The 57671-nt window shown below is 36.9% G+C and carries 57 protein-coding genes, 3 tRNA genes and 1 pseudogene (2 of these 61 only partly in view); 48 read left to right on the top strand and 13 right to left on the bottom strand.

Annotated elements, in window-relative coordinates; translation table 11 throughout:
• Positions 1-17: the 3' end of a TerB family tellurite resistance protein gene (locus tag PWU04_RS02400; RefSeq protein ID WP_274474202.1), read on the top strand. Its footprint begins 415 nt before the window's first position; 17 of the gene's 432 nt are visible here — the last part of the coding sequence; the start codon falls outside the window, past its left edge; its stop codon occupies positions 15-17.
• A gap of 73 nt (positions 18-90) precedes the next feature.
• Here the strand turns inward: PWU04_RS02400 and PWU04_RS02395 are convergent, their stop codons facing one another.
• Together PWU04_RS02395 and PWU04_RS02390 are read right to left on the bottom strand one after the other, a co-directional pair.
• A complete protein-coding gene (locus PWU04_RS02395) occupies positions 91-588 on the bottom strand; it encodes a DUF6646 family protein (protein WP_274474201.1) in 498 nt (165 codons plus the stop codon).
• A 34-nt stretch (positions 589-622) separates the two neighbouring features.
• Positions 623-1492 carry a cupin-like domain-containing protein gene (locus tag PWU04_RS02390; RefSeq protein ID WP_274474200.1) on the bottom strand — a complete coding sequence of 290 codons (870 nt, stop codon included), beginning with the start codon at positions 1490-1492 and terminating at the stop codon, positions 623-625.
• A 225-nt stretch (positions 1493-1717) separates the two neighbouring features.
• Between PWU04_RS02390 and PWU04_RS13305 the strand changes: the two are divergent.
• Together PWU04_RS13305 and PWU04_RS02385 are read left to right on the top strand one after the other, a co-directional pair.
• Positions 1718-1891: pseudogene (locus tag PWU04_RS13305) on the top strand (PLDc N-terminal domain-containing protein); the annotation flags it as partial.
• Between the two features lie 66 nt (positions 1892-1957).
• Positions 1958-2128 carry a hypothetical protein gene (locus PWU04_RS02385; protein WP_274474199.1) on the top strand — a complete coding sequence of 57 codons (171 nt, stop codon included), beginning with the start codon at positions 1958-1960 and terminating at the stop codon, positions 2126-2128.
• A gap of 65 nt (positions 2129-2193) precedes the next feature.
• Here PWU04_RS02385 and PWU04_RS02380 read toward each other — a convergent pair whose 3' ends face one another.
• The gene (locus PWU04_RS02380) at positions 2194-3249 is read right to left on the bottom strand and encodes a ferredoxin--NADP reductase (protein ID WP_274474198.1); all 1056 of its coding nucleotides are present in this window, start codon (positions 3247-3249) and stop codon (positions 2194-2196) included.
• Positions 3250-3408: 159 nt separating this feature from the next.
• Here PWU04_RS02380 and PWU04_RS02375 point away from each other — a divergent pair, with 159 nt between their 5' ends.
• Genes PWU04_RS02375 through PWU04_RS02350 form a run of 6 tightly spaced genes read left to right on the top strand, consistent with a single transcriptional unit; the run spans position 3409 to position 7950 of the window.
• Positions 3409-3741, top strand: coding sequence for a PadR family transcriptional regulator (locus tag PWU04_RS02375; RefSeq protein ID WP_274474197.1), 333 nt, complete (start codon positions 3409-3411; stop codon positions 3739-3741).
• Between the two features lies 1 nt (position 3742).
• Positions 3743-4372 carry a hypothetical protein gene (locus tag PWU04_RS02370; RefSeq protein ID WP_274474196.1) on the top strand — a complete coding sequence of 210 codons (630 nt, stop codon included), beginning with the start codon at positions 3743-3745 and terminating at the stop codon, positions 4370-4372.
• The gene (locus PWU04_RS02365) at positions 4369-5010 is read left to right on the top strand and encodes a hypothetical protein (protein ID WP_274474195.1); all 642 of its coding nucleotides are present in this window, start codon (positions 4369-4371) and stop codon (positions 5008-5010) included. The genes PWU04_RS02370 and PWU04_RS02365 overlap by 4 nt, the downstream gene beginning before the upstream one ends.
• Complete coding sequence (locus PWU04_RS02360; protein ID WP_274474194.1) at positions 5007-5714, top strand: hypothetical protein; 708 nt, start codon at positions 5007-5009, stop codon at positions 5712-5714. The genes PWU04_RS02365 and PWU04_RS02360 overlap by 4 nt, the downstream gene beginning before the upstream one ends.
• Before the next feature lie 50 nt (positions 5715-5764).
• The gene (locus PWU04_RS02355; protein ID WP_274474193.1) at positions 5765-7237 is read left to right on the top strand and encodes a DUF5687 family protein; all 1473 of its coding nucleotides are present in this window, start codon (positions 5765-5767) and stop codon (positions 7235-7237) included.
• Between the two features lie 5 nt (positions 7238-7242).
• Positions 7243-7950, top strand: coding sequence for an ABC transporter ATP-binding protein (locus tag PWU04_RS02350; protein ID WP_274474192.1), 708 nt, complete (start codon positions 7243-7245; stop codon positions 7948-7950).
• Positions 7951-8022: 72 nt separating this feature from the next.
• Here the strand turns inward: PWU04_RS02350 and PWU04_RS02345 are convergent, their stop codons facing one another.
• Positions 8023-8493, bottom strand: a complete 471-nt coding sequence (locus PWU04_RS02345; protein ID WP_274474191.1) for a hypothetical protein — start codon at positions 8491-8493, stop codon at positions 8023-8025.
• A 401-nt stretch (positions 8494-8894) separates the two neighbouring features.
• Here PWU04_RS02345 and katG point away from each other — a divergent pair, with 401 nt between their 5' ends.
• The 20 genes from katG (at position 8895) to PWU04_RS02245 (ending at position 31203) form a co-directional block, all read left to right on the top strand.
• Positions 8895-11138: a catalase/peroxidase HPI gene (gene katG, locus PWU04_RS02340; RefSeq protein ID WP_274474190.1), complete on the top strand. Its 2244-nt coding sequence runs from the start codon at positions 8895-8897 to the stop codon at positions 11136-11138.
• 208 nt (positions 11139-11346) lie between these two features.
• Positions 11347-13908: a type IX secretion system periplasmic lipoprotein PorW/SprE gene (gene porW / locus PWU04_RS02335; RefSeq protein WP_319946472.1), complete on the top strand. Its 2562-nt coding sequence runs from the start codon at positions 11347-11349 to the stop codon at positions 13906-13908.
• 8 nt (positions 13909-13916) lie between these two features.
• On the top strand, positions 13917-14321 hold the full coding sequence (locus tag PWU04_RS02330) for a bactofilin family protein (RefSeq protein ID WP_274474189.1): 405 nt from the start codon (positions 13917-13919) through the stop codon (positions 14319-14321).
• On the top strand, positions 14293-14517 hold the full coding sequence (locus PWU04_RS02325; RefSeq protein ID WP_274474188.1) for an AtpZ/AtpI family protein: 225 nt from the start codon (positions 14293-14295) through the stop codon (positions 14515-14517). The genes PWU04_RS02330 and PWU04_RS02325 overlap by 29 nt, the downstream gene beginning before the upstream one ends.
• Positions 14514-14909 carry a DUF6168 family protein gene (locus PWU04_RS02320; RefSeq protein WP_274474187.1) on the top strand — a complete coding sequence of 132 codons (396 nt, stop codon included), beginning with the start codon at positions 14514-14516 and terminating at the stop codon, positions 14907-14909. The genes PWU04_RS02325 and PWU04_RS02320 overlap by 4 nt, the downstream gene beginning before the upstream one ends.
• Positions 14910-15048: 139 nt before the next feature.
• Entirely contained in the window at positions 15049-16137 is a 1089-nt protein-coding gene (gene atpB, locus PWU04_RS02315) for a F0F1 ATP synthase subunit A (RefSeq protein WP_274474186.1), read from the top strand.
• A 37-nt stretch (positions 16138-16174) separates the two neighbouring features.
• A complete protein-coding gene (gene atpE, locus PWU04_RS02310; protein ID WP_274474185.1) occupies positions 16175-16369 on the top strand; it encodes an ATP synthase F0 subunit C in 195 nt (64 codons plus the stop codon).
• A 90-nt stretch (positions 16370-16459) separates the two neighbouring features.
• Positions 16460-16960 (top strand): F0F1 ATP synthase subunit B, encoded by a 501-nt coding sequence (locus PWU04_RS02305; RefSeq protein WP_274474184.1) that lies wholly within the window; start codon positions 16460-16462, stop codon positions 16958-16960.
• A 9-nt stretch (positions 16961-16969) separates the two neighbouring features.
• Positions 16970-17509, top strand: coding sequence for an ATP synthase F1 subunit delta (atpH, locus tag PWU04_RS02300; RefSeq protein WP_274474183.1), 540 nt, complete (start codon positions 16970-16972; stop codon positions 17507-17509).
• 55 nt (positions 17510-17564) lie between these two features.
• Positions 17565-19145, top strand: a complete 1581-nt coding sequence (gene atpA / locus PWU04_RS02295) for a F0F1 ATP synthase subunit alpha (protein ID WP_274474182.1) — start codon at positions 17565-17567, stop codon at positions 19143-19145.
• A gap of 73 nt (positions 19146-19218) precedes the next feature.
• On the top strand, positions 19219-20079 hold the full coding sequence (gene atpG / locus PWU04_RS02290) for an ATP synthase F1 subunit gamma (RefSeq protein ID WP_274474181.1): 861 nt from the start codon (positions 19219-19221) through the stop codon (positions 20077-20079).
• Between the two features lie 283 nt (positions 20080-20362).
• Positions 20363-21517: a homogentisate 1,2-dioxygenase gene (locus tag PWU04_RS02285; RefSeq protein ID WP_274474180.1), complete on the top strand. Its 1155-nt coding sequence runs from the start codon at positions 20363-20365 to the stop codon at positions 21515-21517.
• Positions 21518-21579: 62 nt separating this feature from the next.
• On the top strand, positions 21580-22740 hold the full coding sequence (gene hppD, locus PWU04_RS02280) for a 4-hydroxyphenylpyruvate dioxygenase (protein WP_274474179.1): 1161 nt from the start codon (positions 21580-21582) through the stop codon (positions 22738-22740).
• 132 nt (positions 22741-22872) lie between these two features.
• The gene (locus PWU04_RS02275) at positions 22873-23655 is read left to right on the top strand and encodes a DUF3108 domain-containing protein (protein ID WP_274474178.1); all 783 of its coding nucleotides are present in this window, start codon (positions 22873-22875) and stop codon (positions 23653-23655) included.
• A 3-nt stretch (positions 23656-23658) separates the two neighbouring features.
• Positions 23659-24582 (top strand): tryptophan 2,3-dioxygenase family protein, encoded by a 924-nt coding sequence (locus PWU04_RS02270; RefSeq protein ID WP_274474177.1) that lies wholly within the window; start codon positions 23659-23661, stop codon positions 24580-24582.
• A complete protein-coding gene (locus PWU04_RS02265; protein ID WP_274474176.1) occupies positions 24540-25844 on the top strand; it encodes a M23 family metallopeptidase in 1305 nt (434 codons plus the stop codon). The genes PWU04_RS02270 and PWU04_RS02265 overlap by 43 nt, the downstream gene beginning before the upstream one ends.
• Positions 25845-25852: 8 nt before the next feature.
• Positions 25853-27496 (top strand): glucose-6-phosphate isomerase, encoded by a 1644-nt coding sequence (pgi, locus tag PWU04_RS02260; protein ID WP_274474175.1) that lies wholly within the window; start codon positions 25853-25855, stop codon positions 27494-27496.
• A gap of 241 nt (positions 27497-27737) precedes the next feature.
• Positions 27738-28412 carry a carboxypeptidase-like regulatory domain-containing protein gene (locus PWU04_RS02255; protein WP_274474174.1) on the top strand — a complete coding sequence of 225 codons (675 nt, stop codon included), beginning with the start codon at positions 27738-27740 and terminating at the stop codon, positions 28410-28412.
• On the top strand, positions 28390-29097 hold the full coding sequence (locus tag PWU04_RS02250) for a hypothetical protein (RefSeq protein ID WP_274474173.1): 708 nt from the start codon (positions 28390-28392) through the stop codon (positions 29095-29097). The genes PWU04_RS02255 and PWU04_RS02250 overlap by 23 nt, the downstream gene beginning before the upstream one ends.
• Positions 29098-29340: 243 nt before the next feature.
• Complete coding sequence (locus tag PWU04_RS02245) at positions 29341-31203, top strand: DUF3604 domain-containing protein (protein ID WP_274474172.1); 1863 nt, start codon at positions 29341-29343, stop codon at positions 31201-31203.
• A gap of 69 nt (positions 31204-31272) precedes the next feature.
• Here PWU04_RS02245 and PWU04_RS02240 read toward each other — a convergent pair whose 3' ends face one another.
• Positions 31273-32436, bottom strand: a complete 1164-nt coding sequence (locus PWU04_RS02240; protein ID WP_274474171.1) for a cystathionine gamma-synthase — start codon at positions 32434-32436, stop codon at positions 31273-31275.
• Between the two features lie 245 nt (positions 32437-32681).
• Between PWU04_RS02240 and PWU04_RS02235 the strand changes: the two genes are divergently transcribed.
• The 3 genes from PWU04_RS02235 to PWU04_RS02225 are packed head-to-tail and all read left to right on the top strand — an operon-like array spanning position 32682 to position 34642.
• Positions 32682-33398: a DUF3298 and DUF4163 domain-containing protein gene (locus tag PWU04_RS02235; protein ID WP_274474170.1), complete on the top strand. Its 717-nt coding sequence runs from the start codon at positions 32682-32684 to the stop codon at positions 33396-33398.
• A 4-nt stretch (positions 33399-33402) separates the two neighbouring features.
• Positions 33403-33759 carry an arsenate reductase family protein gene (locus PWU04_RS02230; protein ID WP_274474169.1) on the top strand — a complete coding sequence of 119 codons (357 nt, stop codon included), beginning with the start codon at positions 33403-33405 and terminating at the stop codon, positions 33757-33759.
• A complete protein-coding gene (locus PWU04_RS02225) occupies positions 33749-34642 on the top strand; it encodes a DMT family transporter (protein WP_274474168.1) in 894 nt (297 codons plus the stop codon). Before PWU04_RS02230 ends, PWU04_RS02225 begins: the two co-directional genes overlap by 11 nt.
• Here PWU04_RS02225 and PWU04_RS02220 read toward each other — a convergent pair.
• A complete protein-coding gene (locus tag PWU04_RS02220; protein WP_274474265.1) occupies positions 34631-35110 on the bottom strand; it encodes an acyl-CoA thioesterase in 480 nt (159 codons plus the stop codon). The two genes, PWU04_RS02225 and PWU04_RS02220, sit on opposite strands and share 12 nt — an antisense overlap.
• Before the next feature lie 111 nt (positions 35111-35221).
• On the opposite strand from PWU04_RS02220, the gene PWU04_RS02215 reads away from it, so the two are divergent.
• From PWU04_RS02215 to nadD, 3 genes are read left to right on the top strand one after another with little or no spacing between them, the layout of a single operon-like run.
• Positions 35222-36079: a YicC/YloC family endoribonuclease gene (locus PWU04_RS02215; RefSeq protein WP_274474167.1), complete on the top strand. Its 858-nt coding sequence runs from the start codon at positions 35222-35224 to the stop codon at positions 36077-36079.
• A 4-nt stretch (positions 36080-36083) separates the two neighbouring features.
• Positions 36084-36656, top strand: a complete 573-nt coding sequence (gmk, locus tag PWU04_RS02210; RefSeq protein WP_274474166.1) for a guanylate kinase — start codon at positions 36084-36086, stop codon at positions 36654-36656.
• Positions 36657-36663: 7 nt separating this feature from the next.
• Complete coding sequence (nadD, locus tag PWU04_RS02205; RefSeq protein ID WP_274474165.1) at positions 36664-37242, top strand: nicotinate (nicotinamide) nucleotide adenylyltransferase; 579 nt, start codon at positions 36664-36666, stop codon at positions 37240-37242.
• Between the two features lie 3 nt (positions 37243-37245).
• On the opposite strand, the gene lysM is transcribed toward nadD, so the two are convergent.
• Positions 37246-37740, bottom strand: a complete 495-nt coding sequence (lysM, locus tag PWU04_RS02200) for a peptidoglycan-binding protein LysM (RefSeq protein WP_274474164.1) — start codon at positions 37738-37740, stop codon at positions 37246-37248.
• Between the two features lie 440 nt (positions 37741-38180).
• Between lysM and PWU04_RS02195 the strand changes: the two genes are divergently transcribed.
• Together PWU04_RS02195 and PWU04_RS02190 are read left to right on the top strand one after the other, a co-directional pair.
• Positions 38181-39182 (top strand): NAD(P)H-dependent glycerol-3-phosphate dehydrogenase, encoded by a 1002-nt coding sequence (locus PWU04_RS02195; protein ID WP_274474163.1) that lies wholly within the window; start codon positions 38181-38183, stop codon positions 39180-39182.
• A gap of 79 nt (positions 39183-39261) precedes the next feature.
• On the top strand, positions 39262-39978 hold the full coding sequence (locus PWU04_RS02190) for a carboxypeptidase-like regulatory domain-containing protein (protein WP_274474162.1): 717 nt from the start codon (positions 39262-39264) through the stop codon (positions 39976-39978).
• A 15-nt stretch (positions 39979-39993) separates the two neighbouring features.
• Here PWU04_RS02190 and PWU04_RS02185 read toward each other — a convergent pair whose 3' ends face one another.
• From PWU04_RS02185 to PWU04_RS02170, 4 genes are all read right to left on the bottom strand, one after another.
• Positions 39994-40134 carry a FeoB-associated Cys-rich membrane protein gene (locus tag PWU04_RS02185; RefSeq protein WP_274474161.1) on the bottom strand — a complete coding sequence of 47 codons (141 nt, stop codon included), beginning with the start codon at positions 40132-40134 and terminating at the stop codon, positions 39994-39996.
• Positions 40135-40141: 7 nt separating this feature from the next.
• Complete coding sequence (feoB, locus tag PWU04_RS02180; RefSeq protein ID WP_274474160.1) at positions 40142-42241, bottom strand: ferrous iron transport protein B; 2100 nt, start codon at positions 42239-42241, stop codon at positions 40142-40144.
• On the bottom strand, positions 42234-42470 hold the full coding sequence (locus PWU04_RS02175; RefSeq protein ID WP_274474159.1) for a FeoA family protein: 237 nt from the start codon (positions 42468-42470) through the stop codon (positions 42234-42236). The genes feoB and PWU04_RS02175 overlap by 8 nt, the downstream gene beginning before the upstream one ends.
• 72 nt (positions 42471-42542) lie before the next feature.
• Positions 42543-43217: an SCO family protein gene (locus PWU04_RS02170; protein WP_274474158.1), complete on the bottom strand. Its 675-nt coding sequence runs from the start codon at positions 43215-43217 to the stop codon at positions 42543-42545.
• 79 nt (positions 43218-43296) lie between these two features.
• Between PWU04_RS02170 and PWU04_RS02165 the strand changes: the two genes are divergently transcribed.
• The 4 genes from PWU04_RS02165 to PWU04_RS02150 all read left to right on the top strand — a co-directional run bounded on the left by PWU04_RS02165 (position 43297) and on the right by PWU04_RS02150 (position 47926).
• A complete protein-coding gene (locus PWU04_RS02165) occupies positions 43297-45234 on the top strand; it encodes a M1 family aminopeptidase (RefSeq protein ID WP_274474157.1) in 1938 nt (645 codons plus the stop codon).
• An 83-nt stretch (positions 45235-45317) separates the two neighbouring features.
• Complete coding sequence (gene rseP, locus PWU04_RS02160) at positions 45318-46661, top strand: RIP metalloprotease RseP (protein WP_274474156.1); 1344 nt, start codon at positions 45318-45320, stop codon at positions 46659-46661.
• A gap of 69 nt (positions 46662-46730) precedes the next feature.
• A tRNA-Asn gene (locus PWU04_RS02155) sits at positions 46731-46804 on the top strand.
• A 264-nt stretch (positions 46805-47068) separates the two neighbouring features.
• A complete protein-coding gene (locus PWU04_RS02150) occupies positions 47069-47926 on the top strand; it encodes a hypothetical protein (protein WP_274474155.1) in 858 nt (285 codons plus the stop codon).
• Positions 47927-48176: 250 nt separating this feature from the next.
• Here the strand turns inward: PWU04_RS02150 and PWU04_RS02145 are convergent, their stop codons facing one another.
• Positions 48177-49103 carry a hypothetical protein gene (locus PWU04_RS02145; protein ID WP_274474154.1) on the bottom strand — a complete coding sequence of 309 codons (927 nt, stop codon included), beginning with the start codon at positions 49101-49103 and terminating at the stop codon, positions 48177-48179.
• 481 nt (positions 49104-49584) lie between these two features.
• Here PWU04_RS02145 and PWU04_RS02140 point away from each other — a divergent pair.
• The 3 genes from PWU04_RS02140 (at position 49585) to PWU04_RS02130 (ending at position 50394) form a co-directional block, all read left to right on the top strand.
• Positions 49585-49658, top strand: a tRNA-Asn gene (locus PWU04_RS02140).
• A gap of 46 nt (positions 49659-49704) precedes the next feature.
• Positions 49705-49778 (top strand) — tRNA-Pro (locus tag PWU04_RS02135).
• A 175-nt stretch (positions 49779-49953) separates the two neighbouring features.
• Complete coding sequence (locus PWU04_RS02130; protein WP_274474153.1) at positions 49954-50394, top strand: hypothetical protein; 441 nt, start codon at positions 49954-49956, stop codon at positions 50392-50394.
• A 54-nt stretch (positions 50395-50448) separates the two neighbouring features.
• Here PWU04_RS02130 and PWU04_RS02125 read toward each other — a convergent pair whose 3' ends face one another.
• Entirely contained in the window at positions 50449-51501 is a 1053-nt protein-coding gene (locus PWU04_RS02125) for an endonuclease/exonuclease/phosphatase family protein (protein ID WP_274474152.1), read from the bottom strand.
• An 84-nt stretch (positions 51502-51585) separates the two neighbouring features.
• Between PWU04_RS02125 and PWU04_RS02120 the strand changes: the two genes are divergently transcribed.
• From PWU04_RS02120 to hflX, 4 genes are all read left to right on the top strand, one after another.
• Positions 51586-52863 (top strand): hypothetical protein, encoded by a 1278-nt coding sequence (locus PWU04_RS02120; protein ID WP_274474151.1) that lies wholly within the window; start codon positions 51586-51588, stop codon positions 52861-52863.
• Positions 52864-52948: 85 nt separating this feature from the next.
• Positions 52949-55780 carry a TonB-dependent receptor gene (locus tag PWU04_RS02115; protein WP_319946471.1) on the top strand — a complete coding sequence of 944 codons (2832 nt, stop codon included), beginning with the start codon at positions 52949-52951 and terminating at the stop codon, positions 55778-55780.
• Positions 55781-55794: 14 nt separating this feature from the next.
• On the top strand, positions 55795-57240 hold the full coding sequence (locus tag PWU04_RS02110) for a DUF5689 domain-containing protein (RefSeq protein ID WP_274474150.1): 1446 nt from the start codon (positions 55795-55797) through the stop codon (positions 57238-57240).
• Between the two features lie 111 nt (positions 57241-57351).
• On the top strand, positions 57352-57671 hold the 5' portion of the coding sequence (gene hflX, locus PWU04_RS02105; protein ID WP_274474149.1) for a GTPase HflX. 913 nt of this gene lie beyond the right edge of the window; only the first 320 of its 1233 coding nucleotides appear in the window; its start codon is at positions 57352-57354; the stop codon falls past the right edge of the window.

Raw genomic sequence — 57671 nt, 5'->3', positions numbered from 1 at the left:
AAAATATGAACAGATAATAATCTGATTTATATAAAAATGAAAAGCGGGCTTTAGCCCGCTTTTTTATTGTTAATGGTAAGTCTTGGCTGTTTAAAAATTGAATGAAACGCCACCAGTAAATACAAATTGGTTATGTAGCTCTTCTGCAGGACTTAGGTTTCCGGTATCATAGTAGGCAATAGGGAAGGATATTTCGGAATACAGACCAAAGCCTTCCGTGAAGAAGTACCTTACTCCCGTGTGTCCCCCAAAGTTTTTAAAGCTCAAATTTAATCCAGGATAAATATCCATTGCAGGCGGGAGTCCGATAACATCGCCAAGGTGTGCATTAAACCTCCCTTTTACATCAATGCGGTCAATAAAGTCTGCATCGATATAATCTTCTACATTAAGTAAATAAGAGGATGCCAGTCCTAATGAGATGTTTGATCCCAATCCATAATCGTAAGTGGCATTAATACCCGTACCATTCTCTTGAACGTTTATGCCTACCTGGAATTTTTGATCTCCTTTTGCTTTAAAAGCTTGAGCAAAGGAAGAAGAGCCAGCCATAACGGCTGTAATGAAAAATAGAGTTTTCAGTTTCATAGTTTTATAGCATGATAGATTTGAAGGACGAAAATTACAAATTTTGAATGTGTTTTTGAGTCTTTAAAATTGCTTTTTGGTTTTTCCAATCAATCCAAGGTTGTCCCCTTAGTTTGCGCATCATATTGTCGAAGTGGCGCATTATAAATATGTTGTAAAATGCCCGTCCAAGATTCTTAGGGTGTTGGGGCAATCCTCTGAGACTCATGGAAAAACCTGGTGAGATATACTTCATATAGTGCCAATAACCTTCTGGCATATATAGCATATCACCATGGTTTAAATGGGTTGCAAATCCTTTTGCGTGTTCTAGAGCAGGCCATTTGTTTAGATCCGGGTTGGAAAAATCGATGTCCTCTCGTGTAATCAGCGAATGAGGGACCTTATAAAGATATTTGCTTTGAGATTGATCGAACAGAATACATTGTTTTTTTCCTTCGAAGTGGAAATGGAAGATGTTTGCCAGGTCTATATCGTAATGCATAAAAGTATACGAGTTCTCTCCGCCAAAGAACAGCATCGGTAATGTTTTTAGGAGTCGTAGGCCAAAATCTGGATAACTAAAATCCTGTTGTAAATCGGGGATTTCCTTTAGAATATTCCATAAAAAGATTCGGTATCTGGTAGGTTCTGATTTTAGAAGATCAATATAATCGCCCATGTTCATTGTGGTATGGGGTTCGTTAAAGCCATCTTTAAAGTTTACAGGGCGGTCATCATATAGTGGAACAGTTTTATCGCCTGCAATGGATTTAATGTAGTCTAAGCTCCATTTGGAATAAGCGGGCCAGTCTGTGATGGCATCTTCAATTACTACGGGCTTTTGTGACTTATAGTAGTTGTTAATAAAGTCTTGTTTGCTTATGGACTTTACTCTTGGAATCTCTTGAAGTTGTAAGGTCACAATTTCTAGTTTAGTGAACTAAAGTTAAGAAAAGGTTACCAAGTTTGAAACAGGTATGATTGAAGGTGTCAAAAAAATGGTTGTTGGGCGATTTGGGATAGGGACAAAATGACCAGATGATATAACATTCCATCTAGATAATATAACAGTCTGTCAAGAACTTTATTTAAGGTTTAGTTCTTTTTTTAGATATTGCAGGATATTTAAAGTTTAAGAAAACAATTTATGATCCCAAAATCTTTAATCATTTTCGAAGGGCCTATGCTTTTCATTGTTGGAACGCTAATAATTGCTTTGTTTTTTTACAGTTTATATACCGTTTTTAAGTATGAAGATAAGGCTATCTTCAAATTTTTGTGGACGATATTTATTTTGTTTATTCCTGTCGTAGGTTCAGCAGTTTACATGTTTAAAAATATTGTAGAAAATAACATCAAGAATAAATTCCTTTACCCTTTTCTGCCTATGGTACTACTAACCTTATATGGTATCTATACATTTAAAGAGCATATTTCTTATTATGGGACTTCACAAGCCTGGAAGTTTTATTTTTCTTTAATAGGGATGATTTTGTTTATTGGACTTACTGTGTTTTTCGCAGTTTCAAACTTAATTACTTCCAAAAAGGAGAGCTAATATTTTTTAATTGTAAAAAAGAAAACCCCGCAATTGCGGGGTTTTTATTTGGAGTATGTTGTTTTTTATACATCATCATAATCTACTACGATGGTTGGTGTAGTGGGATGGGCTTGACAGGTAAGCACCAAGCCTTCTGCCAATTCACTGTCGGTTAAAATGCTATTTTGACGCATAATGGCTTCACCTTCGGTTAGCCTTGCAATACAGCTACTGCAAATACCACCTTGACAAGAATATGGTACATCGATATCCTCCTTAAGAGCAGCATCAAGGATGCTTTGTTTTTGTGACATTTCGAACTCAAATTCTTCATCATCAACAATTACTTTTACTTTAGCGTTGCCATTTCCTGCTTCTACAGCAACAGGTTCTGCCGGAGTTCCAGCTGTAAAAAGTTCGAAGAATATTTTGTTTTCATCAATGCCGTTTTCCTTTAAAGCATCGGTTGCCGTATGAATCATTTCTTCAGGGCCACACAGGTAAAAGGCATCTGGAGCACCATTTTGGCAATGGTGTTTTAAAGTGTAGTTTACGGCCGATTTGTCGATGCGTCCAAAAAGAGCGTTATCGGCTTGAGCCTGGCTAAATACCCATTGGATTACCAAGCGTCCGTTAAACTCGTTTTCAAGAGCTTTAAGTTCGTCAAGAAAAATGGTGTCCAAAGGTGTTTTGTTACCATAAGCTAATACAAATTTGCTATTTGGCTCGTCCTTTAAAATGGTTTTGGCAATTCCTATAATTGGGGTAATTCCACTACCAGCAGCAAAAGCAGCAACGGTTCTGCTTTTAGAGTTATCGGCTTCAAAAGTAAAACGGCCATTTGGTGTTGCAACTTCTAAAGTATCGCCAGCTTTTAAAGTATTGTTGGCAAAATGCGAAAATGCACCGCCAGCAACTTCCTTCACAGCTACTTTTAGTTCGTTTGTATTTGGGGCTACGCAAATGGAGTAATCACGACGGACTTCCTTTCCGTTAAGTGTAGTCTTTAATGTTAAATATTGTCCAGCTTTGAAAGAAAAAGCGTCTTTTAAATCCGATGGTACATCAAAACTAATGGTAACGCACTTGTCCGTTTCCTTATGTACTTCTTTTATAGTGAGTTTATGGAATTGTGCCATATAATATTATTTTTTGCAAAAATAGTGAAGCTTTTGGGGATAACAGATGAAAAGTGTGAAAATTAGTTTAGGAGCCTTTTGGAGGTAATAGTATGAGGGTAAAAAAACTATACATCTAAAACTTATGCATAAGAAAATTATGTATATATTTGAAGTGTTATGAGCAATTCAAAACTATATAAGGGGAGTCTGGCGACCATTATCTTAAAGCTGTTGAGTGAAACCGATAAGATGTATGGTTATGAGATTACCCAAAAAGTAAAAGCCCTTACTGAAGGTGAACTAAAGATTACCGAAGGAGCTTTGTATCCGGCATTACACAAATTGGAGGCCGATGGCCTTTTGGAAGTTGAAGTAGCTAAAGTGGATAACCGCATGCGTAAGTATTATAAACTCACGCAAAAGGGCACTACCGAAACCGGTAATAAATTACAGGAGCTGGAGCGCTATATCAAGACCATGCAAGAATTGATTAACCCAAAACTTGCTTAACATGAAGGCAACTTTATCCCAAGAAGAAATACAGTTTGTAGATACCTATTTAAAGAACTCCGACGTACGCTTTGCAGATATCCGTATGGAAATGTTAGATCATGTGGCTTCTGAAGTTGAGGCAAGAATGGAACGGGGTGGCGATGATTTTTACGAAACCTTTAAGTGGTATATGGCGGCAAATAAAAAGAGTTTATTGAAGCAGAGCAGAAATTATTTGTTGGAATCGGAGAAGAAACTGTTTAAACAGTTGGTGAAAAATATTTATTCATGGCAGGGAGTGTTAATTGTCCTAGGAAGCTGTTTTGGAGTGTTTTTGTTGACTAAATTTTTTGATACTAGCTTATTAGAGTACTTGCCAATTACTGTTAATTTATTGGCCTTTTTCATTTACACCCATCAAATAAGAAAAGTCAAGTTACGGTTTTCGGCTTTGGAACATATAGGAGTGTACCTGTTTATCTTACCACAATATGTTTATATAGGTTTCCTTCCTTTAGGAGAGAATACGCCCATTACAATAGGAACACTTATTTGGTTAATGATAGGCGTTCTTATACTACTCTTAATGCTACAGTTAATGACCCAAACGTTTAAGGAATTTAAAACCAAATACGAGCCTACAGTATGAAGCCTACTTTAACAAAAGAGGAAATACAGTTTATAGATACCTATTTGAAGAACTCCGATGTGCGTTTTGCAGATATCCGTATGGAAATGGTAGATCATGTGGCTTCGGAAATAGAACTGCAAATGGATGAACGTGATGAAGACTTTAGAACGGTGTTTATAAACTATATGGCGAATAACAAAAAGAGCTTAATTAAAAATAGTAAAAAGTATTATATAGTAGCAGATAAGAAGTTACTAATACAGCTTTTAAAGAATATTTTTTCCTTAAATGGAATTCTGATTATTCTAGGGAGCTATTATGGAGTTAAAGTTTTATGGCATATAATCGATCCAGATTATGTGAGAAAGCTGCCATATTTATTATGTGTTTTTCTTCCATTAGTGTATTTGGTTGATTATAAAATTTATAAAAAGCGATATTCTTATCTAGAGCGAGTGTGTTTCTACTTTATGATTTACTTTAATATAGCGAATATAGTTTTTAAGCCTTTTGGTTTGGAGAATCTAGAGAGTGCTTATGATGTGGGGCAAGCTATTTTCGAGGTTTCATTAGGAATTGCTTTCGCCATGTTTTTACTTCAACTAGGAATACAAAAATATAAGTCTTATAAAACAAAATACAAAGTCCTGTCATGAAACAACAAATCACCGAAGATAGAATAGCTCAGCTTTATGAATTTACAAAAAAGCACTTTGTAGATCATTACGATATTCAAACCGAGTTGGTAGACCATTTGGCAAATGGTATAGAAACGCAATGGGAAGAGCACCCTAACCGTAATTTTGAAGAAGCGCTGCAAATTGAGTTTAAAAAGTTCGGGGTATTTGGCTTTCAGGATGTCGTGGAGCAGCGCATGTCAGCATTAACCAAACATTACTGGAAGGAAGTTTGGCAATTGTTTAAACAGTACTTTAAGCTGCCCAGGATTATTATGACGGTGGCGTTGATGATTATTGTTTACTGTCTGATGAATTACTTTCTTTTTAATGAATATGTTGTATATGGATATTTTGGTTTTGTATTAACCCTGTTTGTCGCACAGACTTTTAGATTAAGGAGAAAATCTAATAAAAGATATAAGCAAGATGGGAAGCATTGGCTATTTGAAGATGTAATTAATACACTTGGTCAAACTAGTTTCATAGCACAGTTACCAATGCAGATTATGCTTTATACAAACATGTTTTTGGAAAAAAATATGGAAAGTGTTGTGGCTACTTTAATATTGACTGTATTTATGGTTTTATATGGATTGTTGGCATATCTAATAGCTTTCTACATCCCCAAACACATGGAAGAAAAGCTACAGGCCATGTATCCAGAGTATAAAATGGTGTAACATTTCTGCTTCAATAGCTACCCATAGAACAACCAGCTAACTTTACTTTTATGCTTAAACACTTTATTAATCTGGAATGGAAGTCCTTTTTTAGGTCGGCTTCCTTTGGTTCAAACCTTGTTATTAAAATTTTTATGGTGCTCGGGATGTTGTATTTTATAGCAACATTTCTGTTTTTAGGAGTTGGAGCATTTTATTTAATTCAAGAGCAATCTACTGAAGACCCTTTGCAAGTGGTTAACGGCATCCTTATCTATTATGTGGTTGTCGATCTGGTGATTCGTTATTTTCTTCAGAAAATGCCGGTCATGAACATAAAACCATTGATGTATTTGCCGTTATCGAAATCGAAAATCGTGCATTTTGCCATGGGGAAAACCGTGATTTCATTTTTTAATATTGTGCATGCTTTCTTCTTTGTGCCATTTTCAGTGGTTTTGTTGATTGAAGGCTACGATCCTGTTTCGGTTATTGGTTGGCACTTAGCTATGATAGGATTGTTTTACTCCAATAACTTTATCAATATATTGGTTAATAATAAAGATGCTGTATTTGCTGTGGTGGTAGGTGCAATTATAACACTCTTTGGTTTGCAATACTATGGGGTGTTTAATGTAACCACTTACACGCAGCCTGTGTTTCAAGCGTTTTATAACCAACCGTATTTAGGTTTGATTCCTTTGATATTGTTGGCGCTTCTTTATAAAACAGCGTTCAATTATTTCAAGTCGCATTTGTATTTGGATGCAGGCTTGGCAGTAAGGGATAAAATTGCCGAAACAGAAGATTACGGTTGGCTGGATCGATTTGGAAGTTTGGCGACTTTCCTTAAGAATGATATCCGATTATTAAAGCGTAACAAACGCTCACGTACGACTGTAATTATGAGTGTGCTGTTTATTTTTTATGGGCTATTGTTTTTTACCAATGCCGTTGAAGCCTACGATGGTCCGTTTTGGAGAATATTTGCGGGGATATTTGTCTCGGGAGGTTTTTTATTGAACTTCGGTCAGTTTGTGCCTAGCTGGGATAGTGCTTACTATCCGTTGATGATGAGTCAGAACATCCGTTACCGTTCATATTTGGAGTCAAAATGGTATCTTATGGTTATGGCTACTGTTGCTTCGGCAATATTATCGGTATTTTATTTGTACTGGGGATGGCAAGCCTATGCGGCAGTTGTTGTGGGTGCTATTTATAACATTGGCGTGAATTCGCATCTGGTACTTTGGGGTGGGGCCTATATCAAGACGCCTATCGACTTAAGCAGTGGGAAAAAAGCATTTGGTGATAAGCAGTCGTTTAATATGAAGACCATGTTGTTGGCTATTCCTAAGTTGTTATTGCCAATGGCACTTTATGCTTTGGGACATTTTACCTTAGGGGAAGTGTTTGGTTTTGCTTTGGTTGCCATTGCTGGAGTAATAGGCTTTATGTTTAAAAACAAAGTGTTCAACATTATAGAAAAAGTATACAAGCAAGAGAAATACGCTACCCTTGCCGCTTATAAACAGAAAAATTAATCAGTATGATATCAATAACTAATTTATCGAAAACATATAGCGGGAAGACCGTTTTGAATATAGAATCGTTGGACATCCCTAAAGGACAAAGTTTTGGTTTGGTTGGTAACAACGGAGCAGGTAAAACAACTTTTTTCAGCTGTCTGTTGGATTTAATACAACCAACTACAGGGTATATTTCCAATAATGCCATAAAGGTTAGTGAAAGTGAGGATTGGAAACCATTTACCTCTGCTTTTATTGACGAAAGCTTTTTGATTGGTTATCTCACTCCAGAGGAATATTTCTATTTTATTGGAGACTTACGTCATCAATCTAAAGCGGATGTTGATGGACTTTTAGAGCAGTTCTCAGATTTTTTCCACGGTGAGATTATTGGTCAGAAAAAATACTTGCGTGACTTGAGTAAGGGAAACCAAAAAAAGGTTGGTATTGTAGCGGCATTGATTGGTAATCCGGAGCTTGTTATTTTAGATGAACCTTTTGCAAATTTGGACCCTTCAACCCAAATACGATTAAAGCAAATCGTTAAGGATTTAGCAGCTCAAAAAGGTGTGACGGTTTTGATTTCCAGCCACGATTTAATGCATGTTACCGATGTGTGCGAACGCATAGTGGTACTTGAAAAAGGTGAGCTGGTAAAAGATCTTGAAACCAATATGGCCACCTTAAAAGAGTTGGAAGCGCACTTTTCTGGAGAAGTAGTGGTGTAGTTAAAATTTTATGGGTGATAAAGAACCGCCCAAGGGCGGTTCTTTTTTAAGGATGGTTTTTGAATAACTTTATTAAGCTCTTTGTTTTGATTTGCCTTTGTTGTCCTTCCCTTTAGCTTGTGCATTTCCTTTGGATCGATGCTTCTTTGATTTCGAGCTTGCGTTGTTTTTTAAAGCATGGAATTCCGGAGAACCTGGTTTTATCCCAACTTGCTTCGCAATATATCCCCAACCTTTTGTTTTATTGATTCTATAAACATCCAATACTTCGTCAATTGGCCTTTTAGAAAGCTTGGCTATTTCCAAAGCAATATAAATATCACCTGCATTCATTTGAAGCTTGGTGCGCATAGACTCAATTTTCCTTTCAGAAATATTATATGTCAAAGCCATATCGGCTTTAAAAATGCCAAAATCAACATTAGCTTCGGTGTTTATTGTGTTGAGATCGGTATCCAATTGAATACTGCCCGTTTTAAATTCAATTTGAGCGTAAGCACTTAAGACGCTCAAGGAAAATAGGAATACTAGTAAATGTTTCATAATGTAGGTTTTTTGTCGGCATTAGAAATGCCTATTGGTTATCGATTTGAGTTAAGACATAAAAGTAATAAAAATAAGACGTATGGTGGTAGGTAATAGAGATAAAGACTAAGAACTGTTCTGCGTGGTTCTGAAAAACGGATAGGTCTGGTGTTAGTTCTAGTTGATACAGGTTGTTTAGCAGTTTTGATTTTTAGATAAACACTTTATAAGTAAAGACTTTCTTTTGTTTTTTTAGCTTTACTAAGTTATCTTTTGTAATGTATTGATTAACTGCTGATAATTGTATAAATTCATGGCATAGTTCAGGTGGATTTTAGTATAAGAAAAACCTATAAAGCTCTTCAGTTTAATAGCTCACAGTATTGTAAATTTATTAACCAACAATAAAATTTTTAACAATGGGAAACAACACAAATCAGGGCGCGCCATCAAGTGGGGCAAGCTACAACGTTAACCAAAATGGCAAGTGCCCGTTTATGCATGGAGAACTTAATAAAGGTGCTGGTTCGGGTACCAAAAACCGCGATTGGTGGCCAAACCAACTGAACTTAAATATATTGAGGCAACATTCATCGAAGTCTAACCCTATGGATGAGGACTTTAATTATGCCGAGGAATTCAATAGCCTCGACTTAGAGGCAGTAAAAAAAGATCTTAACAATTTAATGACCGATTCCCAAGATTGGTGGCCTGCAGATTTTGGCCATTATGGAGGATTGTTTATCCGTATGGCTTGGCATAGTGCAGGAACCTATCGCATTGCAGATGGCCGTGGTGGTGGTGGAACAGGAGCGCAGCGTTTTGCGCCACTTAACAGTTGGCCGGATAATGCGAACTTAGATAAAGCAAGACGATTGTTGTGGCCCATAAAGCAGAAATATGGAAGAAAGATCTCTTGGGCTGACTTGATGATTTTAACCGGTAATGTGGCATTGGAATCCATGGGCTTTAAAACCTTTGGTTTTGGTGGTGGGCGTGAAGATGTTTGGGAGCCTTTGGAAGACATATACTGGGGGCCAGAAGGCGAGTGGCTCGCAGATAAGCGTTATACAGGTGAAAGAGATCTAGAAAATCCGTTAGCAGCTGTTCAAATGGGGCTGATTTATGTTAACCCAGAGGGGCCTAACGGTAAGCCCGATCCTGTAGCCGCTGCTCACGATATCAGAGAAACTTTTGGGCGTATGGCAATGAACGATGAGGAAACCGTTGCATTGATAGCCGGTGGTCATACTTTTGGAAAAACCCATGGTGCCGCCAATCCTGATGAATATGTAGATGTTGAGCCAGAAGGAGCAGGTATAGAAGAGCAAGGTCTTGGGTGGAGAAATAGGTTTGGAACCGGTTATGGAAACGACACTATTACTGGTGGGCCTGAGGTTACTTGGACCAAAACACCAACTAAGTGGAGTAATAACTTTTTTGAAAACCTGTTTGGTTATGAGTGGGAATTGACCAAAAGTCCAGCAGGAGCCTATCAATGGGTAGCCAAAAATGCCGAGGCAATTATTCCAGATGCTCATGATGCTTCAAAACATCACAAACCAACAATGTTGACAACCGACCTTTCCTTAAAAGAGGATCCTGCTTACGAAAAGATTTCCAGACGTTTCTATGAAAATCCTGATGAGTTTGCCGATGCTTTTGCAAGAGCTTGGTACAAGCTTACACATCGTGATATGGGGCCAGTTGCTCGTTATTTAGGGCCAGAAGTGCCCAAAGAAGAGTTGATATGGCAAGACCCAATTCCTAAAGTTGACCATCAGTTAATTGATGATAAGGATATTGCCGATCTAAAGAGTAAGATACTTGATTCAGGGTTGTCTATTTCTCAATTGGTGTCCACTGCCTGGGCGTCGGCATCAACCTTCCGAGGATCAGACAAACGTGGAGGGGCCAATGGTGCACGCATCCGTTTGGCGCCACAAAATAATTGGGAAGTTAACAACCCTCCTCAGTTGGCAAAGGCTCTTGATATACTTGGAGGCATTCAAAAGGATTTTAACAGTTCGCAATCGGGTAATAAAAAAGTATCGTTGGCAGACTTAATTGTTTTGTGTGGTTGTGCAGCTATTGAGAAAGCTGCTAAAAACGCTGGTCATAATGTAGCCGTTCCGTTTACCCCAGGCCGAGCCGATGCTTTAGCAGAACAAACCGACGCAGAGGCATTTGATGTGTTAGAGCCTGCCGCCGACGGTTTCAGAAACTATAGAAAGACCAAATACTCTATATCATCAGAGGAAATGTTAGTCGATAAATCGCAGCTTTTAACCTTAACAGCACCAGAAATGACGGTTCTTTTAGGGGGGATGCGTGTACTAAACACTAATTACGATGGTTCAAAACATGGCGTATTCACCAACAATCCAGAATCGTTAACCAACAATTTCTTCGTGAACTTGTTGGACATGGGAACGGTTTGGAAAGCAACTTCAGATGCTCAAGAAGTATTTGAAGGACGCGACCGAAAAACTGGTGACCTAAAATGGACTGCAACCCGAGTGGATTTGGTTTTCGGTTCTAACTCCGAACTTAGATCGCTTGCTGAGGTTTATGCTAGTGAAGATTCCAAAGAAAAGTTTGTAAACGACTTTGTAAAGGCTTGGGATAAAGTAATGAATTTGGATCGCTTTGATTTGAAGTGATAAGAACTGGTTTTATTAGTTAGTTTTAAAGCAGCCAATAGGCTGCTTTTTCTATTGTTGAGTTTATGAAGTAGCAATTGTGTAAATGTAGAATCTCCAAAACTCTCTATTAATCTTTAGCTATATTCAAAAAGATGTTTATTTTTACCTTTTTGCATAATAACGGCGCAACTTTGCTGTTATACGATTGGAATAAATACAGTTAAGATTGAGAGCATCTTTAAAGGGGATACTGATATTAGTGGGTACTTGTGCGGTTTTGGTAAATTGCTCAAGAAAGAAGAATACGTTTGTAAGTAGAAATTATCATGCGCTTACAGCCAAAGACAATGCCATGTATAATGGGTATTTGGCTTTAGATGAAGGTAAAAATGGTTTAATTGAAACTTATGCTGATAATTATTGGGAAATCCTTCCTGTAGAACGTATGGAGGTTTTTGAGCAAGTAACTCTGCCAGGTCAAACTAAAAACCCCAATTTTGAACGTGCTGAAGAAAAGGCGGTTAAGGCAATCCAAAAGCATTCAATGAATATTAAGGGGCGCGAGTACAATCCGCAGATGGATGAAGCATATTTGCTTTTGGGGAAAGCTCGATATTTTGATCAGCGGTTTATTCCGGCTCTAGAAGCGTTTAATTATATTCTTTATAAATATCCAACTAGTGATAAAATAAACCAAGCCAAAATATGGCGGGAAAAGACAAACCTGCGTTTGGATAATGTGCAATTGGCAGTTGATAATCTTAACGATTTAATGGAACAGCAGGAATTGGAAGGCCAGGACCTGGCCGATGCAACCTCTACCTTAGCTCAAGCTTATATTTATTTAGAGGAATTTAATCAGGCTATTGAGCAGCTGAAGATTGCTTCTGTTGTTACTAAAGACAAGGAAGAAGAAGGGCGTTACCTCTTTATTGAAGGGCAATTGTACAATGAATTAGGCCAAAAAGATAGTGCAAACTTGGCCTTCGACCGTATTATTGAATTAAAACGTAAAACCCCGCGTGTGTATTGGGTAAATGCCCAAATAGAAAAAGCGAAAAATTTTGAATATGAAACTGGAGATAAAACTTTGTTTTTAGAGCATTTAAACAAAATGGCAGAAAACAGGGAGAATAGACCTTATCTAGACAAAATTTTCCATCAAATAGGTGAGTATTACAGGTTAAACGACAGCAGCGTTCAAGCATTTACCTATTACAACAAGTCTCTTAGAACCAATAGTGAAGATAAAGTCCTCAAAGCTCGTAACTATCGAACAATGGGAGATATGAGTTTTGATGATGCGCAGTACAAGCTTGCAGGAGCTTACTACGATAGTACATTGACTCAGTTAGAAGCACGATCAAAGCCGTATCGAACCATTAAACGGAAAAGAGACAACCTTGATGATGTTATTCGGTATGAGGACATCGCACAACGCAATGACAGTATTCTAGGCTTGGTTAATTCCACTGAAGCTGAGCTTGTGGCCTATTTTACAAAATATGCAGAGAACTTAAAGACTGCTGATGAAGCCGCTAAAAAAGCTGCCGAAGATGCTGCTTTGGCCAAAGCATATGGCAATCAGGCTGAGTTGGGAGGGAATGTCGCTCCTGATTTAACCAATTCTGGCGGGCCAAATAATGTCTCGACTTTCTATTTTTATAATGCCAATACTGTGGCTTATGGTAAAAATGAATTCAGGAAACTTTGGGGAGATCGTAAGTTGGAAGATAATTGGAGATGGTCTGAAAAGCAGGCGTCTGCAATAAAACAGGATGAAGTTGTTAATGAAGAGCAAGATGTCGTTACTGATGTTGAGCAAAAATACGATCCACAATTTTATATTGCTCAATTGCCTACAGAACAAGAGGAGATAGATAGTATAACAACCGAACGTAATTTTGCATACTACAGGTTAGGACTCATTTATAAGGAAAAATTCAGTGAATATGGCCTTGCCGAGGATAAATTTACACAATTACTGAACTATGATCCAGATGAAAAATTAGTTTTGCCATCTAAATACAATTTGTATAAAATTTACCAGCTTCAGCAGGACAATGTCAAAGCTAAAGCCATTAAGCAGGATATTATTACCAACTATCCTGAGTCTCGTTACGCTGAGATACTTATCAATCCTGAATTACAAGTTAAAGACGATGAGAATAGTCCGGATAGGGTTTATGAGGACCTGTATGCTAAATTAGTAAATCAACAATATGCCGAAGTAATTAGTGGAGCTGATGAATCCGCTAGGGTGTTTCAAGGTGAGGATATTGTTCCTAAGTTAGAATTGCTTAAAGCTCAGGCAAAGGGACGATTGTACGGGTATGAGGAATATACTAAAGCTTTAAACTATGTAGCTTTAACCTATCCTGATAGTCAAGAGGGGGCACAAGCAAAATTGTTGATCGATCAAACCTTACCGAAATTAGCCAATGCTGAATTTGTATCCGATAGTTTATCTACGAGCTTTAAGGTAATTTACAAGTTTGAGGAAGTCCCAAAAGAGGAAATTACTGGTTTTGCAGAAACATTGGATGAGGTTTTGGCGAATGTTCAGGACTATAAACTTACCACATCTATAGATACTTATGACTTAAAGACAACTTTTGTTGTTGTCCACGGTCTTAAGAGTAAAGGTGGGGCAGAAGGTTTCGTAGAGTTGTTCCTGGGTAAGGAACAGGATAAAATTAAGAAACCACATTTTGTAATTTCCTCAGAGAATTATACTATTGTACAGATACATAAAAACTTAGAAACCTACTTATCAACTTATAATTAAAATAATTTATGTTTTCCGAAAATAAAAAGGACAAGCAAAGCCTCGAATTAACCACAAGCCAAAATGTTATTGCACAAGGAACCAAAATAGTTGGAGATATAACAAGTGAAGGGGGATTTAGAATAGATGGCACCATAGAAGGTACACTCAAAACCCCGGGAAGAATTGTTGTTGGTAAAACGGGTGTAATTGAAGGAACTGTAGAAGGAACCGATGCTTATTTTGAAGGAACGTTTTCAGGTAAGCTTTCCTTATCAGGAACATTAACCCTTAAGCCAACAGCAAAAATTGAAGGTGATGTTACTGCGGCTAAGCTTGCTGTTGAACCCGGAGCAACCTTTAATGTTACTTGTGCCATGACAGGTGGGGTAAAATCCATGAAAGGTGAAAAGAAATCAGAAAAATCAGCCTAATAAGTACCTAGTCCTTACGGGTGCAGCCTTCCAGATGGGGGCTATCATCTATTTGGGGAACCTCCTGGGTGAGTATCTCGACAGGAAGTACCCCAATCCTGATGATTTATATACAAAGTTTGTTACTTTAGCGGCCGTAATTCTGGCTATACTTAGTATAATCAGACAGGTTAATTCTCTATCAAAACGCGAATGAGTACACAGGTTTTACTAAGAACTGTAATTAAGAACGTATTGTTAATCGTTGTTGTTTTTGCGGTTTCATTCAATCTTCATCAATACCTTTTAAATAATCAAGGGACTACGTTAGCATTTTCTCTGTTTGATATCTATCTATTTCACTGTATAGCTTCATGTCTTGTTTATAGTATTATTGAACTTTTGGCAATGAAATTGCCAGATCAAGCTGGATTTGGCTATTTGGCAACCACTTTTGTTAAGGTTGGCGTTTTCGTTTTGTTGTTTCAGCATTCTGTTTTTGACGTTGAAGTCTTTAAAATGTCAGAAAAACTAGCTCTAGTTATTCCTTTATTCGTCTTTCTTTTTGTTGAAGTTTATCTTGTAGCAAGGCTTCTGAATGCCAAATAGTTGGCTTCTTTTCTCTCTTTTTCTGTACGTGCTTTTTAAATGCCTAAAAAACAATCTAAAAAAGGGTTTGTATTTTTAATTTATTGTGTAGCTTTGCACCGAAATTTAGAGAGCATAAATTTTATATCGATTCAAGGTTATGATGATAGCACAAAAATCTATCAAATTTTTCGCAACTATAGCACTTACTTTAGCTTCAGTTGTTTCGTTTGCAGGAGGTAATGGTAGTCAGGGAGGTAATCCAGTAGATACCGATAAAGAGATTCTAGACTATATTCTGCATCACATTCAAGATTCGCACGATTTCACGTTTTTTACCGATGGAGAAACTGGAAAGCATTATGGTTTTCCCCTTCCTGTTATTTTGGTGGACAACGGACTTCAAGTATTTATGTCTTCAAAGTTTCACCACGGAGAAACTATAGCTGAGCATAACGGGAATTACTATAAGTTGTTCCACGGGAAAATTTACAAAACCGATGCTGAAGGGACTCTAAATATGGACGATCATCATCATCCAACAAATGTTAAGCCTTTAGATTTATCCATTACTAAGAGTGTGGTGGGTATGTTATTTATTGGTTTGTTGATGATTTGGGGATTCTCTTCTTTGGCAAGAGGATACAAAAAGAGTCCAATCCCTACTGGTTTTGCAAGAGTATTGGAGCCACTAGTTATTTATGTGCGTGACGATATTGCTAAGCCAAACATTGGTGAGAAGAAGTACAGAAAGTATATGGGCTTCTTGCTAACTGTATTCTTCTTTATATGGATATCTAACTTAATTGGTTTAACACCACTTGGGTTTAACGTAACAGGTCAGATTGCTGTAACATTTGCATTGGCTTTGTTTACTTTTCTTATCACTACTTTTAGCGGTAATAAAGATTACTGGGGACACATTTTCTGGATGCCAGGAGTGCCTGTTCCAATGAAAATTATATTGATTCCAATTGAGTTGTTAGGTATGCTTACTAAGCCGTTCTCGTTAATGGTTCGTTTGTTTGCTAACATCTCTGCAGGTCACATTGTAGTAATGAGCTTGATAGCAATTACGATTACAATGAAGGAAATGTTAACACCTGTTGGGTCTACAGGTCTATCATTGTTGTTAACATTGTTCATCATGTTAATTGAGCTATTGGTAGCCTTTCTACAAGCGTTCATCTTTACCATGCTATCGGCATTGTTCATTGGTATGGCAGTAGAAGAACACGAACATCACTAAGAATTAAAAGTTTGTTTAATTATATAAATCAATTATTATGACAATTCCAAATTTAGTAGGTGCTGGTTTAATCGTTATCGGAGCTGGTATTGGATTAGGTAAGATCGGTGGATCTGCAATGGAAGGTATTGCTCGTCAACCTGAAGCTGCTGGAAAAATCCAAACTGCGATGATCATCATCGGTGCATTATTAGAAGGTTTGGCATTCGGTGCCCTTTTCTTAGGAAAATAATCCGGAAACAACTTAACTTATTCCTATTGCGGTTGGCAGTAGGAATAAGTTTTAAAAATTGAACTTGATTTTCTTTAATTAATATATACAATGGATAAGTTATTAAACGATTTTTCGCCTGGTTTGTTTATAATGCAAACAATCATACTATTAATATTAATCGTATTAATGGTGAAATTTGCTTGGAAACCAATTTTGAATGCATTACAAACTAGAGAAGAAGGAATCCAGGATGCACTTGATGCTGCTGAAAAAGCTAAAATCGAAATGGCAAACTTAAATGCCGATAACGAAAAGCTTTTAAAAGAAGCACGTGCAGAGCGTGAAACACTACTTAAAGAAGCTCGTGAGATGAAAGCTCAAATGATTGCCGATGCTAAGGAAGAAGCCGAAGTGCAAGCAAACAAGATGGTTGAGCAGGCTCAGGCTTCTATTGAAAGCGAAAAGCGTGCAGCTATGGCTGAGTTGAAAAACCACGTAGCTGGATTATCATTGGAGATCGCAGAGAAAGTAGTGCGCAAAGAACTATCTAGCGACGACAAGCAAGTAGCACTTGTTGAGTCTATGTTAGGTGAAGCAACTTTAAACTAATACGTAAGCATGGCAGGAGTAAGAGCAGCAGTACGTTACGCAAAGGCCGTTTTAGACCTTGCACAGGAGAAGCAGGTGGCAGAGGCTGTAAACAACGATATGGTATCTATTACCAAAACCGTTGAAGCCAGTACAGAATTACAGCAAGTATTGCAAAATGCTGTAATTAACCCTGAAGCAAAAAAGGCAGCATTACTTGGTATTTTTACTGATTTAAATGCAGTAACTGCTGGCTTGATCGATACACTAATCAGCAATAAGCGTTTAAACATAATCTATGCTGTTGCCAATAAGTATATTGAACTTTATAAAGTAGCTCAAGGTATAGAGGTAGCACATGTAACTACTGCAGTACCGTTAACTGAAGAGCTTAAAACTAAAGTATTGGATAAGGTAAAGACCTTAACAAACAGTACTAAAATAGAATTGGAAAGCACTGTAGATGCCGATATCATTGGAGGTTTTGTTCTACGTGTAGGCGACAAGCAATATAATGCTAGCATCGCCAACCAATTACAAACGTTAAAAAGACAACTTACATTAAATTAAAAAGAGAGTCAGGCCTTAGTGCCTGATTTCAAATATATTTTAAATACTTAAAACGATGGCAGAAGTAAAACCAGCTGAAGTATCAGCAATCTTAAAACAACAACTTTCAGGTTTTGAAGCCAGTGCTTCATTGAACGAAGTAGGGACAGTTTTAACTGTTGGTGATGGTATTGTACGTGCTTACGGACTTTCTAACGCTCAATATGGAGAATTAGTTGAATTTGAAGGAGGTCTTGAAGGTATTGTACTTAACCTTGAAGAAGACAACGTAGGTATTGTATTGTTAGGTGCTTCACAAGGAGTTAAAGAAGGATCTACAGTAAAACGTACCGAACGTATCGCATCTATCAATGTAGGTGAAGGTATTGTTGGTCGTGTGGTTGATACTTTAGGAAATCCAATTGATGGTAAAGGACCTATTACGGGAGAAACTTACGAAATGCCTCTAGAGCGTAAAGCTCCTGGTGTTATCTATCGTGAGCCAGTAACAGAACCATTGCAAACTGGTATTAAGTCTATCGATGCCATGATTCCTGTAGGACGAGGACAACGTGAGTTGGTTATCGGTGACCGTCAAACTGGTAAAACAACAGTTTGTATCGACGCTATCCTTAATCAAAAAGAATTTTTCGATGCAGGTAATCCTGTATACTGTATATATGTTGCGGTTGGTCAAAAGGCATCAACGGTAGCAAACATTGCTAAAACATTAGAAGAAAAAGGTGCTTTAGCCTATACTACTATTGTAGCTGCAAATGCATCAGATCCTGCACCAATGCAGGTATATGCACCTATGGCCGGAGCAGCAATTGGTGAGTATTTTAGAGATACTGGTCGTCCAGCATTAATCGTGTTTGATGATTTATCAAAGCAAGCAGTAGCTTACCGTGAGGTGTCATTATTATTACGTCGTCCACCAGGACGTGAGGCGTATCCAGGGGACGTTTTCTACTTACACTCTCGTTTATTGGAGCGTTCTGCAAAGGTGATAAATGATGACGAAATTGCTAAGGAAATGAACGACCTTCCAGAAAGCTTGAAACCAATCGTTAAAGGTGGTGGATCATTAACTGCACTTCCAATTATCGAAACTCAAGCTGGTGACGTATCTGCATATATTCCAACTAACGTAATTTCAATTACTGACGGACAGATTTTCTTGGATGGGGATTTATTTAACTCTGGTGTGCGTCCAGCAATTAACGTAGGTATTTCTGTATCTCGTGTAGGTGGTAATGCTCAGATTAAATCAATGAAAAAAGTATCTGGTACATTAAAACTTGACCAAGCACAGTTCCGTGAATTGGAAGCTTTTGCTAAGTTTGGATCAGATCTAGATGCTGTAACGTTAAATGTAATTGAAAAAGGAAAGCGTAACGTAGAGATCTTAAAACAAGCTCAAAACGATCCTTATACTGTAGAAGATCAGGTGGCAATTATCTACGCAGGTTCTAAGAACTTGTTAAAAGATGTACCTGTAGAGCGTGTTAAAGAATTCGAAAGAGAGTACCTAGACTTTTTGAACGCTAAGCATAGAAACATATTAGATACTCTTAAAGCTGGTAAATTAACAGACGAGGTAACCGAAACGCTAACTAAAGTAGCTAAAGATCTATCAGCGGCTTACAAAGCATAAATTTTAGTGTAGAGTTGGGTCGTGAGGGCAAAAGTTCTCACAACCCATAACTCTGAACTTTTAACTTATAACAATGGCGAATTTAAAAGAAATACGTAACAGAATATCATCGGTGTCTTCAACCATGCAGATTACCAGTGCCATGAAAATGGTATCGGCTGCTAAGTTGAAAAAAGCACAAGATGCTATTACCGCAATGCGTCCTTATGCTGATAAGTTAACTGAGCTTTTACAAAGCTTGAGCGCAACTTTGGATGCAGATTCAGGAAGCCAATTTGCCGAGCAAAGAGATGTTGAGAACGTATTGATCGTAGCCATAACCTCTAACAGAGGGTTGTGTGGGGCGTTCAACTCTAACATCATTAAGGAAGTAAGCCGATTGACTAACGAGGTTTACGCCAATAAAAATGTGTCTTACATTACTGTAGGTAAAAAAGCTAACGATGCGTTTGCCAAAACTGGTAATGTTATTAGCAATCAAAGTGATGTTTACGACGATCTAACGTTTGATAACGTTGCAGCTATTGCCCAAGAGGTAATGGACAGATTCTTAAGAGGAGAGTTTGATAAAGTAGAATTGGTATACAACCAATTTAAAAATGCGGCAACTCAAATCGTTACAACAGAGCAATTTTTACCTATTGTACCAGTTGAACAAGACAACAATGTGAACCTTGACTACATCTTCGAGCCATCGAAAATGGAGATTGTAGAAGAGTTGATCCCTAAGTCTTTAAAAACACAAATGTACAAGGGCATAAGAGACTCTTTTGCTAGTGAGCACGGTGCTCGTATGACGGCGATGCACAAAGCTACTGATAACGCAACTGAGTTGAGAGACCAATTGAAGTTAACTTACAACAAAGCACGTCAGGCAGCAATTACCAACGAAATCTTAGAGATTGTTGGTGGTGCCGAAGCACTGAACAACTAATCATTTAGTTCTACATATTAATAAAAGCCTCGCATTAGCGGGGCTTTTTGTTTTATTAGTATTTATAAAATTAATTGTCATCTATTGGTTTTTTAAAATTTCAAGCTTGGAAAGCTGAATATCCATTCTTTAAATCCACAAATTTTCACGATATTTGTAATCCGATGAAACTATCTTGGCAAGGTTTATTATCACTGCTTAAGTTCCTTATTAAAAGGAACCCAGAATGACTTTGGTGATTTTTTTATTTCACTGAATCAATCACCTATAAAAATTATTTACTATGCCGTTTTATCATAAATTAGGTAAAATACCACCAAAAAGACATACTCAGTTTAGAAAGGAAGATGGTAGTTTGTATTACGAACAACTATTTGGAACCATCGGATTTGATGGAATGTCGTCTAACTCTTATCACGAGCATCGCCCTACGATGGTCAAAGAGATAAAAAAGCAATATAGTGTTGCTCCCAAAATAGCCAAGGGGAATAATATTCAATCATATCGTTTTAGAGGCTTTCAGGTGCCTCAGGTCGAGGATTATCTAGAAAGTAGAAAAATAGTATTGACCAATAGTGATTGTAATATCATTTTGGCTGCACCAAAGCATTCTACCAAGGACTATTTCTACAAAAATTCAGACGCAGACGAATTGATCTTTGTCCACCGAGGTACAGGTAAGCTGAGAACCCATTTGGGGAACCTCGATTTTAAGTATGGAGACTATCTTTTAATTCCTCGAGGAATTATTTATAAACTAGACTTCGACACAGAAGACAACCGCTTATTCATTGTTGAATCTTATCGTCCTATTTATACACCCAAGCGCTACCGTAACTGGTTTGGTCAGTTGCTAGAACATTCACCATTCTGCGAGCGTGATATTCGTCAGCCACAAGAATTGGAAACATACGATCAGAAAGGTGAATTCCTGATGAAAATTAAAAAGCAGGACGAGATTTTCGATATGGTTTACGCTACGCATCCATTTGATGTTGTGGGATATGATGGATTTAACTATCCATACGCCTTCTCAATACACGATTTCGAGCCTATTACTGGACGTATTCACCAACCGCCACCAGTACACCAAACATTCGAAACAGATGCTTTTGTAGTGTGTAGTTTCGTGCCTAGACTGTATGATTACCATCCAGATGCTATTCCTGCACCTTATAATCACAGCAATATAGACAGTGACGAGGTGTTATACTATGTAGATGGTGATTTTATGAGTCGTAACGACATCGATGCAGGACATATCTCCTTGCATCCGGCTGGTATTCCTCACGGACCACACCCAGGTGCTACTGAGCGCAGTATTGGACAAACCGAAACCGAAGAGTTGGCTGTTATGGTTGATACATTTAAGCCGTTAAAAGTAACAGAAGAAGCCATGAAGATTGCCGACGAGCAATACTATCAATCTTGGTTGTAAGAATTAACTAAAAACGTATAAAAAAATTGACTGTATGTCGTTCATTTTAAACATAAAGAATCATGAGTAAAGAAATAAAGTCAGTAGACTACGGATTGGAAAAGATTTTTGAAGGGGCACAAGATTTCTTGCCTCTATTAGGAACGGATTTCGTTGAGTTTTATGTAGGTAATGCTAAACAAGCAGCACACTTCTATAAAACTGCTTTCGGATTCCAATCATATGCATATAAAGGACTGGAAACAGGAAGTAGAGAAACTGTTTCTTATGTTTTGAAACAAGATAAAATCAGATTGGTATTAACTACACCATTAAATTCCAAGCACCCTATTAACGACCATATCGTAAAACATGGTGACGGAGTTAAAGTAGTTGCTCTTTGGGTAGAAGACGCCAAAAGTGCTTGGGAAGAAACAACTAAAAGAGGTGCCAAATCATTTATGGAACCTACGGTAGAAACTGATGAGCACGGTGAAGTAGTAAGAGCTGGAATCTATACCTATGGTGAAACGGTACACATGTTTGTAGAGCGTAAAAACTATAATGGCGTGTTTATGCCGGGCTTTGTTGAGTGGGAGTCTGATTATAATCCAGAACCAGTTGGATTGAAATACATAGACCATATGGTAGGAAACGTAGGTTGGGGTGAAATGAACACTTGGGTAAAGTGGTACGAAGACGTTATGGGCTTTGTTAATTTCCTTTCATTCGACGATAAGCAAATCCATACTGAATACTCTGCACTTATGAGTAAGGTAATGAGTAATGGTAACGGTCGTATTAAATTCCCAATTAACGAACCAGCAGAAGGGAAGAAGAGATCTCAAATTGAAGAGTATTTGGACTTCTACGAAGGCTCTGGAGTACAGCATATTGCAGTAGCTACAGACGATATCATTAAAACGGTTTCTGCATTAAGGTCTAGAGGTGTTGAGTTCTTGTCTCACCCACCGCAGGCGTATTACGATGCAGTGCCGGGTAGATTACATGAATTTGATCACGAATTAAGAGAGAATATAGAAACCTTAATGTCATTAGGTATCATGATCGATGCTGATGAGGAAGGATACTTGTTGCAGATCTTTACTAAACCAGTTGAAGACCGGCCAACGTTGTTCTTCGAGATTATCCAAAGAATGGGAGCTCGCGGATTTGGTGCCGGTAACTTTAAGGCCTTATTCGAGTCTATCGAAAGAGAACAGGAAAAGAGAGGTACCCTATAAACCTTTTTTATAAAATTTAAAAAAACTCCATCAATGCACTTGATGGAGTTTTTTGTTTTAATATTTTTGGAACAATAATTGTTTTATTGCGAAGAAATCACAATGAAATAATATTATACCATGAACCAGCTTATGAAAAAAGTCTCACTATTTATATTGTTATTAATATCCTTTCAACTGGTTTCTGCTCAGGATCCTAGTGCTTTCGATACGGGGGAATGGTTCAAGTTTAGGATGAGTTATAGTGGTTTTTTAAAAGCCGGAAACGCTACCCTTCATGTTAACGATACTTTTATTAATGAGAGGCCTGTTTACCATGTGGTAGGGAAGGGGTGGACAACTGGAGCAATAAAATGGTTTTTTAAAGTAGAAGATCGTTATGAGAGCTATTTTGATAAGCAACAACTAATTCCTTACCGATTCATTAGGGATATTGATGAAGGCGGTCACACCAAGGACATAGAAATTGAATTCGATCACCAAAAAAATAAAGCCTACGTAAATAATAAAAAACACAATAAGCAATCTGTAATTGATACCGAGCCTAACGTGCAGGATATGGTGTCCACGTTCTACTATTTGCGTAATAGTTTGGATACTGAAGGGTTAAAGCTTGGAGACGAAGTTATGGTAAATATGTTTTTTGACGAAGAGAATTACGGGTTTAAGCTAAGGTTTCTTGGAGAGGAAACTATAAGTACTGATTTTGGTGATATTCACACTTTAAAGTTTAGGCCATATGTTATGGCAGGGCGCGTATTTAAAGAAGAGGAAAGTTTAACCCTTTGGGTGTCGAACGACAAAAATAAAGTACCTTTACGCATCAAAGCAGATTTGGCTGTAGGCTCACTGCGCGCCGATCTAGAAGCCTTTAAGGGGCTTAAACATCCTTTTAAAATTATTGTAGAAGACTAACTAATGAGCATAGATAAGAACATAATAGATCAATTAGAAGATAAGTATGGTTTGTTGGGTCAAAACCTTGAGACCCATCTCGAAGGATTAATACACAGTAAACCTATTAATTACTGGGATTACATACAAACTGATGCCTTGTTGAATTTACAAATACAACGCTCTACTTTGCCAGATGAGATGGTGTTTATCATGTACCATCAAATCAATGAACTATTGTTCAAAATGATTCTTTGGGAGATTGAGCAAGTTGCCGAGAAAGAGGATATAGAAGCCGATTTCTTCGCGGAAAAGTTAATGCGAATCAGTAGGTATTTTGATATGCTGACTTCGTCTTTTACAATCATGAAAGATGGTATGGAAGTGGAACAGTACAATAAGTTTCGATTGACTTTAACACCTGCAAGTGGTTTCCAAAGTGCTCAGTATCGAAAGATTGAATTTGCCTCTACGGAATTAATCAATCTTATTGACCATAGATTTAGAGCTACCATAGATAGAAACACACCGTTTGAACATGCTATAGACCATTTGTATTGGCAAGCGGCTGGAAAAGACTACAAAACTGGCAAGAAAAGTTATTTATTAACAGTTTTTGAAGAGAAATACAAAGATGAATTTATTAGATTTGCCGAATTCTATAACACTCGTAATCTGTGGACTAAGTTCAAATCATTGCCGCAAGAGGTTAAAGAAAATAAAACATTAATCGATGCAATGCGCCATTACGATTATACCGTAAACATCACTTGGGTGATGGCACATTACAATACAGCCAACCATTATTTGAACATTGGTGGTGAAACTGCTGAAGCGACTGGTGGTAGCGAATGGGTAAAGTATATGCATCCTAAATATCAAAGAAGAATATTTTTTCCGGAATTATGGAGCGAACAAGAATTAAGAGATTGGGGAAAGAATGTATAATCCTTTTAACGGCAATATTAACGTTTGCTGGCTGTAAGGATAAAAAACAACCGGTAGAAAATAATGATGAAATTGCTCAGGTTGAAGAGCCTGTAGATATTTATGAGTTCGGTTTTAATCTAAATGATTTTATCGTTAAGCGCGACACCATTAGAAAAGGTGATAGTTTTGGATTGATTTTAGAAAGAAACCGTATTGGTTATCCTAAAATTTATCAGATAGCCGAAAAAGCCAAGGACTCTTTTGATATAAGAAATCTTCAAGTAGGGAAGCCCTATACCTTGTTGTGCTCCAAGGATACCCTTCAAGAAGCACGATGTTTTATCTATCAGCCTAGTAAGGAAGATTATGTTGTAATCAATTTTAACGATTCTATTCATGCTTATACAAGTAAAAAACCTATCAAGTATGTTGAAAAGGAATTTTCTGGGGTCATTACAAGCAGTATTTCTGAAACACTTGATGAGAACGGTGTTAGCTTTGTTTTAGCTTACAAAATGTCCGATATTTATGCTTGGACCATTGACTTTTCTAGACTTCAAAAAGGCGATCAATTCAAGGTAATTTACACAGATAAATATATAGATGATACCATTTATGCAGGTGTGGATAAGGTAAAGGCAGCTTATTTTAAGCATAATAATGAGCCATTTTATGCTTTTGAATATATGACTGATTCCGTAAAAGGAATTACGGATTACTTCAGTGAAGAGGCTAAAAATTTACGTCGCGCCTTTTTAAAAGCTCCTGTTGAGTATAAGCGAATTTCTTCAAGATATAACTTGAAGAGGCGCATTGCTCTATACGGAAGGGTAAAACCACATAAAGGAACTGATTTTGCTGCAGCTGTGGGGACGCCCATTCGTGCTACGGCTAATGGAACGGTTAGCAAAGCTGGCTATACCCGAGGTAATGGTAATTATGTGAAAATTAAACACAATGGTACCTATTCAACCCAATACTTGCATATGCAAAAACGTAAAGTAAAGAAAGGTCAGTACGTAAAGCAGGGCGACGTAATTGGTTGGGTAGGAATGACGGGATACACCTCTGGGCCTCACGTTTGTTATCGTTTTTGGAAGAATGGGAGGCAGGTAGATCCCTTTAAGGAAAAACTTCCAGAAGCAGAACCTATTTCAGATAGTTTAAAAGAGAAATATTTAAAGTATATTGAGCCTATAAAGCTCCAATTGGATGATATTATTTCCAAGGAATTGCCTATTGAACCAGTTCAGGAGACTAAAATTACCCAATCACTTTAAATTAATTTATGGCCTTACCTAAAATCGATCCAACCCAAACACAAGCTTGGAAAAAGCTCAAAGAGCATTTTAAAAGTGTTAGCGGTGTTCATATGAAAACGCTGTTTGATGAGGATAAAGGAAGGGCCGATAGGTTTAGTATAAGCTGGGATGATTTTTATGTGGATTATTCCAAAAACAGAATTACTTCAGAAACTCTTGATTTACTCTTGGAGTTAGCACAAGAGGTGAAACTTAAGGACGCTATACAAGCGTGTTTTTCTGGTGAAAAAATTAACGAGACAGAAGGGAGAGCTGTATTGCATACAGCTTTAAGAGCACCTCAGAACGGCAAAGTATTTGTTGATGGAGAGAATGTCATTCCCGAAATAAATCGTGTTAAATCACATATTAATCAGTTTACAGAGTCTGTTGTTTCTGGGAATCATAAAGGCTATACAGATAAATCTATTACCGATGTGGTAAACATTGGTATTGGAGGGTCTGACCTCGGGCCGGCAATGGTTGTAGATTCTTTAAAGTTCTACAAAAACCATTTGAACACTCATTTTGTTAGTAATGTTGATGGCGATCATGTCAATGAGGTGATTAAGAACCTTGATCCTGAGACGACACTATTTGTTATAGTTTCTAAAACCTTTACAACTCAGGAAACATTATCCAATGCTAACACTATCAAATCTTGGTTCTTAAACTATGCTACAGAAGATGCCATTTCCAAGCATTTTGTTGCAGTATCAACAAATATTGAGCAGGTAAAAGCCTTTGGTATTGCTCAAGAAAATATCTTCCCGATGTGGGATTGGGTTGGTGGACGTTTCTCACTATGGAGTGCTGTAGGATTAACCATTAGCTTGTCTATCGGTTATGATCGTTTCGAGGAGTTGTTAAAAGGCGCTCACAAAATGGATGTCCATTTTAAGGAAGCCGATTTTGAGAACAATATTCCGGTTATTTTAGCCTTGTTGAGTGTTTGGTATAATAACTTTTTTGAAGCAGAAAGTGAGGTTGTAATTGCTTATTCGCAATACCTTAATCAGTTTGCGACTTACTTGCAACAAGGTATTATGGAGAGTAATGGGAAATTCGTAGATCGTTCGGGAAAGCGAGTAGGCTATCAAACGGGAACAATAATCTGGGGAGAGCCTGGAACAAATTCACAACATGCTTTTTTTCAGTTAATACATCAAGGAACTAAACTCATACCAGCCGATTTTATTGGGTTTGCAAAGTCATTACATGGTAACCAAGATCATCAGGATAAACTGATATCGAATTTTATTGCCCAAACTGAGGCTTTGCTTAATGGTAAAACACCAATAGAAGCAAAAAAAGAGCTTGAAGCACAGGGATTGAGTACTGCCAAGATTGAGCAATTACTTCCCTATAAAGTATTTGAGGGCAACAAGCCGACTAATACCATTTTTGTTGACAAGTTAACACCAGAAAGTTTAGGTAAGTTAATTGCCATATACGAACACAAAATATTTGCTCAAGGTGTAATCTGGAATATCTTTAGCTACGATCAATTTGGTGTCGAGTTGGGTAAGCAATTGGCAACTTCAATACTTAATGAAATTAAAGGTGAATCTTCCAAGCTTCACGATGCGTCTACGGCCAAGTTGTTGGAGGTTTATCAATTAAAACGATAGTGCTACGTATTATCATATGGGCTCCTAATTGTTATTATTCTTCACTAAAAAGGCAGTGTGCTTCTCAATCCTTACATTACATAGATAAGCTGGGGATTTATAATCATGTGAATTCAATACAACAATGCTAGTGACTAAAAGCTAAAATTACATCATGTTCCGTTCTCTTGTTGATTCTTTTTTATAATTTCCCACGCAACTTTTTGTAGTAAATTACATCTAAAATGCATTGAGTCCAATTATGAAATATAAATTCACCCACTTCATTCTATTTTGCTTTTTATTTGGTTGTACGCCATATTTAGAGGACAATATTCGATTAGAGATAAAAGGAAATGTTCAGGATGGTTCAGGCGTTCCAATCCCCAATGCAAACATAACCGTAAACAGGGATATTAATTTGAATTATTCCAGTTTTGAGTTGGGTAGTGGTACCAGTAATCAAGAAGGAGCATTTTCGTTTGTTTCAGTCTTTGAGCGTGTTGATGGGTTTTCAATAAATGTTGTGGTTGATAATGCCTATACTTACTACAGTTACAGGATCAATACAGAAACCAATAATCCAACTAATTTTACATATGATTTAGGCACGGTTATCTTGCATAACATAGCCACAATAAACTATAATATCACGAGGGCCAGTCCAGAGGGTACTACTTTGCAATTCGAGTTTAGATACCCTAATACAAACTGTACGGAAACCTATGAGGAAGGAGAATCTAATCCAATCTTCAGTTCCTGCTATGAAGAGCAAGTTAGGGGCGGTTTAATTAATGAAAACCCAAATGCCAACAATACATTTAATACCTTGTTGGGAGCTACAGTAGAATTTAGATACTCCATAAACGACCAGCCAGAACAGGTTCAAACTTTTACTATCGACCAAGCTAATTATGAATTTAACTTCACTTTTTAAGTCCTTTCATATTCATATAACTTTATTATTCTTTTTTAATCTAAATGCCCAAACCGGTAAGGGCAGTTTTGAAGAGTTATTAAGTTTAACCAACGAAAAAAGTGAGGAGTCGGTTTTATATAAGCGAGGTTTTATTGCAACTTCTTTGGGGTATATTCAGCCCATTCCTACAGGAAATAATTTTGCAGGAGAAGCTCTTAGTGGGCAGTCTGGTATAGAATGGAATACTCATATATTTATTTTTAAAGGATTTTTTGCAGGAGGTGGTTTAGGGGCGAATTATTTAAAAGTGACCAATCCTGAGTTAGTTGGTGCCTACAGTAAATCGACCTTATATTATGAATACTATTATTTGGGATACGATTTTTCACCTGCTGAGAGGATTCGAATTGCAGCAAGCTTTAGCTTAGGAGGTACTTCACGTTACAAAAATAAGTTTAACTATCGGTCTCAGGATATTGCTCAAAGGGATAGGGCAAAAATGACGAAATACAGTTTGACTTTTAATTATCAGCTTACCAGATCTCTTGTTATTTATTTAGACTATAGCTATAGAGCCGAAAAAACAGATATCAAGACTTCAGAAGCATTAGCGGATTTTTTTGAAAAGGCCCAATATCATAACATTGGTCTGGGATTCAGGTTTTTAATTGGGAAAACAGATTTGATTTCAATGTTTTTATAGGGTTTGTTTTCATTGTTATGGTTGCCTGACTCTAGGCTTCAAAGAACAACTCTAATCCATCTTTTTAGCATGCCATCTATCGTTCAATAGAAGACATTGATTTATTTTCCTGTTTTTTTTAAAATGCAAGTCTTAAATAGTTGGTGTTTAATGTTTTAGTGTTTTTTTGTAATTTTAGTACTCTGAATTTACCTCAAGTAATTAACCAGCTTTGCTCAAAACTATTTCAAAATGAAATGTATTATGAATTATATTCTGTGGGTGGTTCTATTAGTCTTTTTGGGCTGTAAGCAGGATGAAAAAAAAGAAACTAAGGAAGCTGCTACACCCGATGCAGAAATGTCATCAGACACTCCTGAGATAAAAATAAACCCAAACAAAGATGCTTACTTTGGCAACCTACATATACATACAAGCTGGTCGTTTGATGGTTATACAAATGGTTCTGTAACCACTCCCAATGATGCCTATCGTTGGGCTAAGGGGGAAGCCATTCCGGGAGGCGGAGGTGGCGGTGACTTACAAATAAAAGTTCCTTTAGATTGGTATGCTGTTTCTGAACATGCTGAATATATGGGTGTATTTAAGAAAATGGAAGACCCTGAAAGTGCCTTTAGTAAACTCCCCATCGCAAAAAGGGTAACCTCAAAAGAGCCTGGAGTTGCTTTCGAGGCATTTGCTGAAATTCTGGACGACCTGAACAAAGGAATTTCCCAGGACGAATTAAACGATTCTAATTCAGCAAAATCTCTTTGGAAGGAAATAATAGTCATTGGCGACAAACATAATGAGCCAGGAAAATTCACTACTTTTTCTGCCTTTGAGTGGACTTCAGCACCTAACAACCGTAACCTTCATAGAGTTGTGCTTTTTGGTAATAACGAAAACGTTCCCGATTTACCGTATTCAGTGTTCGATTCTGCAAGACCTGAAGATCTATGGAACTATATGGAAAATGCCAGAAATAATGGCGCAACCCTATTGGCGGTGCCACATAACGGAAATGCCAGTGATGGAATGATGTTCGAGCTGGTAGATTCTGATGACAATCCTATCACTAAAGCTTATAGTGACAGTAGAATGAAAAATGAGCCACTTTATGAAATTTCACAGATTAAGGGAACCTCGGAAGTACACCCCGACCTAAGCCCGAATGATGAGTTCGCTAATTTTGAGTTATGGGATTACACCCTTTCGGCCATTACCGAGCGACCAAAAAAACGAAAGGGAAGTTACCTCCGTGAAGCCTACAAAGATGGCCTTAAGCTAGACAAGGACGGTGCTGGAAACCCATTTAAATATGGGGTTATTGGGGATTCAGACACGCATAATTCAGCATCGAGTATAGAAGAGGACAACTACACAGGTAAGTTCGGTATGGAAAATAACCCAGAACATCGTCTTGAAGGTATTCCCGGTAATAAAGAAGCTAATAACCAGCAAATACGAGAATTTAGTTCCGGGGGCTTGGCAGGAGTTTGGGCGGAATCAAATACGAGAGCCTCAATTTTTGAGGCCTTGAAAAGAAAAGAAACCTTTGGAACGTCTGGTACACGAATGAAAGTTCGCTTTTTTGGAGGGTATAATTTTGCCCAAGATATGTTAGACCAAAATGATTGGGTGAAAAGCGCTTACGACAATGGAGTGCCAATGGGAAGTGACTTGCAACCCTCAACTGGAGATGCGCCTTCTTTTGTAATTCATGCTCTTAAAGAGACTGATGGTGCCAACCTTGACCGTATTCAGGTGATAAAAGGATGGGTAGATGAAAATGGTAATACCCATGAAAAGATCTACAATGTTGCCATGTCTGATAATCGAGAAATAGACGCTAACGGTAAGGTGGCAGCAGTTGGAAATACAGTTGATGTTCAAAACGCCTCTTATACCAACGACATTGGGGCTGCAGAGTTGAAAACCGTTTGGACCGATCCAGATTTTAATGCTCAACATTATGCCTTTTATTATGTTAGAGTTTTGGAAATACCTACACCACGCTGGAGTACCTACGATGCCAAAACCCTTGGTATAGCACCTCGAGAAGATCTTCCTGCCAGTATACAAGAGCGGGCATGGAGTAGCCCTATTTGGTATACACCCCAATAGACTTTAATCGACCAGATTATAACCAACAAAGCCACTCACTGAGTGGCTTTGTTGGTTTATTTATTTTGTTTAAGCTAATGCTTGTTCTAAATCTCCAATTAAATCGTCGATGTCCTCTATACCTACACTCAAACGGATTAAGGAATCTACAACACCCGTTTTTTCACGTTCCTCTTTGGGAATACTTGCATGGGTCATACTAGCAGGGTGACCACATAACGATTCAACACCCCCTAGAGATTCTGCCAATGTAAACACTTTTAGTTTTTCCACTGTTTCTATGGCTTTTTTATAGTCGTTACCTTTCGTTGTGAATGACACCATACCACCAAAATCCTTCATTTGTGATTTAGCGATGTCATGGTTTGGATGGTTTTCAAATCCTGGCCAGTACACCTTTTCAATTTTAGGGTGTTTAGCTAAATACTCGGCTACAGCACGGCCATTCTCACAATGGCGTTGCATACGTACGTGTAAGGTTTTTATTCCACGTAGTACCAGGAAGCTGTCTTGAGGTCCGCAAACGCCACCACTGGCGTTTTGTATAAAATATAGTCTATCGGCTAGCTCTTTATCCTTAACTACAAGGGCTCCCATAACCACATCGCTATGTCCACCCAAGTATTTCGTTGCCGAGTGCATAACCAAATCAGCACCTAAATCCAATGGTTGCTGCAAATAAGGCGTTGCAAAAGTATTATCGACAGCCAGAAGAACATTATGTTTTTTAGCAATTTCGGCAGTTGCTTTAATGTCAATAATGTTCATCATAGGGTTTGTTGGTGTTTCTACCCAGATTAGCTTGGTGTTGCTGTTAATGTAATTCTCAATATTTGCAGCATTTTCCATTCCGATAAAATGGAACTTAATGCCAAAGTTTTGAAAAATCGAAGTAAATAAGCGATATGACCCTCCGTAAAGATCGTTAGTAGAAACCACCTCGTCGCCTGGGCTTAAGAGTTTCATTACAGCATCAATAGCAGCCAAACCAGAACCAAAAGCCAGTCCGTGATTACCATTTTCGATGCTTGCCAAAGCCTGCTCAAGAGCATGACGTGTTGGGTTGTGTGTTCTTGAATACTCATATCCTTTGTGACCTCCGGGAGTGCTTTGTGCATAAGTAGAGGTTTGGTAAATAGGAGGCATTACTGCACCATAGGCTTTGTCGTGTTCCTGGCCTCCGTGTATCGTTTTTGTATTAAATTTCATGTGTCTGTATTTATTGTTTTTCAATGGTCACATGTAACATCCATGTAATCATCCTGTGGTAGGATCAAATTTTAGTTGCGGATGTTTCATCTGTTTAATTTTATTATTTGTATCTGTCAGATGTAATTCGATATTAATCACCTCGGTTGATATCAAGATAGCTATGGCTCATTTGATAAGCCATAGTCTTTAACACAAAACTAAGTTTAAATTCGTACTATTCAAACACAATACCTACCTTTATACAGCCTTTAACATAACCCTATTTCATGAAGTTTATTAGATCTTTTTTAGCCTTGGCTATACTTTTAATTTTTCAATCTTGCAATACTGCTCCAGAACTAAGTTTTATAGAACATAACATTTCCACAAAAAACAATACCATTGTAGAAATAAATGTGCCAATGGCGTCTGGCGAACACGAAGTAGCACTAAATATAAATAAAGTTATTGGCGATAAGCTAATAGCTGCTTTGAGTCAATATGATCCTGAGGATAAAACTTCTGTTACCGTTGAAGAGAAAATTGAACAATTCAATAGCGAATTTACAAGATTTAAAAATGAATTTCCAGATAGTCCTCAAATATGGGAAGCTCAAATTGATGGGGAGGTAGCATATAAATCATCAGAGCTAATAAGTATTGCACTCACCACTTACATGAACACGGGTGGCGCTCACGGTATAACAGTGATAAACTTCATTAATTTTGATGCCGTAACTGGAAAGGAAATCACTAAGGAAGCATTATTTAACGACATTGATGGCTTTAGAGAAATTGCCAAAAACGCTTTTAATGAAAAAATAAAAGACAGAAAGGATTTCTATTTTAATTCAAATCAATTTTCTTTGCCGGAAAATATCGGTTTTTCTGAAGACAAGCTCGTTTTATTGTATAACACCTACGAGATTGCTCCATATTCAACCGGTATTACCGAAGTTCACATTCCGCTTAGCAATGTGTCCTCTTTTTTAAATTATTATTAAAGCAATGAAGAAGATTTATTACCTAAAAACCTGCAATACCTGCTTGAGGATTTTAAACGAACTAGACCTTCCGTCGGATTTCGTACTTCAAGAAATAAAGGAAGAACCAATGACTGTGAAGCAGGTTGAAGAAATGCATGAGCTTGCAGGGAGTTATGAATCTCTATTCAGCAAAAGGGCCAAGCTTTACAAGGAAATGGATCTGAAAAACCAAAACTTAAGTGAGGCCGACTTTAAACAGTATATCTTAGAACACTATACCTTTTTAAAGCGTCCGGTTATCATTAATGAGGATAGCATTTTCATAGGAAATTCAAAAAAGACTGTGGAGCAGGCCAAACAGAACATTCATGAGCGCTAGAATTTTTGCCCTTATCGCTGTATTTATGGTGCAGGTTATTTATGGGCTCACTTTTACATTTGCTAATGATGTAATAGACGAAAGCTACATTAAGCCATTCGGATTTATTTTCTTAAGGGTTTTTGGGGCATGTATATTATTTTGGCTTTTGAGCTTTTTGGGACCAAAGGAAAAAATAGATCGAAAAGATTTTAAAACCTTTGCTTTGGCGGCTTTTTTTGGCTTAACCTTGAATATGCTTACTTTTTTTAAGGGCTTGGAGTTTACTACTCCAATTCATGCCTCAGTAATTATGGTTGTGGTCCCGATTATTGTGTTAATATTATCGTCCATAATGTTGAACGAGAAAATCACTACACCTAAGGTAATTGGCATTTGCCTTGGCTTTATGGGAGCCATAGTGTTATCTGTATACGGAAAATCTACTCAAGCTGGAGACAATATCCTATTAGGAAATTTTCTTGTATTTATCAATGCCTCATCCTACAGTATATACCTTATAATAATAAAAAAACTCACCTATAAGTATCATCCTTTTACTTTTATAAGATGGTTGTTTGTATTTGGAGCTTTGTTTACCCTGCCTTTTGGCTTTAGAGAACTTACCATGGTAAACTGGGGTTCCTTTTCACCTTACATTTGGTTTTCTGTGGTATTTGTTATTATAGCGGCAACCTTTGGAACTTATATTTTAAATCCGCTGGCACTACGCCACCTAAGAGCTTCTACGGTAAGTACATTTCTTTACCTGCAACCAGTAATCGCAGGAATATTTGCCATTGTTATGGGTAGCGACTCATTAAATACCGTAAAATTAATAGCCTCTGCTCTTATTTTTGCAGGAGTTTACCTAGTAACCAAAAAGCCTAAACTACAAGCTTAGGTGAATTGGACGTTTTCCAAATTTTCTAGTGTCATCTTTCGTTAGAAAACTAAAGTTTTTAGCTCTTGGAAAGCCCTCGAAAATCTGTTTCAATTCCTCAGGCAAAGGGCAGAGCTTTCTAGATTTTAAATCTATCCATCCTCCAAGCATATCGCAGTTGGCAAGGTTATGACCATTTTTATTGTAAAAATTATGTTCAAAGCCAAAGAACATGCCATCTTCACTGAACCCAGAAACTTCCAATCCTACTTTTATCGGATCACCCATAAAGGCCTCTTTAAAGTAGTACATATGCTCATAAAACACCACAGGGCCAATACCGTTTTTATTCAATGTTCTAATATCAAACCCATTGTCCTTCAAAAAGGCTACTCGCGTATGGCTCATAAAATTGGTATAGGCAGAATTTGCCAAATGCTGATTGGCATCAACATCACTCCATCGTATTTCAAAATCCTTTAAAAACATCATTTTTATTCAAATTTAAGGCTTTTTCGTATGCGTGCATAATAAACAAACTCAGTTTTATATACCTTAGCTTTTTACTTACCTTTGCACAATATTTATTTATAACATTATATGATACATTCAATGACAGGCTATGGTAAATCTGTATTACAGTTACCTACCAAAAAAATTACCATAGAACTTAAATCGCTTAACAGCAAAAACCTCGATTTGAATACGCGAATGCCCTCCGTGTATCGGGAAAAGGAATTGGAAATAAGAAAGCTCATTGCTAACGAGCTAGTACGTGGGAAAATCGATTTTTCCATTTATGCAGAAATTACCGGAGAGGAAACATCTACCAATCTTAACAAAGCTGTGATAAATGAATATATGAAGCAGCTTAAGGATATTGTTAGTGGCGATGAAACTGAATTGCTAAAAATGGCTGTTCGTTTTCCGGATTCATTAAATACAGAAAGAGACGAGATAGATGAAAATGAATGGAAATCCATATTAGCCGAAATCAAATTGGCAGTAGCTCATATTAATGAATATCGATTGGATGAAGGAAAAGTATTGGAAGCAGATTTTAAAACCCGTATTGCTAACATTTCCAATTTGCTTGATCAGGTAATTGCCATAGATCCAGAACGCGTAGAAGCTGTTCGTGATCGCTTGAGGAAAGGCATTGAAGATTTAAAAGAGAATGTTGACGAAAACCGTTTTGAACAGGAACTGGTTTACTACATTGAAAAATACGATATCACCGAAGAAAAAGTGCGTTTAAAAAACCACTTGGATTACTTCATAAAGTCTTTGGATTCTAAAGATTCCAATGGGAAAAAACTTGGCTTTATCGGTCAGGAAATAGGTCGTGAAATAAACACCATTGGATCCAAAAGTAACTATGCACCAATGCAAAAATTGGTGGTACAGATGAAAGACGAACTCGAAAAAGTAAAAGAACAACTTTTAAACGTACTCTAACCCCATGAAAGAAGGCAAACTGATAGTTTTTTCTGCACCATCAGGATCGGGTAAAACTACAATAGTAAAGCACCTATTAGGAAAAAAAGAATTTAACTTAGAGTTCTCAATTTCTGCTGCTTCAAGAGAAAAGCGACCTAACGAAGAGCACGGTAAGGATTACTATTTTTTATCGCTTGAAGAGTTTAAAAACAAAATCAAGAACGATGAGTTTTTGGAGTGGGAAGAAGTATACCGTGACAATTTTTACGGTACGTTGAAAAGTGAAGTAGAGCGTATCTGGGCAAAAGGGAAAAATGTAATTTTCGATATAGATGTAGTTGGCGGATTGGATATTAAAAAGATCTATCCAGATCGCACTTTGGCAGTATTTGTTAAGCCTCCAAGTATTGAAGAACTTAAAATTCGTCTGAAAAAACGTCAAACAGAAACAGAGGATAAAATTAATATGCGTGTAGCTAAGGCTTCTATCGAATTGGCAACAGCACCTCAATTTGATTACATTATTGTGAACAACGAACTTGAAGTCGCGCTAAAGGAAGCAGAAGATCTTGTTTCCACCTTTTTAAACAAGTAGTAAGTTTATGAAAGTCGGATTGTATTTCGGTACATTTAATCCCATTCACATTGGGCACTTAATATTGGCCAACCATATTGCCGAACACAGTAATTTGGATCAAATATGGTTTGTGGTTACTCCACAGAGTCCGTTTAAGAAAAAGGCATCTATGTTGGATAACTACCAACGGTTGGAAATGGTATTTCAGGCTACAAGCGACTATGATAAACTAAAGCCTTCAGACATAGAATTCGGTCTTCCTCAGCCTAATTATACTATAAATACACTTGCCCATTTAGAGGAGAAACACCCTAAACATGAGTTTTCACTCATTATGGGTGAGGATAATTTGAAGAGTTTCCATAAATGGAGAAACTATGAGGTTATTTTAGAGCGATATGATATTTATGTGTACCCTAGAGTTTCAGAAGGAAAGGCTGATAAGCAATTTGAAGATCACTCTAAAATCCATAGAATAGATGCTCCTATCATCGAAATTTCATCAACGCATATAAGAAAGGATATCAAGTCTGGAAAGAACGTGCGTCCTTTACTGCCTCCAAAGGTTTGGCGCTACATTGATGAAATGCTGTTTTATCAATAGTAATTATCCTAAATCGGGAATCCGTAGTACTTGTCCGGGATATATCATGTCAGGATTGCTAAGCATGGGTTTGTTGGCCTCAAAAATTTCGGGATGCTTTGATGAACTTCCATAATATTTTTTCGAAATCTTACTTAAGGAATCACCATTGATTACAGTATGAAATTGAGCTTCGGGTTCTACGTGCTCAACAGTCATTTGATCATCTACTTCTGCAATGCCTTTTGAGTTGCCTACTACCAGTACAATTTTTTCTTTAGTAGAAGAGTCAAAGGCAATACCCGTAATAGTGGCACTATTTCCATAAATCTTTACTTTGAGACCATGAACCTCCAAGTCTAAATCTCTGATAGTTTCTTCCAAGCGCTTAGCGCTAGCCCCATCTGTTTTCTCCTCTGAAAACTTTAATTTTAAAGCTGATGCCGCTTTTGTTAATACTCTGGCTCGTCTCCCTAACAATCTGGCTCCAGCCTCCTTTTTAAATGCGATTAGCCCCATAGGATTTATTGATTAAATATTAGCAATATTAAAGTTCAATAAAAATTTTAAGTAAAGCAATAAGTTGCATCCAGTCAATCGTTTATGCGCTTGAAAAAATCGTTGTAAATTTCTTTTTAACCATAAAACAAGACATTCAATAACTTAAAAAAAGAAGCTGCTTAAAACTAGTGTTTTAAACAGCTCCTCAAAACTAAATAACCAACCAAAAACTAACCTATTTTCCTTAGTTTTCTACTTACAATATTAACGCCCAAGTATTAACTTCATTGTTACAGCAATCATAATCTAATGTTAAAGTTTTAAACTGCTATACCAAGCTCAACTTTCTTATCTTTCATTTTTTGGAAACATTACTAGTATAGGTGATAATACAAAGTATCCTACTTGGGCTATAAGACTTTTATTTTATGTATTTTTGAACTTGGAATAACTAAACTATGAGCAACAATAAAAAGTATGCGGTTTTTGGTGCTGGAAGTTGGGCTACAGCCATCGTAAAAATGCTTTGTGAAAACCTTGACGAAGTAGGATGGTATATGCGCAGCGTTTACACCAAGGAGCATTTACTTAAAGAACAACATAACCCTAACTATCTTAGCTCAGTCGAGTTTCATTTGGAACAATTAAAACTGAGTAACGATATTAACGAAATGGCGGCTTACGCCGATGTTTTGATTTTTGTAATCCCGTCGGCATTTATCCATTCCGAATTGGAAAAACTTACGGTTGATATATCAGACAAAGTTGTTGTGTCGGCTGTAAAAGGGATTATCCCAGAAAGCGGACTACTTGTTGGAGAACATTTTCATGATATCTACAAAATTCCGTTTAAAAATATTGGTGTTATTGCAGGACCTTGTCACGCCGAGGAGGTTGCTTTGGAAAGACTATCTTATCTAACAATTTCATGTGCCGACTCGTCTACAGCCAAAGATATTGCTAAAAATCTGTCGAGCAGCTATATAAAAACCAAAACAAGCGATGACGTTATTGGTACCGAATATGCTGTTATGCTTAAAAATATTTACGCCATTGCTGCGGGAATTGCTCATGGATTGGGGTACGGAGACAACTTCCAAAGTGTATTGATGAGTAACGCCATTCGTGAGATGAAACGTTTTATCAAGAAAATGCACAAGATGAAGCGTAACATTAACAACTCAGCTTATTTGGGAGATTTGTTGGTAACCGGCTATTCTGTATTTTCCAGAAACCGCATGTTTGGGAACATGATTGGAAAGGGGTATACGGTAAAATCGGCCATGATGGAAATGAACATGGTAGCGGAAGGTTACTATGCAACAAAAAGTGCTCACTTACTTAACGAACAAAACGAAAAGAAAACCAAACTTCCCATAATACAAGCTGTTTACAGCATTCTTTACGAAGGGAAAGAGCCCAAGAAGGTTTTTGATAAATTAACTGAAAAGCTGGATTAATATCCGGCTTTTTTGTTCTTAAGCTTTTCTTTATTTTCTTATTATTGTAGTACAATACCCAAGAAGTTAACGCTGACTAATGTTTAAAACCAAATATCAAATCAGTATTCCCGAACCATGTAATGAAGGGTGGAACAATATGACTCCAACCAAAAAAGGGAGATTCTGTGCCAACTGCAAAAAAGAAGTGATTGATTTTACCAACCAATCAGACTTTTATTTGGCGCAAGCAATACAAGCTGATACCAATCTATGTGGCAGATTTCGACCTAACCAACTCAACAGAATTATAAGTCAACCGGCTAATAAAAGCTTTGGTAAAGCAGGAGTCTTTTTTGGGTTATTGTCTTTTTTGTCAGTTTCGCAACCTCTGTTTTCTCAAGAGCCTAAGCCTAAAGTTGAAAAGCGAGAGCAGGACAGTTTAAAAGCTGAATTAGAAGGTAAACAAGATTCTACTTCCAAAAGAATTATAAAAGGTATAGTTATTTCTGAAGTTGACAGCTTATCGCTTCCTGGTGTGAATGTCATCTTAAAAGGAACAGGTATTGGAACTCAAACCGATTTTGATGGGAATTTTAATATTGAAATACCAAATCAATATTTTCAGGACAATATTATCTTACATTTCACCTTTGTTGGTATGAAAGAAAAAGAAGTAGCAATCAATAAAAATGATCAAGAAATTAATGTTCAATTAATAGAAGACCCTGATTTGGTTTCAACGGGTATAGTAGTTACAGAGTATCGCAGAAATAATATCTTCAGACGAATTGGAAATCTTTTCAGAAAGAAGTAACTCTCCAAAAACTATCTAATGACACCCACACTTATCCTGTCCGCAAGCTTTTTTGGTCTTTGCAGGCGTTGGGTTCCAAAACCATTTTTTCACCAAATACCCCAAGGCAAATGCCAAAGTACTAAACGCTAATATGTTTTGAATTACGGTATTCATAACTCTTTTACTTTAAAATTTGAAACGCCATTAGTGCTACGATATAGGCAAATCCACTCATACTTACCAATTGCAAAGCAGGCCATTTCCAACTGTTGGTTTCACGTTTTACAATTGCCAAGGTACTCATGCACTGCATAGCAAAAGCATAGAACAGCAATAATGAAATCCCCGAAGCAAAATTAAACAGCGGTGTTCCCAAAACTGGGTTTATCTCACCTGCCATACGGTTTTTTATGGTTTCTTCCTCGTCGCTACCCACACTGTAAATAGTCGCCAAAGTCCCAACAAAAACCTCACGTGCCGCAAACGAGCTCACAATAGCAATTCCTATTTTCCAATCGTATCCCAAAGGCCTAATCATTGGTTCTATAGCTTGCCCCGTTAACCCTATAAACGAGTTTTCCAGTTTGTGAGATGCCACTTTTTTCTGCAACTCTTCTTCCGGAAGGTTTTGGTCGGCGTATTCTGTTTTAACTATCGTTTCGGCATTGTTAAATTCTTCACCTGGACCATAAGACGCCAAGAACCAAAGCACAATGGAAATAGCTAAAATAATTTTACCTGCACCAAATACAAAGGCTTTGGTACGGTCGATAACTGCTATCGCTACGTTTTTAAACAACGGCAGTTTGTAGTTTGGCATCTCTACTACAAAAAACGACCTGCTCTTAATTTTCAATACAGAATTAAGCAATTTGGCAGAAAGAATAGCGACAACAAAACCAATAAGATAAAGCAGCATAAGGGTTAAAGCTTGGTAGCTCAATCCAAGTATGCGCCCTTCTGGAATTACCAAAGCGATAATAATCAAATAAACAGGTAATCTTGCCGAACAGGTTGTGAAAGGGGTTACCAAAATGGTAATCAATCGTTCTTTCCAGTTTTCTATATTTCGTGTTGCCATTACTGCGGGAATAGCACAAGCAGTCCCTGAGATAAGGGGAACTACACTCTTGCCGCTCAATCCAAATCGGCGCATGATTCTATCCATTAAGAATACAACACGACTCATATAGCCACTCTCTTCAAGTATGGAAATGAAGAGAAACAGAAATGCAATTTGAGGAATGAATATCACAATTCCACCCAAACCAGGTATAATTCCTTCTGCCAACAAGCTGGTAAAGGCTCCTGAGGGTAAAGTCGATTTGGTCCATTCGCTAAGCGAGGCAAATGAACTATCTATAAAATCCATAGGAATGCCAGACCAATCGTAAATCGCTTGGAAAATGGTCAATAAAATCACAAAGAAAATGGCATAGCCCCAAACCTTATGGGTAAGTATACGATCGAGTTTCGATCTGAGGTCTTTTGCTTTGCTAACATCAATAGTTTGCCCTTTTTTAAGCGTATTGTTAATAAACTGATAGCGCTTAATGGTTTCTTTCTGCTGTAAACGGGAAAGGTCGCCTTTGCTTTTGGTTTTAAAATCAGCAATAGCGTCGTACTCGTTCCTGTTGGTTTTGCCAAAATTGGAATCTTGAGTGATTACCAGCCACAGTTTATACAGTAATTGGTTTGAAAAAGCATTTTGAAGATTGCCAAAATACTCTTCATCAATATCAAATATATTCACACAGGGTTTTGTCGATAAAATTTTATAATCGGCAATTAATGCTTTTATGTCTTCAATTCCTTGTTTTTTTCTGGTGCTTACAAGCGCAATTTTTGTGTGTAATTCTTTTTCAAGATACTCAATGTCAAGCGAGATTCCTTTGTAGGCCATTCTATCGGCCATGTTTATTACGAGTATAGTGGGAATTTGAAGGTCTTTTATTTGGGTAAAGAGTAATAGGTTACGCTTAAGGTTTTCAACATCACTTACAACAACAGCAACATCAGGGAAGTCCTTATCGTTTTTGTTTAATAGCAGTTCGATAACAACGTTCTCATCCAAAGAGGAAGCATTGAGGCTGTAGGTTCCGGGTAAATCTATTATATGAGCCTTTACTCCCCTTGGTAATCTACAAACACCTTCTTTCTTTTCTACCGTGATACCAGGATAATTACCTACTTTTTGATTAAGCCCAGTTAGGGCATTGAAAACGGAGGTCTTTCCAGTATTTGGATTCCCTATTAAGGCAACATTTATCTGCTTACTCATTAACTGTCTTTTCTATAATAATGTGCTGGGCTGTTTCCTTTCTAATGGCCAAATGAGTCCCATTAATATTGAGATACATAGGGTCTTGAAACGGTGCTAGCTGAACCAATTCTACCGAATTACCAGGTAAACATCCCATTTCCAAGAGTTTCAATGGGATATGAACTGAAGACACATCTTTGACGGTAGCCTGTTCACCACGCTTTAAATCTGCTAATGTAACTTTCAAGCTTATTTAGATTGATTTTAAAGAAGCAAAAGTAAGGTAAAAAATTAGGGTAAAAAAATAACACCCTAAAAACTATTGCTTGTACTCTTGTTTAAGAATTTCTATATCATGTAGTAAACGCTCAATATCCTCACTATTGGTACCGTCGTAAAAGCCACGAATCTGTCTTTTTTTGTCAATGAGCATAAAATTCTCTGTGTGGATCATATCGTATTGCTCAACAAAATCGGTCGTTTTTACCGCCAAGTACGATTTTCTTGCTAAGTCATATATTTGCTTTCTGTCTCCTGTAACTAAGTTCCATTTTCCATCAATCACGCCTTTTTTTAGTGCATAACGCTTTAATTGGGCAACACTATCTATTTCCGGAGTGACCGAATGTGATAATAACATAACTTCATCATCGTTCTTTATCTCCTTTTGTATTTGATACATATGATCGGTCATAATTGGACAAATGGTTTGACAGGTAGTAAAAAAGAAGTCGGCTACATATATCTTGTCCTTGTAATCATTCTGGGTAACTGTGTCGCCATTTTGATTAATTAAGCTGAAATCGTCAATTTTATGGTATTTACGCTTGTATTGAAGCGTACTGTCAACAAGTTCGGCACTTACCTGAGCAGGTTGATAAACAGGTAATGGGGTATAAACATCGAGAACATTGTATATGATGGAAATGATGATTATTGAAAGTATACCAAATACAATGGCAAACCTTTTATAATCCTTAAAAAAAGAAAGCATGTGATTGTCTTTTTTAGTGCGATTGCAAAATTACGGATTAAAACCATTTATTTTTCTAATTTTACTGAAAATTAGATCTATGAGACTACTATTATCGCTATTAAGTATCTTCTCTTTACAATTTGTTTTTTGCCAAACACCAGTAGATGAAATAAAGGATATTGCCAGAACGGAAGCCAACCAAGCAATGGTTATGGTACAAAGCCAAGCCAATTTGAACACTGGTAATTATGATATTAAATACCACCGCTTAGAATTTGATATAGATCCTAATGTAGCTGCTATCAACGGTGATGTAACCACCTATTTTGAAGCGAAGGAAGATTTGAGTAGCATAACATTTGAACTCACAGAAAACATGATAGTTAGTCAAGTGACTAAACAGGGCGCTCCTGTGGCATTTACGCAATTTGGTAATGATGAGGTGATCGTAACCTTGCCAGAAACTATTGCTGAGGGGGTATTGGATTCTTTGACTATTTCTTATTCTGGTAATCCTGAAAATTCTGGATTTGGTTCTTTTGAGCAAACTCAACATAATGGGCATCCAATTATCTGGACACTTTCTGAACCATATGGGGCAAAGGGATGGTGGCCTTGCAAACAGGATTTAAATGATAAAATAGATAGTGTTGACGTTTTTATCTCTACTCCAGAATTGGATCCGCTTGGCGATGAATATGTTGCCGTTAGTAATGGATTGGAGCTAAGTAAAACTGTAAGTACAGGAACCGCTACAACACATTTTAAACATAAATACCCAATTCCGGCCTATTTGGTGGCTATTGCTATAACAAACTATAGTGTATATAACCATACTGTAGCTAATAACGGAAATCCGTTTGAAATTGTAAACTACGTGTATCCTGAAAATCTAACAACAGCACAAAACAGTACTGCTGTTACAGTTGATATTATGGACTTTTTTAATTTGCAATTTGAAGAATATCCTTTTGCAGATGAGAAGTATGGTCATGCCCAATTTGGTTGGGGGGGTGGAATGGAGCACACAACGGTTTCCTTTATGGGAGGTTTTTCCCGTTCACTAATTGCACATGAGCTAGCCCATCAATGGTTTGGGAATAAAATAACCTGTGGAAGCTGGAAGGATATATGGTTAAATGAAGGTTTTGCTACTTATTTGTCTGGATTGGTAGTTGAGGAATTGGATGGAGAAGAATTTTTTACAAATTGGAGACAGGGACTGGTAAATAATATTACATCACAACCTGGGGGGGCAGTGTATCTAACAGATCAGGACACTACTAGTGTTAGTCGTATTTTTAGTAGTCGATTGAGTTATAATAAAGGAGCTATGGTATTGCACATGTTGCGCCATAAATTGGGGGATACCGATTTTTATCAAGGTATGCAAAACTATTTGGCCGATCCTGATTTAGCCTATGGTTATGCTAAAACACCTGAGTATATTGCTCATATGGAAACGGCAAGTGGGGAAGATTTATCTGAATTTTTTGATGATTGGTTATATAATGAAGGCTACCCCAGTTATACTTTGAATTGGAATCAAGCCAACGGTAATAACTTGTCACTGCATCTATTCCAGACGCAGAGCGACCCTTCTGTCGACTTTTTTGAAGCTCCTGTGCCCATACGTGTTTTAGGTACAAATGGCGAAGAACAGAATGTTATCTTCAATAATATCAGCAATGGTGAGACATTGAGTGTTCCCATAAGCTTTACCGTTAGTGAGGTGCAATTGGATCCTGATTTCCATCTTATCTCTAAAAACAATTCAGTAGTATTGGGAATCGGTTCTCCTGAGCTAGCCATGTTGCTTTCGCTTTATCCGAATCCAGCCAATAACCAATTGCATGTTTCCAAACCTGACGATATTTCAATTCAGGATATACAAATCCTAAACGTTTTAGGGCAAGAAGTGTTAAGGACTCAAGAGGTTAGAACAATTGATATTTCTGGGCTTTCATCTGGACTTCATTTTGTGAAGATTAGCACAAATAAAGGAACGATTCATAAATCGGTGTTAAAACAATAGTCCATTATTTGCGTCATTTTTTTTAGTAAGCCATAAAACATTACATTTGTGTGCTATAAATAAATCATACCCAAAATACAACAATGGAGTTTGTCATTAAAATATCTCAGTTTTTATTAAGCTTGTCCCTACTTATTGTTTTACATGAGTTAGGTCATTTCATACCTGCAAAAGCCTTTAAAACCCGTGTGGAGAAGTTCTATCTATTCTTCGATGTGAAATTTTCACTTTTCAAGAAAAAAATAGGTGATACTGTTTACGGAATTGGATGGCTTCCTTTGGGGGGGTATGTGAAAATAGCAGGAATGATTGATGAGAGTATGGATACTGAGCAAATGGCGCAGCCTGCACAACCTTGGGAATTCCGTTCAAAACCAGCTTGGCAAAGACTTATCATTATGCTAGGAGGTGTTACTGTTAACTTTATTCTTGCTGCCATTATTTATATTTTTATGGCTTTTGGTTATGGAGATATGGATGTAGATACCAATAGCTTAAAGGGAGGTTTTTGGATAGAAAATCCATTGTTACAAGATTTAGGATTTAAAACCGGCGATAAAGTTGTAGCTATTAATGGGGAGTCTATTAGTAGTGACTCTGAGTTGCGCTCTAAGCTAATTGCAGCAAGAACAGTTGAGGTAGAACGAAACGGACAAGTTGAAGATATTAAGCTTCCTGAGGATTTCTTAGGGCAGTTAAGTAGTGCTAAAGAAAAAGGGGGGCTGTTTCAACTTCGTATTCCGTTTATGGTTGCTGAAGTTGCTGAGGAGTCATTGAATACAGAGGTAGACCTAAAGCCGGGGGATGTTATTACGGAAGTTAATGGAGAGCCTTTAACTTATTTCGATCAAGCTAGCACTCTTTTAGATGGTTATAAAGGACAAGAAGTAACAGTTACTTTATTGAGAGATGACTCAACAATAAACCGCCAATTAAAGGTAGATAATAATGGTAAGTTGGGAATTTACCCAGCTAGCGATCCGCAGCGTTTTGCTGAGTTAGGATATTTCAATATTGTAGAAAAAAATTATTCCTTCGGAGAAAGTGTTGGAGTTGGTCTAGCACGTTTTAAACAACAAATAGGTTCTTACTGGACACAATTACAGTTGATTTTCAATCCAAGTACCGGAGCTTACAAAGGTGTTGGAGGATTTAAAGCGATTTATGATATTTTCCCAGATACTTGGAGCTGGCAGGCATTTTGGGGGATTACAGCCTTTTTATCGATTATGCTAGGGGTTTTAAACTTATTGCCTATTCCAGCCTTAGACGGTGGCCATGTAATGTTTTTACTATATGAAATGGTTTCTGGAAGAAAGCCTGGAGATAAATTTATGGAGTATGCACAGATGGTTGGATTTTTCCTTTTAATCGCTTTAGTGCTGTTTGCAAACGGGAACGATATTTTTAAAGCAATTTTTAATTAAAATTTTTTAGAAAAAGTTTGCGGGGAATGAAATATGGTATATATTTGCAACCGCAAAAGAGAAATAAATTCCTCCTTAGCTCAGTTGGTTAGAGCATCTGACTGTTAATCAGAGGGTCCTTGGTTCGAGCCCAAGAGGGGGAGCAAAATAAAAGCCTTGAGAAATCAAGGCTTTTTTATTTTAGCAACTTAACAATTCTTCAGTTTTAAACATTTTTATTTAAGTTTGAACTTTAAATCAGTTTAACCTTACAGAAACACATGTTGATTTCCACGATATGCCTCTGTGTAGGTATTGAGTTTACCCAGGGTTTATTCTAAATTAATATAAGAAGGTATCCTTTTCACAGTCTATCATAAAAATTTATCAAGGTAATCAATCACCCATAACAACCAAATAAACAATTAATGAAAATCATTAAGAAACTACTATTCCCATTTTTTGCAATTGCGCTAGTTATTTCGTGCACTAAAGACGATTCAAGTGATATTGAAACCAATTCAGTTGATGAACGTTTATTAGTGTATAATCAAGAATCAGGGGGAGGATATTTACAAGAGCTAAATCTAGAGACCGGTGAAGTGATTTCTGAAATTTATATAGGTGAAGTTTCTTTTAAGGGGAATTCATATTTTAAAAAGACTAACGAAATATTTGCTGGGGAGAATAATAAAACAGTAAGAATAGATGTGGATAGTGGTATTTCGGAAATTTTCTTAGATGGATTTGGACTCAATGTAATATCAAATATTTCGAATAAATTTTATGAATTTGGTCAACCGATAGGAGATATGGCTATATACGACGTACATGAGTGGGACTTATTAACTGGTGTTCATACTTTTATTTCAGAACTTTATTTCTATGACGGTTCTACGGACGTTGTTATTCTTGAGTCAACTAATGAATTAATTTATCCTACTCCGAATAGTGGTTTGTATAAATTCAACCTTAATACATATGAGACTACTCAAATAAATAGTACTAATTATAAAAACATATGCGTATCTCAGGAGCTTGCTAAAGCCTACTCAAGTTATTATAACGGTATTGAAAATAAATTAGTTGAAATTAATCTTGAAACTGGTGTTGAAACTTTTATTAGTAATGAGTTAAATCCTTTTATTAAATCTGTTTTCGTGGAGAGCACAAAAGAAATAGTTTATACAGATTATTCTGGAGACCTTTTTAAGGTTAATGTAGAGACAGGTGAAGCGTCCCAACTAAGTTCTGATCATTTTCATGCCTTATTTATTATTGATTAAAAAATTAAGTTTAATGCAATAAATAAACTTATTGAATAACCCCATCTTTCCGATGTGCTTTTTATAAAGAATTTTAGTTGTTTTTCTTAGATATAGGAGGCTTAATGGGGTTATAATAAATAAAAAGGCATAAAATGAGGCAAATTTAAGTATAACTGGTCATAGCCCACTTTAATTCGAGCCCAAGAGGGGGAGCAAAATAAAAGCCTTGAGAAATCAAGGCTTTTTTATTTTTGTAATATTGGTTAATCTAGTCTTCAGAACAATCAAATTTAATATTGGATAGTTCTCCTTTTTTAGAAACTCCATTTACCTTAAAATCTGTAAATACATTAGCAAAACCGCTGTTGTTTTGATCACAGTCTGCAGTAAAGGATATGGCGAAACTAATTTCTGTACATGCATCGATATCTCCTGTCCAGGTCAATACTGTTGGTGACCCTTGTCCATTTCCTGGATTAAATGAGTATACTTTTCCATCTAATGCTTCGAAATCTACAATGTGAGGGCAGGTGAGTTTAACCTCGGCTCCTTCTAAACTTTCAGCACTTGTATAAGTGAAAAGATAGCTTCCGTCCTCTTGTTCTTCATAATCAAAACTCTCGTCGCAACCTCCGCACATACCTATTAAAGCATAGGTTTCGTTAAACGAAATAGGATTGGATAAGCCTTCTTGGTAAATAGTAAAAGGAATTTCATCACAAGCCTCCCAGTCACTTGGTAAATCAATCATATGACTTACTGTTGACCCAGAAGGAACATCTTCAATCACCGCTTCATCACCATCAATAGTTATTGTTATATCAGCTTGCGCATTAGAATTTCCACTAGTAATGGTGTAAGTTACATTAATGATAAGCTGTGTTTCCGTATTATATGCTTCGTAACTCACCGACTTTGAATTAGGTCCCGCAGAACCTGTGTCCGATCCTGTCATTGCAAAATAGGTTTCGCTATCTTCTTCTATACATACAGAACTACAGTCTATATAGTCTTCTAGAATAGAATTGGTGCTTACAATGGCATTTAAGGCGTTAACCGTTGATAAAGACGAGTCCGATTCTGTAGAATTTAGGGTATTCTCATTCTGTATATCTTCATTTTGACATGAATACAGTACAGTTGAGGCCAAGATAAAACAGGCTAAAAAACAATTGACTTGGTAAAAAGTTTTCATAAAAATTTAGTTATAGTTAATAGCAAATACTCTTACAGAAAAAGAGTTTCCTTACAAATCAATTAAATTTTTATATGAAGTTTCCTATGTTTTTGATGAAAGTATCTATAAATCAGGTGAATGGGCGTTTTTAGAAAATATAGTCGATGAACAACTCGTTTAAAATGAAGTGTTTATGGTTTTGGCTAACAGTAATGTCTATGCGAAATATAAAGTTGATTTAAGCAAAGGCCAAAATCGTATAACATCTTAAAAATTATTTTGAGATAGTTTTAAAGTGTTGATCTTACATATTATAAAGGCAATCTGTTTTTGTGAAATACAATCTGAAAGTATTTGTTTGAAAAAAAATGATTAACATTTTTACAGTACAACAACGAAAAATCAAAAAACCTGAATATATTTGCAGCCACGATTTACAAATACCAAAATTAATAGAGCTATATAAAGGCTTGCTCATTTTGGAAAGTAGAAAATAAATTCCTCCTTAGCTCAGTTGGTTAGAGCATCTGACTGTTAATCAGAGGGTCCTTGGTTCGAGCCCAAGAGGGGGAGCAAAATAAAAGCCTTGAGAAATCAAGGCTTTTTTTGGTATAAGATTCGGGGTGTGGCGCAGTTGGTTAGCGTACACGTCTGGGGGGCGTGAGGTCGCTGGTTCGAGTCCAGTCACCCCGACTTATTTCTTCAGATTATCATCATCTTTTATATAGTAATATTTAATTTCTTTTAGGTCTGAAAAATAAGTTTGCTATAGGTTTATTTAATGTTGCATTGTATTGAAAAAAATCACGATTGCATCTCCACATTAATTCTTACATTTGTTTGTCAAAATCAATTAACGTAAAAACATATGTTCTCTATTGTAAAAAATCTCCATTCGTATTGGGCCTACTTAGTATTATTAGTTTTGGTTATTGCAACTTTTAATGCCTTAATAAAAGCATTTGGTAAAAAAGAATATCAGGCCACTGATTTCCGTTTGTCATTGTTCACGCTAATTGTGACACATATGCAATTACTAATTGGAATCATATTATTTTTCTCAGCTAATTACTTTTCTATTATTAGCGATATGGGCATGGGAGAGGTTATGAAAAATGCAGATTTGAGGAATAAAATTGTTGAGCACCCATTAACTATGATTATTGCTATCACTTTGATTACAATGGGTTATTCAAAACATAAAAAGAAACTTACTTCAGCATCGAAATTCAAGATGATAGCGATATTTTACACCTTAGCACTCATTTTAGTGTTGGCTAAGATTCCGTGGAATGTTTGGTTCGCATAAAATATACATTAGACGTCGGAGTTCCCGGCGTTTTTTTGTTTTTAGCACTTAGCTTTATTGAGGAAGTTCCCTGATGATATATACATATGCAGGGAAGTGGTCACTATAACCGTTGGTAAAATTCCCATTGGCAAAACTTCGCTTAGGGTAGCCTTTGTATTGTCCATTCTTGGTAGTTAAGTAATTTTCATTAAAAATATCTGCTTTGTAAAATCTAAAGGAGGAGTAGTCTTTTTCTAGTAAGGGTTGTGAAATTAGAATTTGATCGAATAAACTCCAGCTATCCCTAAAGGCATTGGAACCTATTCCTTTTTTGTAAAGGTTTTCCATTGGATTATAAATGCCCTTTATGGAAACATCGTCCGAGTTATGTTGTGTTTTCAAGACTTTTTTCAAACTGGCATTTACAGGGTTATCGTTCAAGTCTCCCATGATGAAAATTTTTGCATAGGGATCTATGGTTTGCAGGGAATCAACTATGCTTTTGCAGAGTTTAGCAGCAGCCATCCGCTTTGGTTTGCTTCTGGCTTCGCCACCACGTCTGGAAGGCCAATGGTTTACCGTGATATGAATGAGCTCTCCATTGAGTTTTCCACTAACCAATAGCTGATCTCTGGTGTAAACGCGCTTCTTTTCGTCATCGTAAATTTTCAACTCGTGCTTACTTGTGTTTATAGGTGTAAACCATTTTTTTTGGTATAACAGGGCAACATCAATCCCGCGTAAGTCTGGAGAGTCGTAATGCACAATGCCATAATCAAACGCGAGCAAAGCTGAATCGTTAACTAAGTCTTCAAGTACATTTTGGTTTTCTATCTCTGCAATCCCAATAATTACAGGGGCATTTTTAGAGAGGTCATGGCCGATATCTGAAATAACACGTGCCATATTTTTAATTTTCTTCTTATAGACTTGCTGTTTGTCGATTTTTAGCTCCATAATGGGGCTGGCTTCGTCGTATTTGGCTGGATCATTTATGGTATCGAAAAGATTTTCTAGGTTATAGAATGCTATGGTGTGAATCTGGTACTTTTTTTTGTCTTGTCCTTTACTGTAGAATGATATAAGAAAGCTTAATAAAAGTAGCCATAGTTTTTGGGAATTCATATCAATAAAATATTTTGTTATACATCTCCTTAAAGTTAGATATTAAATCCTAAAACTTTAAATTAGTGGATATTAATGTGTGTTATGAAATGGTTTTTTATCTCTTTGTTGTTATTTGTTTTAGGTATTATATTGTTGCCTATGCAGATATTGCCAGATAAGTCTATACCTCAGAAGAAATGGACATATCCACCACAGCAACAATTTGATACAATAATATTTCCAGATTTTGAAACACCAGAACAGCCTCCTCCAAGCTATCTTATGCCTACAAAAGATGTCTTAACAGGTTATCGGTTATTTCGAGTTGCCGATACGGCTATTTTTAATGTAAAATCGCAACAGCTTAGTCATCATTATTCGTCAACCCAAGCGTGGAATGCAGATTTAACACTTATCATGCTACAAGGGTATGGTGCTGCGATATTAAATGCTGAAGATTATAGCTTATTGAAATGGGCAGATGTGCCTTATCAAGCACGTTGGTCAAGATTGCATCCAAACAGAATCTATGGTGTTTTTAACAAAACTGATTTCGGTTACCTTAATGTAGCTACTGAGGAAGTAACCATTTTACATGGTTGGAAAGGATATGCTCAACTAGAGCTGGGGTTTGGTGAAGGCAATTTAAGTGATAATGATTCACTTGTTTGCTTAGCAGCAGAAACTGTAAACGGTTATGATCTTTTTGTTTACAATATTGAAAAGGATAAGATAGAGGGAAGTATGGTTATTCCTAAAAATAAACGACATGATTGGGTTTCTGTGAGTCCTTCGGGAAATTATGTTCTTTTGAGTTGGAAGGATGATGGTTGTGAAAAGTATCAAGGCTTGAAAAGGTATAATATCGATTTTTCAAATGAAAAACATTTAAGTGATTATACAGAACACAGTGACATGGGGTATGATGCTTACCGTGACGAAGTTTATGTGAGTTGGACATCTCCTGAGGATAATTATCAAAAAAATTACTATTACTTAAAAAAAATACGATTGTCCGATGGGAAAACCACAGGCTTGCTATACGATCCTCCACCAGAACCTAAAGGAGTTTATGGAGGGCATATTAGTTTAAGGTCGTATTTGCGTCCGGGATGGGCTTATGTTTCCGAAGGCTGTTGCCCGGAAAATCAAGTTGCATCAGCCGAGCTTTTTGCCGTGATGTTGAATGACGGTAGCAGTAATTTGGTTGAGCGTTATGGTAAGCACTTTACCAATGATACTTTAGGTTATTATCATGAAGCTCGTGCTTCTGTAGATCCCACAGGGACAAAACTTATCTTTAATAGCAATTGGTATTATAAACCTTTTGAAAGTTTGCCGGCCGCTCCAGCTTGGGTTTTGGAAGTGCCACAGGATTAGATGATCGAATTTGTTTGAAAATCAATTTTTTGTAACTTAGAAAGATCTTAAAAATCCCTAAGGACCAATTACAAAACAATTGGTCTTGTATATAAATATTCTTCAAAAATTATTTCTCCTCTTTTTAGGGGTGTTTAGCTGTAGTCCACTTTGCTCTCAGAATACCATTGTTAAGGGAAGTGTAAAGGAAGCATCGACTATGGTGCCAATCCCAGATGTTTTTGTAACCATTGAGAATACTAATTTAAAAGCCCTAACAGATGGTTATGGGAAATTCATGTTTACTGAAAGAATACCACTGGGAGAACATATTTTACATCTTAGCAAAACCGGGTATCTTGACAAACGATATCCAATAATTATCAACCAGGGGCAAACCGTTAATATTGAGGATATGTTAATGACCATAGATGTCTCTGAAGCACCTGAAGTTTTCACTATATCCCTTGCCGATGACGAATTGAACAACGATACCAATGGCGCAGATAATATTTCTGGACTATTGCATGCCTCTAAAGATGTGTTTCAAAGAACAGTGGCATTCGAATTCAGTTCGTCATTTTTCAAAATGCGTGGGCTCGATTCAGATCATTCTACGGTAATGCTAAATGGTGTAGAAATGAACAAGCAGTTCAATGGCAGGCCTCAGTGGAGCAATTGGGGAGGGTTAAACGATATGATGAGGAATCAGGAACTCTCTTCAGGGATAACGCCGTCGTCATATAGTTTTGGAGGGATTCTTGGTACTACCAATGTTAGTGTCCGAGCTTCAGAATATCGTGCCGGAGGTCGTTTTACTTATTCGTCATCTAACCGTAGTTATGTTCATAGGCTTATGGCGAGTTATGCGTCTGGATTGTTAAAAAATGGATGGGCATTTGCATTGATGATTTCCAGGCGGTGGGGAGATGAAGGGTATCAGGACGCTACAGTCTATGATTCTAATTCCTTTTTTGTGTCGGTTGAAAAACAATTTGGGGATAAGCATAGTTTGAACCTTTCCGGGATTTATACGCCTAATCGTAGAGGTAAGTCATCACCCAATACTCAAGAAGTCTATGATTTAAAAGGTATTAGTTATAATGAATATTGGGGGATTCTAGATGGAGAAAAGCATAATTCGCGAATAAAGGAAGTCAAAGAACCAATAATAATGCTTAATCATTATTGGGATATTTCATCTAAAATAAACCTAAATACAAACTTTGCCTATCAATTTGGTAAGTTAAGTAACAGCCGATTGGATTATCCAGGAGGAAGTAATCCCAGCCCAACTTACTATCAAAAATTACCAAGCTATTTTTTAGCTGATCCTGACAGTCCTGACTATGATGCAGCCTATCAGGCAGAACAGGATTTTATTGAAAACGGTCAAATGGATTGGGAGCGCATTTTAGATGCTAATCTCACAAATAATATTAACGGAGTTTATTCGGCTTATGTGCTTTATGAGGATAAGACAGAGGATAGTCAATTAATGTTTAATTCTATTTTAAGCGCTGAATTTAATGAGAATATTTTGTTTAATGGAGGGGTGAAGTATAGAAGTCTGATTTCGATAAACTATGCAGAGATTCTGGATATGCTGGGTAGTGAAACAGGCTATTTAAACGTTGATGCTTTTGATGGTTATCAGTATGATTATCGAAATCCAGATGCAATAATAGATGAAGGTGGTAAAATTAGATACAACTATAAACTCAATGCAAATGTAGTTTCTGCTTTTGCTCAAGCTCGGTTTAAGTATAACAGATTGGACTTCTATTTGGCAGGATCTTTTAGAGGAAGTCAATATCAAAGAAAAGGTCTTTTTCAAAATGAGGCTAATGTAACTTTTGGTGAGATGGGGGAAGTAATCAGTGATAACTCCTATGGTAAAGGAGAAAAGCTAAAATTTAAGGGATTTGGCGGTAAGATAGGGGCGACTTATAAATTAACTGGGAATCATTTATTTGATATTAATGCTGCTTATGTAACCAAAGCCCCTTCTCTAAAGAACACTTATACAAATGTTAGGGTAAACCAAGATTATATTGGTGTACACAACGGAGCAGATATAGAAGGAGTCGATCGTGTTTCTGAAGAAAAAATTACAGCTTCCGATATTAGTTATATTTATAGAACGCCAATTATTCAAGCGCGTTTGACCGGGTTTTATGTGTTTCAAGAAGATGGAAGTCAGGTGAATTTTTATTATGCAGATGGCTTATCAGGATTTGAAGACGAAAACGGATTTTTACAATCAAACGATCTTATTTCAGAAACTCTTCAAGGAGTCGATAAAAAACATTTGGGAGGGGAATTGGGTATCGATGCTCAAGTTACTCAAACCATTATGTTAAAAGCTGTGGCCTCGCTGGGGCATTATACTTACGATAATAATCCAAATCTTTATGTGTCTTCCGATAGCCAAATGGCTTTTTATGGGAAATCAAATTTGAAAGGCTATAAGCTCTCTACTGGTCCACAACAAGCATACTCCTTGGGATTTGAGTATCGTGATCCGGATTATTGGTGGTTTGGAGCAACAGTTAATTTCTTTTCCCGTGCCTATTTGGGAATAAGTCCATTGACGAGAACCAAGAATTTTTATCTCGATTCGGATGGTTTTCCCTTTAACGATTATGACGAAGAAAAAGCTAAAGCGTTGCTTAAACAGGAATCATTCGATGAATACATGACTGTGAACCTTATTGGAGGGAAATCTTGGAGAGTAGGTGATTATTATATGGGCTTATTCGTAAGTATTAATAATTTATTGGATGAAGTTTATAAAACCGGAGGGTTTGAGCAGGGGAGGAGTGCTAATTACCGTGAATTGCTTGATGATATGAGTGGCCCCAAAAGGGTGTTTGGTCCCAAGTATTGGTATGGTAGGGGAGCGACTTATTTTGTTAACCTCAATTTCAGGTACTAATAAATGTGTTAATTATGAAAGTTAGTAGAGTTTTTAAAGTAGTCTTAAGTATAATGTGGATGATTGTTCTTGTGTGTTGTGTACAGGATGATGATTATGCTATTCCAAAAAACCTGGGACAGTATGAAAGTCAAGGATTGAGTGAAATTATTGAAGGTCTCGATAATGGGACCTATACTCAAATAAGTATAGAGCAATTAAAAGATTTGTATACTAGTTATGAGCAAAGTATTCCCTTTGGATTTTACGATTACAATAGGTTTTATCAAATCACTTCAAATTTGGTGGTAAGGGGATATGTCTCTTCTTCCGATAAAACCGGGAATCTATACAAGGAGTTTTATATGCAGGACGCTCCTGAAAACCCTACACATGCAATTGGGGTATTGCTTAATCAGTTAGATTCATATAATCAATTTAATATGGGGAGAGAGGTCTATATTAAATTGAAAGATATGTATGTAGGTTTGACCGACAATGAAATCATTGCTGTAGGAGGAAAACCAGATGCTTTAAGAGTGGGGCAGTTTACGGCCAATCAAATTACTACTCAGCTTTTCAGAACTCAGCTAACTGAAACCATTATTCCTTTGGAATTAACAATAAATGCTATTAATGATTCCCATATTGGAATGTTTGTCCAGTTGAATGGTGCTGAATTTCCCTTGGGTTTAACAGGAGAATCTTATGTTGATCCGTCTGATGATTTCGACACCCAAAGAACAATTCAAGTATGTGAAGGCTTTGGTTATACCAATTTTTTATTGGAGACAAGTACTTTTGCTAGTTTTAAAGACGAACCGCTTCCTGTGGATGGCGGTGGTCGTATTGCAGGAATTATAAGCAGAACTTATGGAGGTGACAATATGGTTTTGGTACTTAATTCAATAGACGATGTTCGTTTCGACCAATCTCGGTGCGAACCACTAAATTTTGAAGACTTCAATATTATTTATGAGGAAAATTTTGATTCAGCGATAGATAACACGACTTTGGATATTGAAGGATGGATTAATTATATTCAAGTTGGAAGCGAGCAGTGGACAGAACAGATTTATAGTAACAATGGCTATGCGGAGTTTAGTTCATACGCATCAGGTGACGATGTAAATATCACTTGGCTCATTTCCCCGGGAATCGATATGGACAGCCAAGAGGATGAATATCTAAACTTTATGTCAGCGCAACATCATTTGGACAGTTCGGAAAATACCTTGGATGTTTTTGTTTCAACAGATTTTAATGGTGAAGATGTGCTTGCGGCAACTTGGCAAGATATTGATGTTAATCTGGCTTCGCAAGGTAACTCATGGTACGATTTTGTGGATTCTGGATTGATAGATGTTTCAGGTTATTCAGGGATTTTGCATGTAGCTTTTAAGGTTACGGGCTCAGGTACCAATGAATTATTGGACGGCGGGTATCAGTTGGATGAGTTTAAAATCTTAGCCACTGAGTAAAATGCTTGAAATAGATTCTTTTTGAAATCAAAGAAAATAACGATTCATAACTCTGTAGAATCTCTAAATCATCTCCCTACAATTGTGTAAATTTGCACTTTAAACCCATTTATGTTAGAGAAAAAGGATATTGCTTTAGAGAAAGCAGTTTTAATAGGTGTTGTTACTAAAGATCAGGATGAAACAAAGTCTAAGGAATATTTGGATGAACTGGAGTTCTTGACTTATACGGCCGGAGGAGAGGTGGTAAAGCGTTTTACCCAAAAAATGGACATGCCAAACTCAAAAACCTTTATTGGTACCGGTAAGATGCAGGATGTTCAGGAGTTTATTCAGGAAAATGAAATTGGTACAGCCATTTTTGATGACGAACTATCGCCTGCTCAAGAGCGCAATATTAGCAAGATATTAAACTGTAAGGTTCTGGATAG

Origin of the sequence: Mangrovimonas aestuarii (assembly GCF_028767185.1) — a bacterium.
Classification (GTDB): Bacteria; Bacteroidota; Bacteroidia; order Flavobacteriales; family Flavobacteriaceae; genus Mangrovimonas_B; species Mangrovimonas_B aestuarii.
The sequence above is the reverse complement of the archived record's forward strand: the minus strand, read 5'-3'. Positions and strand labels throughout refer to the sequence as shown.

Bases quoted from the DNA above. Each gene is read 5' to 3' on its own strand.
- PWU04_RS02395 (WP_274474201.1), bottom strand. From the start codon at position 588: ATGAAACTGAAAACTCTATTTTTCATTACAGCCGTTATGGCTGGCTCT.
- PWU04_RS02385 (WP_274474199.1), top strand. From the start codon at position 1,958: ATGGTACTACTAACCTTATATGGTATCTATACATTTAAAGAGCATATT.
- PWU04_RS02380 (WP_274474198.1), bottom strand. From the start codon at position 3,249: ATGGCACAATTCCATAAACTCACTATAAAAGAAGTACATAAGGAAACG.
- PWU04_RS02375 (WP_274474197.1), top strand. From the start codon at position 3,409: ATGAGCAATTCAAAACTATATAAGGGGAGTCTGGCGACCATTATCTTA.
- PWU04_RS02370 (WP_274474196.1), top strand. From the start codon at position 3,743: ATGAAGGCAACTTTATCCCAAGAAGAAATACAGTTTGTAGATACCTAT.
- PWU04_RS02365 (WP_274474195.1), top strand. From the start codon at position 4,369: ATGAAGCCTACTTTAACAAAAGAGGAAATACAGTTTATAGATACCTAT.
- PWU04_RS02360 (WP_274474194.1), top strand. From the start codon at position 5,007: ATGAAACAACAAATCACCGAAGATAGAATAGCTCAGCTTTATGAATTT.
- PWU04_RS02355 (WP_274474193.1), top strand. From the start codon at position 5,765: ATGCTTAAACACTTTATTAATCTGGAATGGAAGTCCTTTTTTAGGTCG.
- PWU04_RS02350 (WP_274474192.1), top strand. From the start codon at position 7,243: ATGATATCAATAACTAATTTATCGAAAACATATAGCGGGAAGACCGTT.
- PWU04_RS02345 (WP_274474191.1), bottom strand. From the start codon at position 8,493: ATGAAACATTTACTAGTATTCCTATTTTCCTTGAGCGTCTTAAGTGCT.
- katG (WP_274474190.1), top strand. From the start codon at position 8,895: ATGGGAAACAACACAAATCAGGGCGCGCCATCAAGTGGGGCAAGCTAC.
- PWU04_RS02330 (WP_274474189.1), top strand. From the start codon at position 13,917: ATGTTTTCCGAAAATAAAAAGGACAAGCAAAGCCTCGAATTAACCACA.
- PWU04_RS02320 (WP_274474187.1), top strand. From the start codon at position 14,514: ATGAGTACACAGGTTTTACTAAGAACTGTAATTAAGAACGTATTGTTA.
- atpB (WP_274474186.1), top strand. From the start codon at position 15,049: ATGATGATAGCACAAAAATCTATCAAATTTTTCGCAACTATAGCACTT.
- atpE (WP_274474185.1), top strand. From the start codon at position 16,175: ATGACAATTCCAAATTTAGTAGGTGCTGGTTTAATCGTTATCGGAGCT.
- PWU04_RS02305 (WP_274474184.1), top strand. From the start codon at position 16,460: ATGGATAAGTTATTAAACGATTTTTCGCCTGGTTTGTTTATAATGCAA.
- atpH (WP_274474183.1), top strand. From the start codon at position 16,970: ATGGCAGGAGTAAGAGCAGCAGTACGTTACGCAAAGGCCGTTTTAGAC.
- atpA (WP_274474182.1), top strand. From the start codon at position 17,565: ATGGCAGAAGTAAAACCAGCTGAAGTATCAGCAATCTTAAAACAACAA.
- atpG (WP_274474181.1), top strand. From the start codon at position 19,219: ATGGCGAATTTAAAAGAAATACGTAACAGAATATCATCGGTGTCTTCA.
- PWU04_RS02285 (WP_274474180.1), top strand. From the start codon at position 20,363: ATGCCGTTTTATCATAAATTAGGTAAAATACCACCAAAAAGACATACT.
- hppD (WP_274474179.1), top strand. From the start codon at position 21,580: ATGAGTAAAGAAATAAAGTCAGTAGACTACGGATTGGAAAAGATTTTT.
- PWU04_RS02275 (WP_274474178.1), top strand. From the start codon at position 22,873: ATGAAAAAAGTCTCACTATTTATATTGTTATTAATATCCTTTCAACTG.
- PWU04_RS02270 (WP_274474177.1), top strand. From the start codon at position 23,659: ATGAGCATAGATAAGAACATAATAGATCAATTAGAAGATAAGTATGGT.
- PWU04_RS02265 (WP_274474176.1), top strand. From the start codon at position 24,540: ATGGAGCGAACAAGAATTAAGAGATTGGGGAAAGAATGTATAATCCTT.
- pgi (WP_274474175.1), top strand. From the start codon at position 25,853: ATGGCCTTACCTAAAATCGATCCAACCCAAACACAAGCTTGGAAAAAG.
- PWU04_RS02255 (WP_274474174.1), top strand. From the start codon at position 27,738: ATGAAATATAAATTCACCCACTTCATTCTATTTTGCTTTTTATTTGGT.
- PWU04_RS02250 (WP_274474173.1), top strand. From the start codon at position 28,390: ATGAATTTAACTTCACTTTTTAAGTCCTTTCATATTCATATAACTTTA.
- PWU04_RS02245 (WP_274474172.1), top strand. From the start codon at position 29,341: ATGAATTATATTCTGTGGGTGGTTCTATTAGTCTTTTTGGGCTGTAAG.
- PWU04_RS02235 (WP_274474170.1), top strand. From the start codon at position 32,682: ATGAAGTTTATTAGATCTTTTTTAGCCTTGGCTATACTTTTAATTTTT.
- PWU04_RS02230 (WP_274474169.1), top strand. From the start codon at position 33,403: ATGAAGAAGATTTATTACCTAAAAACCTGCAATACCTGCTTGAGGATT.
- PWU04_RS02225 (WP_274474168.1), top strand. From the start codon at position 33,749: ATGAGCGCTAGAATTTTTGCCCTTATCGCTGTATTTATGGTGCAGGTT.
- PWU04_RS02220 (WP_274474265.1), bottom strand. From the start codon at position 35,110: ATGTTTTTAAAGGATTTTGAAATACGATGGAGTGATGTTGATGCCAAT.
- PWU04_RS02215 (WP_274474167.1), top strand. From the start codon at position 35,222: ATGATACATTCAATGACAGGCTATGGTAAATCTGTATTACAGTTACCT.
- gmk (WP_274474166.1), top strand. From the start codon at position 36,084: ATGAAAGAAGGCAAACTGATAGTTTTTTCTGCACCATCAGGATCGGGT.
- nadD (WP_274474165.1), top strand. From the start codon at position 36,664: ATGAAAGTCGGATTGTATTTCGGTACATTTAATCCCATTCACATTGGG.
- lysM (WP_274474164.1), bottom strand. From the start codon at position 37,740: ATGGGGCTAATCGCATTTAAAAAGGAGGCTGGAGCCAGATTGTTAGGG.
- PWU04_RS02195 (WP_274474163.1), top strand. From the start codon at position 38,181: ATGAGCAACAATAAAAAGTATGCGGTTTTTGGTGCTGGAAGTTGGGCT.
- PWU04_RS02190 (WP_274474162.1), top strand. From the start codon at position 39,262: ATGTTTAAAACCAAATATCAAATCAGTATTCCCGAACCATGTAATGAA.
- PWU04_RS02185 (WP_274474161.1), bottom strand. From the start codon at position 40,134: ATGAATACCGTAATTCAAAACATATTAGCGTTTAGTACTTTGGCATTT.
- feoB (WP_274474160.1), bottom strand. From the start codon at position 42,241: ATGAGTAAGCAGATAAATGTTGCCTTAATAGGGAATCCAAATACTGGA.
- PWU04_RS02170 (WP_274474158.1), bottom strand. From the start codon at position 43,217: ATGCTTTCTTTTTTTAAGGATTATAAAAGGTTTGCCATTGTATTTGGT.
- PWU04_RS02165 (WP_274474157.1), top strand. From the start codon at position 43,297: ATGAGACTACTATTATCGCTATTAAGTATCTTCTCTTTACAATTTGTT.
- rseP (WP_274474156.1), top strand. From the start codon at position 45,318: ATGGAGTTTGTCATTAAAATATCTCAGTTTTTATTAAGCTTGTCCCTA.
- PWU04_RS02150 (WP_274474155.1), top strand. From the start codon at position 47,069: ATGAAAATCATTAAGAAACTACTATTCCCATTTTTTGCAATTGCGCTA.
- PWU04_RS02145 (WP_274474154.1), bottom strand. From the start codon at position 49,103: ATGAAAACTTTTTACCAAGTCAATTGTTTTTTAGCCTGTTTTATCTTG.
- PWU04_RS02130 (WP_274474153.1), top strand. From the start codon at position 49,954: ATGTTCTCTATTGTAAAAAATCTCCATTCGTATTGGGCCTACTTAGTA.
- PWU04_RS02125 (WP_274474152.1), bottom strand. From the start codon at position 51,501: ATGAATTCCCAAAAACTATGGCTACTTTTATTAAGCTTTCTTATATCA.
- PWU04_RS02120 (WP_274474151.1), top strand. From the start codon at position 51,586: ATGAAATGGTTTTTTATCTCTTTGTTGTTATTTGTTTTAGGTATTATA.
- PWU04_RS02110 (WP_274474150.1), top strand. From the start codon at position 55,795: ATGAAAGTTAGTAGAGTTTTTAAAGTAGTCTTAAGTATAATGTGGATG.